The 43356-nt window shown below is 70.0% G+C and carries 36 protein-coding genes; 21 read left to right on the top strand and 15 right to left on the bottom strand.

The genetic code is table 11. From position 1 onward, the window contains the following. Window positions 1-162: 162 nt before the first annotated feature. Window positions 163-2022 (bottom strand): M48 family metallopeptidase, encoded by a 1860-nt coding sequence (locus tag ABZ796_RS24040; protein ID WP_357340360.1) that lies wholly within the window; start codon window positions 2020-2022, stop codon window positions 163-165. Window positions 2023-2125: 103 nt separating this feature from the next. Here ABZ796_RS24040 and ABZ796_RS24035 point away from each other — a divergent pair, with 103 nt between their 5' ends. The 3 genes from ABZ796_RS24035 to ABZ796_RS24025 are packed head-to-tail and all read left to right on the top strand — an operon-like array spanning window position 2126 to window position 4242. Further along, window positions 2126-3568 carry a folylpolyglutamate synthase/dihydrofolate synthase family protein gene (locus ABZ796_RS24035; RefSeq protein WP_357340358.1) on the top strand — a complete coding sequence of 481 codons (1443 nt, stop codon included), beginning with the start codon at window positions 2126-2128 and terminating at the stop codon, window positions 3566-3568. Continuing rightward, window positions 3558-3965, top strand: a complete 408-nt coding sequence (locus ABZ796_RS24030; protein WP_357340356.1) for a DUF4233 domain-containing protein — start codon at window positions 3558-3560, stop codon at window positions 3963-3965. The genes ABZ796_RS24035 and ABZ796_RS24030 overlap by 11 nt, the downstream gene beginning before the upstream one ends. Before the next feature lie 10 nt (window positions 3966-3975). Next, window positions 3976-4242, top strand: coding sequence for a competence protein CoiA family protein (locus tag ABZ796_RS24025; protein ID WP_357340355.1), 267 nt, complete (start codon window positions 3976-3978; stop codon window positions 4240-4242). Here ABZ796_RS24025 and ABZ796_RS24020 read toward each other — a convergent pair. Beyond that, entirely contained in the window at window positions 4239-5609 is a 1371-nt protein-coding gene (locus ABZ796_RS24020; protein ID WP_357340353.1) for a PLP-dependent aminotransferase family protein, read from the bottom strand. The genes ABZ796_RS24025 and ABZ796_RS24020 overlap by 4 nt on opposite strands. 73 nt (window positions 5610-5682) lie before the next feature. Between ABZ796_RS24020 and ABZ796_RS24015 the strand changes: the two genes are divergently transcribed. Beyond that, entirely contained in the window at window positions 5683-6387 is a 705-nt protein-coding gene (locus tag ABZ796_RS24015) for a pyridoxamine 5'-phosphate oxidase family protein (RefSeq protein ID WP_357340351.1), read from the top strand. Window positions 6388-6615: 228 nt separating this feature from the next. Here the strand turns inward: ABZ796_RS24015 and ABZ796_RS24010 are convergent, their stop codons facing one another. Then, entirely contained in the window at window positions 6616-9054 is a 2439-nt protein-coding gene (locus tag ABZ796_RS24010; protein ID WP_357340349.1) for a Tex family protein, read from the bottom strand. A gap of 111 nt (window positions 9055-9165) precedes the next feature. On the opposite strand from ABZ796_RS24010, the gene ndk reads away from it, so the two are divergent. The 9 genes from ndk to ABZ796_RS23965 all read left to right on the top strand — a co-directional run bounded on the left by ndk (window position 9166) and on the right by ABZ796_RS23965 (window position 21257). Beyond that, on the top strand, window positions 9166-9570 hold the full coding sequence (ndk, locus tag ABZ796_RS24005; protein ID WP_008358543.1) for a nucleoside-diphosphate kinase: 405 nt from the start codon (window positions 9166-9168) through the stop codon (window positions 9568-9570). A gap of 315 nt (window positions 9571-9885) precedes the next feature. Beyond that, window positions 9886-10911 carry a rod shape-determining protein gene (locus ABZ796_RS24000; RefSeq protein ID WP_183546809.1) on the top strand — a complete coding sequence of 342 codons (1026 nt, stop codon included), beginning with the start codon at window positions 9886-9888 and terminating at the stop codon, window positions 10909-10911. A 73-nt stretch (window positions 10912-10984) separates the two neighbouring features. Further along, entirely contained in the window at window positions 10985-11938 is a 954-nt protein-coding gene (gene mreC, locus ABZ796_RS23995) for a rod shape-determining protein MreC (protein ID WP_357340347.1), read from the top strand. Further along, window positions 11935-12489 carry a rod shape-determining protein MreD gene (mreD, locus tag ABZ796_RS23990; RefSeq protein ID WP_357340345.1) on the top strand — a complete coding sequence of 185 codons (555 nt, stop codon included), beginning with the start codon at window positions 11935-11937 and terminating at the stop codon, window positions 12487-12489. The genes mreC and mreD overlap by 4 nt, the downstream gene beginning before the upstream one ends. Further along, the gene (gene mrdA / locus ABZ796_RS23985; RefSeq protein WP_357340343.1) at window positions 12489-14573 is read left to right on the top strand and encodes a penicillin-binding protein 2; all 2085 of its coding nucleotides are present in this window, start codon (window positions 12489-12491) and stop codon (window positions 14571-14573) included. The genes mreD and mrdA overlap by 1 nt, the downstream gene beginning before the upstream one ends. A 16-nt stretch (window positions 14574-14589) precedes the next feature. After that, window positions 14590-15813: a rod shape-determining protein RodA gene (gene rodA / locus ABZ796_RS23980; protein ID WP_357340342.1), complete on the top strand. Its 1224-nt coding sequence runs from the start codon at window positions 14590-14592 to the stop codon at window positions 15811-15813. A gap of 141 nt (window positions 15814-15954) precedes the next feature. Further along, on the top strand, window positions 15955-17619 hold the full coding sequence (locus ABZ796_RS23975; RefSeq protein WP_357340341.1) for a S8 family peptidase: 1665 nt from the start codon (window positions 15955-15957) through the stop codon (window positions 17617-17619). Window positions 17620-17905: 286 nt separating this feature from the next. Further along, window positions 17906-19111 (top strand): S8 family peptidase, encoded by a 1206-nt coding sequence (locus ABZ796_RS23970; RefSeq protein ID WP_357340339.1) that lies wholly within the window; start codon window positions 17906-17908, stop codon window positions 19109-19111. Between the two features lie 175 nt (window positions 19112-19286). Beyond that, window positions 19287-21257 carry a TIGR03960 family B12-binding radical SAM protein gene (locus ABZ796_RS23965; protein WP_357340338.1) on the top strand — a complete coding sequence of 657 codons (1971 nt, stop codon included), beginning with the start codon at window positions 19287-19289 and terminating at the stop codon, window positions 21255-21257. A 526-nt stretch (window positions 21258-21783) separates the two neighbouring features. On the opposite strand, the gene ABZ796_RS23960 is transcribed toward ABZ796_RS23965, so the two are convergent. From ABZ796_RS23960 to ABZ796_RS23945, 4 genes are all read right to left on the bottom strand, one after another. Next, a complete protein-coding gene (locus ABZ796_RS23960; protein WP_357340337.1) occupies window positions 21784-22023 on the bottom strand; it encodes a hypothetical protein in 240 nt (79 codons plus the stop codon). Between the two features lie 197 nt (window positions 22024-22220). Then, entirely contained in the window at window positions 22221-22610 is a 390-nt protein-coding gene (locus ABZ796_RS23955) for a RidA family protein (RefSeq protein WP_357340336.1), read from the bottom strand. 52 nt (window positions 22611-22662) lie between these two features. Continuing rightward, window positions 22663-23085 (bottom strand): GNAT family N-acetyltransferase, encoded by a 423-nt coding sequence (locus ABZ796_RS23950; RefSeq protein ID WP_357340335.1) that lies wholly within the window; start codon window positions 23083-23085, stop codon window positions 22663-22665. 43 nt (window positions 23086-23128) lie between these two features. Next, entirely contained in the window at window positions 23129-24127 is a 999-nt protein-coding gene (locus ABZ796_RS23945; protein ID WP_357340334.1) for an endonuclease/exonuclease/phosphatase family protein, read from the bottom strand. A 100-nt stretch (window positions 24128-24227) separates the two neighbouring features. On the opposite strand from ABZ796_RS23945, the gene ABZ796_RS23940 reads away from it, so the two are divergent. From ABZ796_RS23940 to ABZ796_RS23930, 3 genes are all read left to right on the top strand, one after another. Further along, window positions 24228-24956, top strand: coding sequence for a TIGR03936 family radical SAM-associated protein (locus ABZ796_RS23940; RefSeq protein ID WP_357340332.1), 729 nt, complete (start codon window positions 24228-24230; stop codon window positions 24954-24956). 24 nt (window positions 24957-24980) lie between these two features. Next, window positions 24981-26177, top strand: a complete 1197-nt coding sequence (locus tag ABZ796_RS23935) for a winged helix DNA-binding domain-containing protein (RefSeq protein ID WP_357340330.1) — start codon at window positions 24981-24983, stop codon at window positions 26175-26177. Window positions 26178-26587: 410 nt separating this feature from the next. Then, a complete protein-coding gene (locus ABZ796_RS23930) occupies window positions 26588-30178 on the top strand; it encodes an Rne/Rng family ribonuclease (protein WP_357340328.1) in 3591 nt (1196 codons plus the stop codon). A 132-nt stretch (window positions 30179-30310) separates the two neighbouring features. On the opposite strand, the gene ABZ796_RS23925 is transcribed toward ABZ796_RS23930, so the two are convergent. The 6 genes from ABZ796_RS23925 to ABZ796_RS23900 form a co-directional block, all read right to left on the bottom strand. Further along, on the bottom strand, window positions 30311-31174 hold the full coding sequence (locus ABZ796_RS23925; protein WP_357340326.1) for a DUF559 domain-containing protein: 864 nt from the start codon (window positions 31172-31174) through the stop codon (window positions 30311-30313). Between the two features lie 189 nt (window positions 31175-31363). Continuing rightward, complete coding sequence (locus ABZ796_RS23920; RefSeq protein ID WP_357340325.1) at window positions 31364-32839, bottom strand: mannitol dehydrogenase family protein; 1476 nt, start codon at window positions 32837-32839, stop codon at window positions 31364-31366. Next, complete coding sequence (locus ABZ796_RS23915) at window positions 32836-33672, bottom strand: carbohydrate ABC transporter permease (protein WP_357340323.1); 837 nt, start codon at window positions 33670-33672, stop codon at window positions 32836-32838. The genes ABZ796_RS23920 and ABZ796_RS23915 overlap by 4 nt, the downstream gene beginning before the upstream one ends. Further along, window positions 33669-34628: a sugar ABC transporter permease gene (locus tag ABZ796_RS23910; RefSeq protein ID WP_357340321.1), complete on the bottom strand. Its 960-nt coding sequence runs from the start codon at window positions 34626-34628 to the stop codon at window positions 33669-33671. Before ABZ796_RS23910 ends, ABZ796_RS23915 begins: the two co-directional genes overlap by 4 nt. Continuing rightward, window positions 34628-35872, bottom strand: coding sequence for a sugar ABC transporter substrate-binding protein (locus ABZ796_RS23905; protein ID WP_357340362.1), 1245 nt, complete (start codon window positions 35870-35872; stop codon window positions 34628-34630). The genes ABZ796_RS23910 and ABZ796_RS23905 overlap by 1 nt, the downstream gene beginning before the upstream one ends. A gap of 241 nt (window positions 35873-36113) precedes the next feature. After that, on the bottom strand, window positions 36114-36896 hold the full coding sequence (locus ABZ796_RS23900) for a DeoR/GlpR family DNA-binding transcription regulator (RefSeq protein WP_357340319.1): 783 nt from the start codon (window positions 36894-36896) through the stop codon (window positions 36114-36116). A gap of 297 nt (window positions 36897-37193) precedes the next feature. Here ABZ796_RS23900 and rplU point away from each other — a divergent pair, with 297 nt between their 5' ends. Then, complete coding sequence (gene rplU / locus ABZ796_RS23895; RefSeq protein ID WP_160024636.1) at window positions 37194-37496, top strand: 50S ribosomal protein L21; 303 nt, start codon at window positions 37194-37196, stop codon at window positions 37494-37496. A gap of 36 nt (window positions 37497-37532) precedes the next feature. Further along, window positions 37533-37790, top strand: coding sequence for a 50S ribosomal protein L27 (gene rpmA / locus ABZ796_RS23890; RefSeq protein WP_008358497.1), 258 nt, complete (start codon window positions 37533-37535; stop codon window positions 37788-37790). 154 nt (window positions 37791-37944) lie between these two features. Here the strand turns inward: rpmA and ABZ796_RS23885 are convergent, their stop codons facing one another. Then, complete coding sequence (locus ABZ796_RS23885; RefSeq protein ID WP_357340317.1) at window positions 37945-38799, bottom strand: LLM class flavin-dependent oxidoreductase; 855 nt, start codon at window positions 38797-38799, stop codon at window positions 37945-37947. Window positions 38800-38876: 77 nt separating this feature from the next. Between ABZ796_RS23885 and obgE the strand changes: the two genes are divergently transcribed. From obgE to ABZ796_RS23870, 3 genes are all read left to right on the top strand, one after another. After that, window positions 38877-40427, top strand: coding sequence for a GTPase ObgE (gene obgE, locus ABZ796_RS23880; protein ID WP_357340315.1), 1551 nt, complete (start codon window positions 38877-38879; stop codon window positions 40425-40427). A gap of 97 nt (window positions 40428-40524) precedes the next feature. Next, entirely contained in the window at window positions 40525-41637 is a 1113-nt protein-coding gene (gene proB, locus ABZ796_RS23875) for a glutamate 5-kinase (protein ID WP_357340313.1), read from the top strand. Next, window positions 41634-42608: an endonuclease/exonuclease/phosphatase family protein gene (locus ABZ796_RS23870; protein WP_357340311.1), complete on the top strand. Its 975-nt coding sequence runs from the start codon at window positions 41634-41636 to the stop codon at window positions 42606-42608. Before proB ends, ABZ796_RS23870 begins: the two co-directional genes overlap by 4 nt. A gap of 12 nt (window positions 42609-42620) precedes the next feature. On the opposite strand, the gene ABZ796_RS23865 is transcribed toward ABZ796_RS23870, so the two are convergent. Then, window positions 42621-43160 (bottom strand): GNAT family N-acetyltransferase, encoded by a 540-nt coding sequence (locus ABZ796_RS23865; RefSeq protein WP_357340310.1) that lies wholly within the window; start codon window positions 43158-43160, stop codon window positions 42621-42623. Between the last annotated feature and the right edge of the window lie 196 nt (window positions 43161-43356).

Raw genomic sequence — 43356 nt, 5'->3', positions numbered from 1 at the left:
GTCGCTGAGCAGGAGCGGGCCTCGCACCCACAGGCCGAGCGGCGTGCCGGTGCGGTATTGAAGTGGTTCCTGTCCGGCGAGCCGCTCGACCTGGGCGGGGGTCTTGGTCAAGATGAGCCGACTCGACGCCATTCTTGGTCAAGATGAGCCGACTCGGCGTCTTCAGTCGACGGTGAAGCGGCGGCCGAGGTAGTGGTCGACGGCGGGCCAGATCTGGCCTTCCGACTCGGCGGCGTTGGTCCAGTGCAGGGACCAGCCACTGCCGGTGGCGGTGGTGATGTCGGCGGAGCGGCGGCCGTTGCTGCTCTGCTTGAGGTGGAGGGCGCGGATCTGGTCCCAGGGGATGTAGGCGGCGTTGGGCGCGGTGGCCAGCTCGGCGGGTGGCCGGTCCAGGGCGCGCTGGATCAGCTTCCTGCCGGGCGAGCCGGAGGTGACCGAGGCCAGGCCGGTGGCGAGGCGGTCGGTGCCGGAGGGCTTGAGCAGCATCAGGCCGGTGCCGGTCACCAGGAGCGTACGGAAGCCGTCGCCGGAGATCGGGGCCAAGGCGCCGATGTAGCCGTCGGGCGGCGCCGACGTCTCGTCGGTCTGGGCCTGCGTCTCGGTGCCGGCCTGCGCGTCGAGCTGGTGCACCCAGGCGCGCAGCGCGGCGGCGTAGCCGGGGGAGCCGAGGGCCTCGTAGGCGAGCTCCTCGGGGTCGACCTCCTGGCCGGCGATGTCGACCAGCCGCCACGGGCCGGCCCAGCTGAGCTCGTAGCGTGCCTTGTCCTCGCCGACCAGCTCGTGGGCGATCGCCGCGCCGAGGAGCCGGGCGATGACCTTCCGCCTCGCCTCGGTGTGTTCCGCGGCGTCCTCCTCGGCGGTCGTGGGATCGACCTCGACCAGGTCCAGGAGTCTGTCGAGGCTGCCGGAGGCGATCAGGTCGAGGGCGCCGCGGACGGTGGCCGGCACGATCTGGTTCTCCTGCATCGCGTTCAGGAGCGTCTCGGCGTTGATCGCCGCGGCACGGGCGCCGGCGACGCTCACGATCTTGGCCATCGGCGCCGGGGTCAGGCCCGAGCCCGCGAATGTCTTGTCCTCGAGGGCGAGGAAGTTCTGTGACGGGTAGCGCAGGATGCTGGCGGCGTTGCCGGACTTGTCGGTCCGGTCCGCCTGGGTCGCCTGGGTCGCCCGGTCGGTCTCGTCCGCGGAGGCCATCGCCTCCAGCCGCTCGATCCGCTCGGACAGCGGCGGGTGCGAGTCGTAGGCCGACGCCTTCACCTCGGGTGGTGCCGCGCTGATCCGGGCGAGCTCCTCGAGCCGCCCGGGGTCGCTCATCAGGTTGGTGAAGTTGTCGAAGAAGCGCGTGGGCCGCAGCCCGTAGTGGGTGCCGGCCTCGACGTACTGCTCCAGGTAGATGTGCCAGGCGGCATCGAGCGCGGGGAGGGTGCGCAGCGTGATGGCCGCGGTGCGCGGCCCGGCGACCGTCGCGCTGAGCCGGTCGGCCTCGATCTCATGGGCGTGCGCGAGCGGGCGGGTGAGCGAGAAGAATAGCCAGGCGTACGTCCGGAACGGCCGCTTCACCAGCGGGTTGGAGAGGCCGGCGGCCACCTCGGCGATCGCCAGCCGGCTCCGGTGGACGAGGGCGCCGAGCCGGTTGCGGGTGGTGCTGTGGTGGCCGAGCTCATGGGCGAGCACCGCATGGAGCTGGTTGCGGGAGAGGCCCTGGAGGAGAGGTACGCCGAGGAACATGCGCCGGGTCCCGGTCCGCAGCCCGAGCAGGCTGGTCTCCTCGCTGACCGCCGCGTTGACCTCGGGCACCAGGCGGATCTCGTCGGGAGCGCGCGTCCCGGTGGTCGCGGCCAGCGCGCGGACCTCCGCCCACAGCCCGGGTTGGTCGTGCTCGGTGAGGACGAGTCCGCCGGGGTCGCTCGAGGTCCGGGGGCGCTGCCGCGGGGCCATCTGCCGACCGACCAGCACGACGGCGGCCAGGAGGTAGGCAACGGCCAGGAACGCGACCGCGAGAGCGGCCCGGAGCGTACGCATGAATGGTGGACCTTGTGGGGGGATGGGTTCAGTCCGAGATCAGTGGGAGGGTAGCCGGTCCGGCGATTCGCTGGGAAGCGACCACACCTTAGACTCGACCCCGATGAGTGAGACTCCCGCGCCGCGTCTGGCGGCCACGATCGAGGAGGTCTGGGAAGCGCTGCAGTCGCGCTGGCCCGAGACCCGGCTCGAGCCGTCCCTGGACCGGATCCGTGCCCTGCTCGAGATCCTCGGTGATCCGCAGAACGCGTTCCGGATCATCCAGCTGACCGGCACCAACGGCAAGACCTCCACCTCCCGGATGATCGACACGCTGCTGCGGTCCCTCGACCTGCGCGTGGGGCGGTTCACCTCGCCGCACGTGGAGCGGATCAACGAGCGGATCTCGATCGACGGCGAGCCCCTGACCGACGACGAGTTCGTGGCCGCGTTCAACGACGTCGCCCACTACCTCGGCATGGTCGACGACGACCAGCCGCACCCGCTGTCGTTCTTCGAGTCCATGGTCGCGATGGCCTACGCCAAGTTCGCCGAGGCTCCGGTCGACGTGGCCGTGGTCGAGGTCGGGCTGGGCGGTGGCTGGGACGCGACCAACGTCGCGGACGCCGACGTCGCCGTGGTGACCCCGATCGCGGTCGACCACGCGAAGTACCTCGGTGACACGCCGGTCGCGATCGCCCGCGAGAAGGCCGGGATCATCAAGCCCGGTGCGGTCGCCGTGATCGCCGAGCAGTCCGTCGAGGTCGCCGCCGTGCTCGACGAGCGTGCCGCCGAGGTCGGCGCGCGGCTGCTGTGGGAGGGCACCGACTTCGCGGTGGTGTCCCGCACCCCGGCCGTGGGCGGACAGATCCTCACGCTGCGCGGGTTGCGGGGGACGTACGAGGATCTCTTCCTGCCTCTCTACGGCGCCCACCAGGCGCAGAACGCGGCGGCAGCCCTGGCCGCGGTCGAGGCGTTCCTCGGTGACACCGTGCTGGCCGACGAGCTCGTGCGTGACGCGTTCGCCAAGGTCGACTCGCCGGCACGGCTGGAGATCGTGCGGTCCTCGCCGACGGTCCTCATCGACGCCGCCCACAACCCGGCCGGTGCCGAGGCGACGGTCGTCGCCCTCGAGGACTCCTTCTCGTTCTCCGGTGTCGTCGGTGTCATCGGGGTGATGGGCGACAAGGACGTCGAGGGTCTGCTCGCCGCCTTCGAGCCCCACCTCGAGCATCTCGTGGTCACCCAGAACTCCACCGAGCGCGCCCTTCCGGCCATCGAGCTCGCGAAGATCGCCGTCGACCTCTACGGCGAGGACCGGGTCTCGGTGGTCCCGCGTCTCGCCGACGCCATCGACGCCGCGATCGGTCTCTCGGAGTCCTCCGGCGGCGGTTCGATCTCCGAGGGTGCGGTCCTGGTGAGCGGCTCGGTGGTGACCGCCGGGGAGGCGCGTACGCTGCTGGGCTCCCGTGGCCCGGCCGCCGGGTCGGCCGCGACCGCGCGGGTCGTGCCGACCTCCGACCCCGAGCTGGAGGCCTATCTGGAGGCGGACGCAGATGGCGAGTGAGCGGGAGAAGTCGCCGCGGCGCGGGATGTGCGCCGCGATCGTGTCGATGGAAGGGCTCGCGGTCGCGCTGGCCGCGCCGGTGATGATCTCGATCGGCGGGGTCTCCGCCGGGCTGGCGCTGCCGCTGGGCCTCGGGTTCTTCGTGGCCTGCATCGTGGTCGCCGGCATGCTGCGCCGCCCGTGGGCCTACTGGGTCGGCTGGGCGCTGCAGGTCGTCGCGATCGCGATGGGCTTCCTGATCTCGATCATGTTCGTGGTCGGCGTGATCTTCGCGGTCCTGTGGGGGATGGCAGACATCCTCGGTCGCAAGATCGAGAGCGAGCGTGCCGCGGCCTTCGAGGCGTTCGACCGGATCGCCGCCGAGGAAGTGACCGGGGAAGAGGCCGAGCCCAGGTAGGTTGGCTGCCGTGGAGGAGCGCGACGAGCTGCAGATGGCGACGGACGAGACGGCGACCGACTGGGCACTGTGCCCGGCGTGCGGGAACGCGCTGGTCCTGCGGCGGCCGCGGACGCGTACGGCTCACTACGCGCACAAGGCCGGGGAGTCGTGCCGGCTCGTGGGCGCGCAGCTGCGGCGTACCAGCTCCGGGTGGGCCGTCGGCGGCGGTGAGGACGACCCGGACAGCCTGGAAAACCTCTTCGACCTGATCGAGGACGACGCACCGGGTCGCTAGGCTCCGAGCGCGCCGGTGATCGCGGCGAGCGCCTGCTCGAGCTCCGCGTCGCTCACTCCGCCGAAACCGATCACCAGGCCGGTCAGTCCGCTGGTTCGGGCGTAGGTGGAGAGCAGGTTGATCTCGAAGCCGGCGGCCCTGGCGGCGTCGCGGGCTCTACGTGCGTCCGGCTCGGGCAGCAGCCAGGTCGAGTACATGCCGGCCAGCGGGCCGGCCAGCTCTGCGTGGGGAGTCATCGCCTCGGCCACCCTCGGGGCGCGCTCGGCATAGACCCGGCGCGCTGATCGCACCGCCCTGTCCAGCCAGCCGTCGCGGAGCAGCGTGAGGAGCGCGCGCTGCGAGGGCCACGCGGCTCCGGAGTGGGTGATCGTGCGGCGGTGCAGGATGTGTTCGTGCAGGTCGGGCGGCGCGACCAGCCAGCCCAGGCGCAGCGTCGGGACCACCGACTTCGCCGCGGTGCCGAGATAGACCACCCGGCCGCGGTCCAGCGTCGCCATCGCGGGCACCGGCGCGACGTCGTACCGGAACTCGGAGTCGTAGTCGTCCTCGATCACCACCGCGTCGGCCCTCCGGGCCGCCTCGAGGAGGCTCAGCCGGTCGGCGGCCGGCATGACCCTGCCCAGGGGGTGCTGGTGGGCCGGAGTGACGTACGCCGCGACCGCCGGCCCCAGGCCGGCGATCTGCTCCACGGCAGGTAGGTCGATGACCTCGCGTCCGTAGCTGAGCACAGTCTCGGCCGCGGCCCGATATCCCGGATCCTCCACGGCGACCGGCCCGGGGCGCAGCTCGGGAAGGACCGCGCGGAGCCCGTCGGTGGTGCCCGCGGTCACGATGATCTCGTCCGGGTGGAGGTCCAGGCCGCGCGTACGTCCGAGCCGCGCCGCCAGTGCCTCGCGCAGCTCCGCCAGGCCCCGCGGGTCGTCGTAGCCGCGTGGGGGAGCGGCCACCGATACTTCCCGCCACGCCCGCCGCCACCCAGGCTCCAGCCGCGGATCGAAGAACGGCGTGCCCGTGTCCAGCCGAGACGTCGGCCCCGTCGGTCGAGACGTCGGCCCCGTCGGTCGAGACGTCGGCCCCGTCGGTCGAGACGTCGGCCCCGTCGGTCGAGACGTCGCTCCCGTCGGGTGAGTCGCCGTGACGTACGTCCCGGACCCACGGCGCGCCTCGAGCCAGCCCTCGGCGGTGAGCTGGTCGTAGGCCTGCTCGGTCACAGCGCGCGAGACGCCCAGATCTGCCGCGAGCGCGCGGCTCGAGGGCAGCCGGTCACCGGTCCCGAGGGTGCCGGAGAGGACCAGGGCGCGGATCTGGCCGGCGAGCTGAGCGGGGAGAGGTTCGCCGGAGGAGCGGTCGAGAATCACGGGGAGCATCGTTCGAATGGCCTGTCAGAGTGGGTCAGAATTGGCCCGTGTGTGCAGGCCACTTCGCTACCAGGATGGTGCCATGAGCACGACGTTGTCACCCACCCCACGCACCCGGGTCAGCCGCGGGAAGAACCGCGCCGTCCCCGACCGCGAACGCCTGCACACCTTCCTCGGTGAGGCGCTCATCGCCCACCTGGGCGTCACCGTCGGGTCGGGCGAGGACGCCCACCCGGTCGTGCTGCCCACGGCGTACGGCTTCGATCTCGACGGCCCGGACGCCGGCGGGTCCCTCTACCTGCACGGCTCGGTCGCCGCGGGCTGGCTCGCGCGAGCGCTGGAGCGCGACGTGTGCGTCACGATCACCGAGCTCGACGGCCTGGTCGCGGCGCGCAGCGGGTTCCACCACTCGATGAACTACCGCTCGGCCGTAGTCATCGGCCGCGCCCGCCTCGTGGCGGATCCCGACGAGCGCGAACGTGCGCTCGCGCTGGTCGTCGACCAGATGATCCCCGGCCGCTGGGAGACCCTGCGCCCGGCGACCCGCAAGGAGCTCGCCGCGACCGCCGTCCTCGCCCTACCGCTCGTCGAGGCGTCGATGAAGGCGCGCGCCGAGGGTCCGGTCGACGACCCCGGCGACATCGAGTCCGGCACCTGGGCCGGGGTGATCCCGATCCACCGTGTCGCCGGTGCCCCGGTCACCGCCGAGGACGCGACCGGTCCGGCACCCGAGGATGTCGTACGCCGCGCCGCAGCGCTCGGGGCCGCGGGATGCTCACCGAGCTAACTCGGTCGGCGCACGCCTCCTTCGTGGAGTTCCACGAAGGAGGCGTCATTTGACCGAGGTAACTCGGTGAACGAACGGGCTCAGCGGACCTCGGCGCGCCGGTGAACCTCCATCAAGGCGCTGTCCTGAGCCTGTCGAAGGGTATGTAGCCGAAGGCTCACATCCCCCGCGGAGCTCCGCTGGGGATGTGAGCCTTGACCTGCATACCTTGACGAAGGAACCGAGGGCTCAGCTGAGCCCGGCACGCCGCAGCGCGTCGGCCATGGCGCTGTTGGCCGGAGCGGACGAGCCGCGGCCGCCGCCCTGGCCGCCACGGTTGCCACCCGGACGCCCGCCGCCCTTGCCGCCGCCCTTGCCGTCGCCCTTGGGTCCGCCCTTGCCCTGGCCACGCTGGCCACCGCCGGGGCGACCCGAGCGGTCGCCGGACTCGCCCTTGGCGGGAGCGCCCGCGGGCGCGTCGTCGTTGAGCCGGAGGGTGAGCGAGATCCGCTTGCGGGCCTCGTCGACCTCCAGGACCTTGACGCGCACCACGTCACCGGAGCGGACCACGTCGCGCGGGTCCTCGACGAACTTGTCCGACATCGCGGAGATGTGGACCAGGCCGTCCTGGTGGACGCCGATGTCGACGAACGCCCCGAAGGCGGCCACGTTGGTGACGGTGCCCTCCAGGACCATGCCGGGACGCAGGTCGGCGATCACGTGCACCGACTCGGAGAAGGTCGCCGTGCGGAACTCCGGCCGCGGGTCGCGGCCAGGCTTCTCGAGCTCGGCGAGGATGTCGGTGACCGTCGGCAGACCGAACGTCTCGTCGACGAAGGCGGAGGCCTTGAGGGACTTGAGCACACCGGAGTTGCCGATCAGCGACCCGATGTCGGTCGAGGTGGAGGCGAGGATCCGGTTGACCACCGGGTAGGACTCCGGGTGCACACCGGAGAGGTCGAGCGGGTCGTCGCCGCCGCGGATCCGGAGGAACCCGGCAGCCTGCTCGAACGCCTTCGGGCCGAGGCGCGCCACCTTGGTGAGCTCGCGACGGGTCCGGAAGGGGCCGTTGGCGTCGCGGTGCGCGACGATCGCCGAGGCGAGCGACTCGGTGATTCCCGAGACCCGGCGCAGCAGCGGAGCCGAGGCGGTGTTGAGGTCGACGCCGACGCCGTTCACGCAGTCCTCGACGACCGCGTCCAAGGACTTGGAGAGCCCGTACTCGGGCAGGTCGTGCTGGTACTGCCCGACGCCGATCGACTTCGGCTCGATCTTGACCAGCTCGGCCAGCGGGTCCTGCAGACGGCGCGCGATCGACACCGCGCCACGCAGCGACACGTCGAGCTCCGGAAGCTCGGCGGAGGCATAGGCCGAGGCGGAGTAGACCGAGGCACCCGCCTCGGAGACCATCACCTTGGTCATCTTCAGGTCGGGCAGCAGCTTGAGCAGGTCGGCGGCGAGCTTGTCGGTCTCGCGCGAGGCGGTGCCGTTGCCGATCGCGATCAGGTCGACCGAGTGCTTCTTCGCCAGCTTCGCCAGCGTCGCCAGCGATCCGTCCCAGTCGCGCCGCGGCTCGTGCGGGTAGACCGTCGAGGTGTCGACGACCTTCCCGGTCGCGTCCACGACGGCCACCTTCACGCCCGTCCGGATGCCCGGGTCGAGGCCCATCGTCGCCCGGGTGCCGGCCGGCGCGGCCAGCAGCAGGTCGCGCAGGTTGTCGGCGAAGACCGCGATCGCGGCCTCCTCGGCAGCGGTGCGGATCCGGGTGCGCATGTCGAGCTCGAGGCGGAAGAGGATCCGCGTACGCCACGCCCACCGCACCGTCTCGGCGAGCCACTTGTCGGCGGGACGGCCGGAGTCGACGATCCCGAAACGCGCCGCGATCGAGCGCTCGTAGTCGGTGACGACCCCGGGCTCCGGCTCCTCGGCGTAGGGGGAGAGGGTGACGTCGAGCACCTCCTCCTTCTCCGCGCGGAGAACGGCCAGGGTGCGGTGCGACGGCAGCGACGCGTACGCCTCCGAGAACTCGAAGTAGTCGGAGAACTTCGCCGCGGCCGGGTCGTTCTCGCGACCCTCGCGGACCCGGGTTACCAGGCGGCCCTGCTTCCACATCCGCTCGCGCAGCGTGCCGATCAGGTCGGCGTCCTCGCCGAACCGCTCGACCAGGATCGCGCGGGCGCCGTCCAGCGCGGCCTTGGCGTCGGGAACCTGCTCCCCGAGGTAGGTCGAAGCCTCCGCGACCGGGTCCAGCGACGGGTCGGCCAGCAGCCCGTCGGCCAGCGGCTCCAGACCGTTCTCGCGGGCGATCATCGCCTTGGTGCGCCGCTTCGGCTTGAACGGCAGGTAGATGTCCTCCAGCCGCGCCTTGGTGTCGGCGGCGAGGATCGAGGCCTGCAGTTCGGGGGTGAGCTTGTCCTGCTTCGCGATCTCGGCGAGCACGGCGGCACGCCGCTCCTCCAGGTCGCGCAGGTAGCCGAGGCGCTCCTCCAACGTACGCAGCTGGGCGTCGTCGAGGCCGCCGGTCACCTCCTTGCGGTAGCGCGCGATGAACGGCACCGTCGAGCCCTCGTCGAGCAGGGCGACCGCGGCGGTCACCTGCGCGGGGCGCACCCCGAGATCTTCGGCGATGCGGGCCGGGATGGCGGCCATCGAGTCTGCGAGCGTCGGAGCTGAAGGGGTTGTCGTCACGGAGCGCCATCCTGCCGCATCCCACCGACATGGTTTCAACAAGGCCGACGAGGCACAGCCGTGACCGGCCCGAACGTGCCGGGACCGGCCCGCCCCGATACGCTCGGCCCCATGACGCAGCGCACGTTCGTGATCCTGAAGCCCGACGCCGTCCGCCGGGGCCTGGTGGGAGAGATCCTGTCCCGCTACGAGGCCAAGGGCCTCTCGATCGTGAAACTGGAGCACCGCACCATCGACGCGGGCATGGCCGACGAGCACTACGCCGAGCACGTCGAGCAGCCGTGGTACCCGCCGCTGCGTGACTTCGTCACCTCCGGGCCGCTCGTCGCCGCCGTCCTCGAGGGCGACGAGGCGATCGAGGTCGTCCGCGCGCTCAACGGTGCCACCGACGGCCGCAAGGCCGCCCCGGGCACCATCCGCGGCGACTTCTCCCTCTCCAACCGAGAGAACCTCGTCCACGGCTCCGACTCGCCCGAGTCGGCCGATCGCGAGATCAAGCTCTGGTTCGGAGCCTGACCGACCGGAGCCTCTGAGACTCCGAGATCGCGCCGGTGGACCCACCGGCGCGATCCTTCATTTCGCCGTGGAGAAGGCGACCGCGCGGCGGTGCGCACGTGCCCGCCGAGACCGCCTTCCGCGGTCGTCGTGAGCCGTCCGGCAACACCCGGCCAAGAGTGGCATCCCCTGCTTCGAGACCACGGACGTACCCCGTATCGTTGCGGTTTCGGCGAGCCTCTTGGGAATGAGGCTCGTACCTTCGTAGCCTCGTCGGCAGGGCCCGCATCCTGCATCACGGATCCCCGACGCGGCGCCCCGGGAACGCGAGGACGTATGGCGAGCATCATTGGACGTGACATGGCGGTGGACCTCGGCACCGCAAACACCCTCGTCTACGTCCGCGGCAAGGGTGTCCTTGTCGATGAGCCGAGCGTGGTCGCGCTCAACAAGAACACCGGCGAGATGGTCGCCGTCGGCCATGAGGCCAAGAAGATGCTGGGACGTACGCCCGACGACATCGTCGCGCTGCGGCCGCTGAAGGACGGCGTGATCGCCGACTTCGAGGCGACCGAGCAGATGCTCCGCTACTTCATCCAGCAGGTCCACCGCCGCCGCTACTTCGCCAAGCCGCGGATGGTCATCTGCGTCCCGTCCGGGATCACCGCGGTCGAGATCCGCGCGGTGAAGGAGGCCGGCTACCAGTCCGGCGCCCGGATGGTGAACATCATCGAGGAGCCGATGGCGGCCGCGATCGGCGCCGGGCTCCCGGTGCACCTGCCGACCGGCAACATGGTCGTCGACATCGGCGGCGGCACCACCGAGGTCGCGGTGATCAGCCTCGGCGGGATCGTGACGAGCCAGTCGATCCGGACCGCCGGCCATCAGCTCGACAACGCGATCATGACCTGGCTGAAGAAGGAGCACGCCCTGCTGCTGGGCGAGCGCACCGCCGAGGAGGTCAAGATGACCCTCGGGTCGGTGTGGCCGCTGCCCAACGAGCCCGAGGCCGAGATCCGTGGACGAGACCTGGTCAGCGGCCTGCCGCGCACCGTCAGCGTCTCCAGCGCCGAGGTGCGCAAGGCGATCGAGGAGCCGCTGCACGACATCTTCGACGCGGTCCGCTCCACGCTCGACCAGACGCCGCCCGAGCTGGCCGGAGACATCATGGACCGCGGCATCGTGCTCACCGGCGGCGGTGCCCTCCTCCGCGGGCTCGACGAGCGCCTGCGCCACGAGACCGGCATGCCCGTCCACATCGCCGAGTCCCCGCTGACCTCGGTCGCGATGGGCGCCGGCCGCTGCGTCGAGGACTACGACGTGCTCCGCCCGGTCCTGGTGAACGAGAACAGGAGATGGTGACGTGTCGTTGCTGAGCCCCCGCCCCAGCGAACGTCTGCGCAAAGGGCTGGAACAGCGCAAAGGCTCCAAACCCATGGTCCGTACGCCGCGGGAGAGGCTCAACCGCCGCGGCAGCCTCGAGACGAAGGCCGGCGGCGGTGGTCCGAAGCGCTCCTGGCTGGTCGCGCTGATCCTGTGCTGCGCGACGCTGGCCACGCTCGACCAGACGCCCGTCCTGGAGCCGGCGCGCGCTGCGGTGGGCGAGGTGATCTCGCCGCTCGAGACCGGCGCGGCCCTGGTGGGCCGTCCGTTCACCGGCATCCCGGAGTGGTTCGACACCCGTGACGACCTGCGCGACCGGGTCGCGAAGCTCGAGGCCGAGAACTCCACGCTGCGCCGCCAGGTCGAGGTCACCGACTACGGCCGCGCCAAGCTGGCCGAGTACGAGTCGATCACCCGCGCCGCCGAGGACCTCGGCTACGCCCTGGTGCCCGCGCGGGTCACCGCCTACGGCCCCGCGCAGACCTTCAACCGCACCGTCACCATCGACGCCGGCAGCGCCGCCGGGATCAGGTCCGACATGTCGGTCGTGACCGGCGACGGCCTGGTCGGCCGGGTGCTGCGGGTGACCAAGACCAGCGCCACCGTCCTGCTGATCGTCGACGCCGCCTCGGTCGTCGGCGGCCGCGTCGGCGGCGCCGACCGCAGCGGCAAGAGGTCGGGCCAGGTCGGCATGGTCCGCGGCTCCGGCGTGGTCGCCGGAGGCGCCGACTCGGGTCTGCTGACCCTCGACCTCGTCGACCAGACCGCAGCCCCGCTCAAGGGCGACACGGTCATCACCTGGGGTGACGGCCGGGCCGCCCCCTACGTCTCCGGGCTGCCGATCGGCGAGGTGACCGACACCTTCGCCAGCGTGCGTGACTCCTCGCGGACGGTGCGGATCAAGCCGTACGTCGATTTCGGCTCGCTCGACGTCGTCGGTGTGGTGGTGCCGGGCGACACGATGAGCGACCGTGCCGTCGTCACGCCGGAAGGAGACTTGCGATGAGCGAGATGGAAGGCTGTGCCTCGAGCGCCGCTCCGGTGCTGCGCAACGTCCTGGTCGGCATGCTGGTCGTCATCGCCGTCGTCCTCCAGCTGAGCGTGGCGCCTGCGTTCGCCATCCGCGGGATCACGCCCGACCTGGCGCTCCTGGTCGTGCTGGCGGTCGCGCTCACCCGCGGTGGGCAGGCCGGTCTGGTGACCGGGTTCGCCGCCGGCGTACTCCTCGACCTGGCGCCTCCCGCCGATCACACCGCGGGCCGGTGGGCGCTCGCGCTGCTGATCGTGGGTTACGTCGCCGGCCGCGTACGCGAGGGCAGCGTCGACGAGGGCCGCAGCCTCGGTGGCCAGGGTCGCCCCAACGCGCTGACCGTGATGGCCACGGTGGCCACCTGCGCGTTCATCGGGGTCAGCATCTTCGCGGTCAGCGGCCTGATCCTCGGTGAGGCGCCGTTGACGCTGCTGCCGACCGTGGCGATCAGCGTGGGCTACGACCTGCTGCTGGCGCCGTTGCTGATCCCGGCGCTGCTGTGGCTGATCGGCAAGGGAGATCTCTAGTGCCGAGCAGGCTCTCCACCGCCCAGGTCAGCCGGCTGCGGCTGATCGTGATCCAGGCGCTCGTCTTCTCGCTGCTGGCCACGCTCGGGGTCCGGCTCTTCTACCTGCAGGTACGCCACGGCGACGCCTATCAGGCTGCCGCCGCCTCCCAGTCCAAGCGCGAGATCGTGCGCCAGCCGGTGCGCGGCATCATCGTAGACGCCCAGGGCCGGCCGCTGGTGACCAACCGCTCCGCCTGGGTGGTCAGCCTCGACCAGGGCGTGCTCGACGGGCTGGACGACGAGGACAAGGTGACGCTGATGAAGCGCGTCGCCAAGGCCGTCGACGTGTCCCCGAAGAAGCAGAACGAGGCGATGGCCAACTGGTCCGGCACCCGCTACCAGCCGGTCCCGATCGCCACCGACGTCTCCGAGTCGACCGCGTTGCGCATCCTCGAGCAGCCGGAGGACTTCCCCGGGGTGGTCGCGGAGAAGCAGACGCTGCGCTCCTACCCGAGCCCCTTCGGCATCAACGCCGCCGGCGTGCTCGGCTATCTCTCCCCGATCACCGAGGACGAGAACGACAACGCGAAGGAGCGCGGCGACGAGTCGCTCAACATCACCTCGATGGTGGGTCGCTCCGGCGTCGAGAAGGAGTACGACCAGTGGCTGCGCGGGATGCCCGGCTACGACACCGTCACCGTCGACTCGCTCGGCCGTGAGATCGGGCGCGGCGACTCGGTGGCGTCCCAGCCCGGCGACACGCTGGTGACCACCATCGACGCCAAGGTGCAGGGCCGCGCGGAGAAGCTGCTCGCCGAGTCGATCGAGACCGCCCGCAACACCTTCGACAAGATCTCCGGTCGCAACTTCGAGGCCGACTCCGGCTCGGTCGTGGTCATGGAGGCCCAGACGGGCCGGCTGGTCGCGATGGCGAACCAGCCGACGTACGACCCCGAGGAGTGGGTCGGCGGGATCACCCAGAAGCAGCTCGACCGGCTCTACTCCGAGAAGGCCGGCTATCCGCTGCTTCCGCGGGCGACGCAGGGTCAGTTCGCGCCCGGCTCGACGTGGAAGCCGTTCATGACGGTCGGCGCGCTCAACAACGGCTACAACCGCGACAGCCACCTCGACTGCTCCAGCGGGCTCCAGGTCGGCAACCGCTGGTTCAAGAACTACGAGTCGGCCCCCTACGGCTCCATCGACTTCGCCAAGGCGCTCCAGGTCTCCTGCAACACGTTCTTCTACCGGGTCGCGGTTGACTACTGGAGGAAGTACGGCTCGAACCCGGCCGACGTCAACGCCAAGGACCCGCTGGTCGAGACCGCCAAGGCGTTCGGCTTCGGCAAGCGCACCGGCATCGACCTGCCGGGGGAGTCGTCGGGCCGGATCGCGGACCGGAAGTGGAAGGCCGAGTACTACGAGGCCATGAAGGACTACTACTGCCGGATGGACGAGAAGAAGAACGCGCCGAGCTCGTTCCTGCAGCTGTTCGCCCATGAGTTCTGCATCGAGGGCAACTACTACCGCACCGGTGACGCGGTGAACTTCTCGATCGGTCAGGGCGACACGATGGTCACCCCGATCCAGCTGGCCCGCGCCTACGCCTCGCTGGCCAACGGCGGCACCCTGTTCGAGCCCAGGATCGGGAAGGCGATCGTGAGCGGCGACGGCACCGTGGTCGAGAAGATCGACCCCAAAGTCGCGGGCAAGGTCAAGATGTCGGCCAAGAGCATCGACTACGTCAACGAGGCGCTCCTCGGCACCCCGGTCAGCGGATCGCTGGCGTGGAAGTTCGGCGGCTTCCCGCTCGATGAGGTCAAGGTGCGCGGCAAGACCGGCACCGCCGAGGTCACCGGCAAGCAGACGACCGGCTGGGTCGCGACGTACAACAAGAAGTACGTCGTCATCATGACCGTCTCCCAGGGTGGCACCGGCTCCGGGGCGGTGGGTGATTCCGTACGCAAGCTGTGGGAGACGCTCTACGGGATCGAGGAGGGCGGCTCCGAGGTGCGGCCCGGCAAGGCCGCGATCACGGGCATCGACCCGCCCCGGAACCTGCCGGCGTTCGGTGCCGACGGCTCGATCGTCGCCCCGACGGGCTGAGGGTGAGGGGCAGAGCATGAAGAACGACGTGATGGCCTTCGTACGCCGCATCGACCTGGTCCTCCTGGGCGCGGTGCTGGTCCTGGTGTCGCTGTCGGTGCTGCTGGTCTGGTCCGCGACCATCCACCGGGACGCGATCACCGGTGGTGACACCACCGCCTACCTGCGCAAACAGGCGATCAACGTGGCCGCCGGTCTGGTGCTGATGGTGGGCGTTGTCGCGACCAACCACCGCTGGGTCCGGCTCCTGACCCCCGTGGTCTATCTGGCTGCGGTGATCGGGCTGGTGCTCGTGCTCGTGATGGGCTCCACGGTCAATGGCTCGAAGTCGTGGGTCAACCTCGGCCCGGTGCAGGTCCAGCCCTCGGAGCTGGCCAAGCTGGCCGTGGTCATCGCGATGGCGCTGGTTCTCGCCGAGCGCAGCGAGGGCCGCTGGCGGGCCCGCGTGTCGCTGGGTGACGTGGTTGCGATGATCCTGGTCGCGGCGGTGCCGATCGTCCTGGTCCTGCTCCAGCCCGACCTCGGCACCACGCTGGTGCTCGGTGTGACGGTCTTCTGCGTGCTCGCCGCGGCGGGGACGCCGAGGCGATGGCTGGCGCTGCTGGCGTTGAGCGGTCTGGCGGTGGCCACGACGGTGGTCGCGACCGGGGTGCTGAAGCAGTACCAGATCAACCGGTTCATGGCGTTCACCGATCCGTCCCTGGATCCTCGCGGGGCCGGTTACAACGTCCAGCAGGCGCGGATCGCGATCGGCGACGGCGGCATCTTCGGGCAGGGTCTGTTCCAGGGCTCGCAGGCTCGTGCGGGCTTCGTCCCCGAGCAGCACACCGACTTCATCTTCACGGTCGTGGGGGAGGAGCTCGGGCTGGTCGGCTCGCTGGTGGTGATCGGGCTGATCGGTGTCGTGCTGTGGCGCGGACTCCGGATCGCGGCGCGCACCGACGACCTCTTCGGGCGCGTGGCAGCGGCCGGGATCGTGTGCTGGCTCGGCATCCAGAGCTTCCAGAACATCGGCATGTGCCTGGGCATCATGCCGGTCACCGGGGTGCCGCTACCGCTGATCTCCTACGGCGGTTCCTCGATGATCGCGGCGCTGCTGGCGGTGGGTCTGCTGCTGGGCATCTCGGCCCGCTCGCGGCGCACCGGTCTGGACCGGTCCGGACCACTTCAGGACCTCCGCTCGCGCGACCGCCTGCAGGTTGCTGCAGTGCGAAAAGATGTCGCGTTTCATCGTCGGTAAACTCGATTACGTTCCGTCCCGGTTGCCCTACAGGGCATCTGTGACCCCTTGCAGCCCTCATCCTGAGGCTGCTTGACGACGGGAGCAGTAATCGTGAACCGACCCCACAGAGTTCGTAGTCTCGGGCTCCGCTTCGGCAGCATGCAGCGCCTCGGCGCACTCGCGGCAGCGACGGTCACCGCCGTCGGTGCCGCCGGCACCATCCTGGCCATGTCCGGTCCCGCCGGCGCAGCCGACACTCCGGCACCGCTGATCGGTGCCGAGAAGTCGACGGCCATCGACAACTCCTACATCGTCGTGATGAAGGGCAACGGTGCGGCGGCCAAGGCCAACGCCGCCGACGCCCGGGCGCTCGCCAAGGAGAAGGGCGGCTCGGTGAAGTACGCCTACGACAAGGCGATCACCGGATTCTCCGCCACGCTCGACACCGACGCGCTCGACGCACTCCGCAGCGACCCCGATGTGGACTACATCGAGGCCAACCAGGTCGTGAAGGCCAGCGGCGACCAGGCCAACCCCACCTGGGGGCTCAACCGGATCGACCAGCGCAACCTCCCGCTCAACTCGAACTACCACTACGACTACACCGGCTCGGGTGTGAAGGCGTACATCATCGACACCGGCATCCGTTCCGCGCACGCGGAGTTCGGTGGCCGGGTGACCTCCGGCTACACCGCCATCGGGTCCAGCACCGAGGACGAGAACGGCCACGGCACCCACGTCGCCGGCACCGTCGGCGGGACGACGTACGGGGTCGCCAAGAGCGTCACGCTCGTGCCCGTCCGCGTGCTCGACGCCTCCGGGTCCGGCACGACCGCCGGCGTGATCGCGGGGGTGAACTGGGTGACCTCCAACCACACCTCCGGTCCGGCGGTCGCCAACATGTCGCTCGGTGGCGGGGTCTCCTCGACCCTCGACTCCGCGGTCTCCAGCTCGATCGCGGACGGCGTCACCTACGCCGTGGCCGCGGGCAACGACTCCGGTGCGAACGCGTGCAACGGCTCGCCCGCCCGGGTGGCCGCAGCCCTGACCGTCGGGTCGACGACCAACACCGACGCCCGGTCGAGCTTCTCCAACATCGGCTCGTGCGTCGACCTGTTCGCCCCGGGCTCCTCGATCACCTCGGCGTGGCACACCTCCAACACCGCGACCAACACGATCTCCGGTACGTCGATGGCGACCCCGCACGTCGCCGGAGTGGCCGCGCTCTACCTGCAGGCGAACCCGACGGCCTCGGCCTCCGCCGTCGCCTCGGCGATCAACTCCAACGCCACCACCGGCGTGGTCACCTCGCCGGGGACCGGTTCCCCCAACCGCCTCCTCTACTCGCTGTGGAGCGGCGGCACGGACCCCACGGACCCGCCGACCACGGGCAACCTGTTGACCAACCCGGGCTTCGAGTCGGGCGCGACCGGCTGGAGCTCCTCCTCCGGCGTGATCGACAGCTCGAGCAGCGCCCCGGCCCGTTCGGGCTCCTACAAGGCGTGGCTGAACGGCTACGGCTCGACCCACACCGACACGCTCTCGCAGTCGGTCACCCTGCCGACGACCGGCAAGACGCTGTCGTTCTACCTGCGGGTGATCACCAATGAGACGACCACCTCGACGGCCTACGACAAGCTGACCGTCAAGGTCGGGTCGACGACGCTGGCGACGTACTCCAACCTGAACGCGAGCTCGTCGTACTCGTTGAAGTCGTTCTCGCTCGGGTCCTTCGCCGGCAGCACCGTCACGCTGACCTTCACCGGCACCGAGGACTCCTCGCTCGGGACCAGCTTCCTGATCGACGACACCTCCATCGCCTGATCCGACCGACCGTCCTCGGCTCCACCGGGCCGCTCGCGTAACGCGGGCGGCCCGGTGTGCTGTTGAAGGGACACGTTTCCCGCCCTGTTTATGGACTGTTTACAGGTGTTCACCTTCGCTGTCTGCACGTTGCTGCAATGCGAAGAGTTGGGTCGTTACGCGCATCACGTAACGTGATTACGTGGTTGGCCGAACGCTTCGGGCTGCGGCCACAGGGAGGGCGCAGGGCGTTCGTCGCGGTCCTACAGGGCCGTACGATGACGGGAGTCAGAACGTGTTCCGAACCATGAAGAACCGTGCCATCAAGGCGCCGGCGGTCATCTCCGCCGTCGCCGTCGGAGCAGCAGCATCGGCGATCGCCTTCACCGTCCCGGCGGGAGCCGCGGACAGTCCGGCGCCGCTGCGCGGCGCGGACGCCTCGACCGCGATCGAGGGTCAGTACATCGTCGTGATGGAGAGGCAGGGCGCCAGCGACATGGCCAGGTCCGAGGCCAAGTCGGTCCGCAGCGACGCCCGCGACGCCGGTGGAGACGTACGGGAGGTCTTCAACACGGCGTTCAACGGCTTCTCGGCCTCGCTCGACAAGGACGCGCTCGCCGAGGTCCGCTCCAACCCGGACGTCGCCTACGTGCAGGCCAACCACCGCTACACCACCCAGGGCGACCAGGCCGACCCGACCTGGGGCCTGGACCGGGTCGACCAGGCCGCGCTGCCGCTCGACAAGAACTACCACTACGAGCAGACCGGCAAGGGCGTGACCGCCTACATCATCGACACCGGTGTCGCGACCGACCACTCGGAGTTCAGCGGCCGGATCGGCGAGGGCTTCGACGCAGTCGACGGCGACAGCGACCCGACCGACGGCAACGGCCACGGCACCCATGTCGCGGGCACCGTCGCCGGCACCACCTACGGTCTGGCCAAGGAGGCCACGATCGTTCCGGTCCGCGTCCTCGACGACCAGGGCTCCGGCACCACCGAGGGTGTCGTCGCGGGCATCGAGTGGGTCACCGAGAACCACACCGACGGCCCGGCCGTCGCCAACATGTCGCTCGGTGGCGGCAACGACGCCGCTCTCGACGCCGCCGTTCAGGCCTCCATCGCCGACGGCGTGACCTACGCCGTCGCCGCCGGCAACGAGAGCTCTGACGCCTGCGGTTCCTCGCCGGCGGCCGTTCCGGAGGCGATCACCGTCGGTGCCACCGACGACACCGACGCCGCCGCGGACTTCTCCAACACCGGTGAGTGCCTCGACATCTTCGCTCCGGGCGTCGACATCACCTCGGCCTGGAACGACGGCTCGACCAACACCATCTCCGGTACGTCGATGGCGACCCCCCACGTCGCCGGTGCCGCCGCGCTCTTCCTCGAGGCGAACCCGACGGCCACCCCGGCCGACGTCGCCACGGGCCTGACCGGCGCCGCCATCCCCGACGTGATCACCAACCCGGGCACCGGTTCCCCGAACCTGCTGCTCACCACGGTGTTCTGAGTGGAAGCTCAGAGCTGACGTCGTTGGGTCCGTCCGGGAGGGGCGGCCCCAACGCCTATTTCCACCCCGCTACGCCGGTTCGGTCGCGGTGGCCCCACGGCGCGAGGTTTGGTCGGGGAGTCGCGAGGCGGCGTACGCTTGGGGTTGATCGTTCCCGAGCTTTGAGGTGCCCATCGTGACCGTCGCCCAGAGCGACCTCGTTCCTGATTCTGTCTTTCCTCGGCTGGAGCCGCGCCTGGCGCTGGTGTCCAAGCCGATCCAGTACGTCGGTGGGGAGCTCAACTCGACCGTCAAGAAGTGGGACGAGGTCGAGGTGCGGTGGGCGCTGATGTACCCCGACGCCTACGAGGTCGGCCTGCCCAACCAGGGCGTCCAGATCCTCTACGAGGTGCTGAACGAGCGTGACTGGATCGCCGCCGAGCGCACCTACGCCGTGTGGCCCGACCTCGAGAAGATCATGCGCGAGGGCGACGAGCACGGGCCGATCCCGCAGTTCACCGTCGACGCCCACCGTCCGGTGAAGGCGTTCGACGTGTTCGGGCTCTCGTTCTCGACCGAGCTCGGCTACACCAACATGCTCAACGCGCTGTCGCTCGCGCAGATCCCGCTGCACGCGGTCGACCGTGGCGACGACGACCCGATCGTGCTCGCCGGCGGCCACGCCGCGTTCAACCCCGAGCCGATCGCCGACTTCCTCGACGCCGCCGTGCTCGGCGACGGTGAGGAGGTCGTGCTCAAGATCTCCGAGGTCGTGCGCGAGTGGAAGCAGGACCGTCGCCCCGGCGGTCGCGACGAGCTGCTGCGGCGCCTGGCCGTCTCCGGGGCCGTCTACGTGCCGAAGTTCTACGACGTGAACTACGCCGCCGACGGCCAGATCGAGGCCGTCGTGCCCAACCGGCCCGACATCCCGTGGCGGGTGCGCAAGCACACCCTGATGGACCTCGACGCCTGGCCCTACCCGCGCAATCCGTTGGTGCCCCTGGCCGAGACCGTTCACGAGCGGTTCTCGGTGGAGATCTTCCGCGGCTGCACCCGCGGCTGCCGCTTCTGCCAGGCGGGGATGATCACCCGCCCGGTGCGCGAGCGCTCCATCACCACCATCGGTGACATGGTCGAGAACGGCATCCGGAAGTCCGGTTTCGAGGAGGTCGGGCTCCTCTCGCTGTCCTCTGCCGACCACACCGAGATCGGTGACGTCGCCACCGGCCTGGCCGACCGCTACGAGGGCACCAACGTGTCCTTGTCGCTGCCGTCGACGCGCGTGGACGCCTTCAACATCACCCTGGCCAACGAGTTCTCCCGCAACGGCCGTCGCTCCGGTCTGACCTTCGCTCCCGAGGGCGGCTCCGAGCGGATGCGGAAGGTCATCAACAAGATGGTGACCGAGGAGGACCTGATCCGCACCGTCGGTGCGGCCTACTCCCACGGCTGGCGCCAGGTGAAGCTCTACTTCATGTGCGGCCTGCCGACCGAGACCGACGAGGACGTCCTCCAGATCGCCGAGCTGGCCAAGAAGGTCATCGCCAAGGGTCGCGAGGTCTCGGGCCGCAACGACATCCGCTGCACCGTCTCGATCGGTGGCTTCGTACCCAAGCCGCACACCCCCTTCCAGTGGGCCTCCCAGCTCGACCACGAGACCACCGACGAGCGGCTGCAGAAGCTGCGCGACGTGGTCCGCTCCGACAAGAAGTTCGGCCGTGCGATCGGCTTCCGCTACCACGACGGCAAGCCCGGCATCGTCGAGGGCCTGCTCTCTCGCGGCGACCGCCGCGTCGGCGCGATCATCGAGCAGGTCTGGCGCGACGGCGGCCGGTTCGACGGCTGGAGCGAGCACTTCTCCTACGACCGCTGGATGGCCGCCGCCGAGACCGGTCTCGCCGGCACCGGCGTCGACCTCGACTGGTACACCACCCGCGAGCGTGAGTACGACGAGATCCTTCCCTGGGACCACCTCGACTCCGGCCTCGACAAGGACTGGCTCTGGGCCGACTGGGAGGACGCCCTCGCCGTCGCCGACGGTGAGGACATCGAGGTCGAGGACTGCCGCTGGACCCCCTGCTACGACTGTGGCGTCTGCCCGGAGATGAACACCGAGATCCAGATCGGCCCGACGGGCCAGAAGCTCCTACCGCTCTCGGTCGTGTAGTCGGTTTCTTGTCGGATCAGTCGCTGATCGAACCGGTGGAGGGAAAGACGTTGCCCGCTATGCAGGTCGCGTAGTGGTCGCCGGCATTCCATTCTTCCTTCGTGGGCGCGAAACTGTAGGTGGACAGCGAGAGTCCATCGTTGCTGTCGGCCGTGAGTCGGGCGAATGTCACGCGACACGACGCATAGGTGCGGTCTTCGACCTCGTTGTACCCGGGCCTGATGGCATGTTGGTCAGGGCATGTGCAGAGTGCCCTGACGTACCAACCCTCGGTGCCGTCCCATGTCCGCTGGGGAGGGGGATATCCGGCGGGTAACCGTCAATTTCCCGCACGTGCGCGGAAATGGCGCCCGCAGGCAAGATGTCAGCTGCCATTACCCCGCACATGTGGGCTTGTGACTGCCAAGCCGCGAGGGTGTGGCACCTTGATGCGTTGTCGGCGACTGCTTTCCCTGCCGGATCTCCGCGTCTCGATCTCGTCGACGTGGGAGCCGTGGGGTCACCTGGTGACTTCGCGACTCCCACGTCATGGGATGAGCCAGGGTGGGGTGTGGCGATCGAGGTACCGGATCGCCCGTGGCACCGGGTCTTGCCAGAACTGACCGGGCATCCGATGGGCGTGGCCGGCGCAGAACGCCGCCAACGTCGAGGTGATCTCGATCCGTTCGACGGGGCGACCCTCGAAGTCAGCGTTGGCGGAGAGCAGATCCGTCTCGTCGCTCCAGCCGGAGTGGTCGAAGGCCCAGGTGCTCCAGCTTGCATACACGTGGAAAACCTGGACCTCGCCCTGGAACCGCATCCCGACGATCCGGATCGAGTGCTCGGGAAAGCGTGCGCGGCAGGTCCAAGCCAGGATGTGGCAGGCCCCCGACGCAAAGAAGGCCTGATCGGTTCGGTCCCATGAGACCCGCTGGTCCGATCGCTCGATGGCCGTTCGTCGGAATGCCCCAGCCGCCTGGGCAGTCACGATGGCTCGATGGCTGCGGTGGCCTCGATCTCGATGAGTACATCGGGGCGGAAGAGGCCGGCGACCTGCACCAACGAGCTGGCGGGCGGGTGCGCGAGGTCGACGAACTCGTCGCGCACCGACCGGATCAGCGGGAGCTCGTCGGTGGCGACGACGAAGTAGGTCAGCTTCACCACGTCCGTCCAGGCCGCACCCGCGGCGGCCAGGGCCACGCCGAGGTTGACGAAGGTCTGCCGGGTCTGCGCCTCCCAGCCGTCGGCCACGACACCGTCGGCGGTGATGCCGACCTGGCCGGAGGTCACGACCAGCCGGGCGCAGGGGTCGGTGATCACGGCATGGCTGTAGCCGGCGGGTGCGGGAAGGTCTTCGGGGGTCAGGAAATCCACCCGCCGAAAGGTAGACCCGACTCGGTCCCTTTGGCGACCGGTTACCGGCTGCTCAGCCGACCGGTCGGACCCAACGGCGCCACTCGGCCTGCGACTCGTAGCCGGAGCTCGTCCACAGCGACTGGCCGAGGTCGTTGCCCTCCAGGACCATCGCGTCGATCCGGCTCGCGCCGAGCTCCAGGAGGCGGGCCTCGGCGTGGTCCAGGAGGCGGCGGGCGAGCCCCTGGCGGCGTACGTCGGGGTGGACCGCCAACCGGTAGAGATGGGCGCGCCAGCCGTCCCAGCCGGAGATCAGAGAGCCGACGATCCGGCCGCCTTCGGTCACCGCGACCGTGCAGGCGTCGGGGTCGCGCGCGATCAGCGCCTCGACCTTCGCGGCGGAGTCGGTCGGCCGCGCGTCGTTCTCCGCCGCCACCTCCCACAGCTCCAGAAGCCCAGGGACATCGGCGAGAACGGCAGGCCGGAGTTCGATCACGGCCGGAAGTCTCACGCAACCACGGGGTACGACGGGGAGCGACTCAGCAGTCCGCGGCGCCGCGCATCGAGAAGTCGATGCTGACGGCGTGGTGGTCGGAGAGGCCGGTCGGGGTGACGTTGCCGTCGCCGGCGGCGAGCCAGGAGTTGGGGAGCAGGTAGTCGACACGACCGCCGCCGTCGTGGCTGGCGCCCAACGCGGCACCGGCGTCGGACAGCGTGGCCAGGGCGGTGCCGAGGACGCCGGAGCCGTCACCGGCGTTGAGGTCGCCGCCGAGGAGCTTGGCTCCGTCGTAGGCGCTGACCTTGGCCATGACCGCGCCGATCTGGGACTGTCGCAGCGAGTCGGAGGTGTGGTCGAGGTGGGTGTTGAAGACGACCAGGCGCTGGCCCTCGACGATGACGTTGGCCCGCAGTACGCCGCGCTGCTCCTTGCCGTCACGGTTGGGCAGGTGGGTGTTGTCGTAGCCGTCGATCGGGAAGCGCGACAGGATCGCGGTGCCGTAGCCACCGCGGTCGGTGATGTAGTCGTTGGCGCCGAAGACGGACTGCATCCCCAGGTGCGAGGCGATGATCGCCGCCTGGTCCACGTTGCCGGAGCGGCGGCGGTTCTGGTCGACCTCCTGGAGGAGTACGACGTCGGCGCCGGAGGCCCTGATCACGCTCGCGATACCGCCGAGCTCGCCGGGGGAAACCCGGCCACCCTTGATGTTGAAGGTCATCACGGTGAGGTTGCGCGGAACCGCGCACGGGTCGATCTTCGGCTTCTTCGGGGCCTTGTCGATCGCCGGCGGCGCCTCGAGCGTCTTGAACTTCGGTAGCGGCTCCGACGGCGCCGAGGCGGAGGCGGAGGCCGACGGACTGGTCGCGCCGGGTTCGGGGCTCGGCGAGGAGGAGGCGTCCGCCGAGGCCTGCCTGGAGTCGCTCAGCCTGGGGGCGAGGACGGTCAGAGCGGCGATGGCGCCGACCGTGAGGACCACCGCGAAGATCGGCAGCAGCTCTTGGAGGCGTACCGAGAACTTCCTGCTTCTGTGGTGGCTCACCGCGCGAGTCTCCCATTTTTCGTAGGCAAGTCGTTACATTCCGTTGGCTTCCCATTCGCCGGATGGGTCATCCTGCCCCAGGACCGACATAATCGACCTCGTGCGTCAACAGCCCGAACAGCAGGCCCCTCCGGTCCAGCGTCTCCGCATCCGTTACGCGAAGCGCGGCCGGCTCCGGTTCACCAGCCACCGCGACTTCAGCCGCGCCTTCGAGCGCGCGGTCGCGCGCGCCCGGATCCCGGTGGCCTACTCCTCGGGCTTCAACCCGCACCCGCGGATCTCCTACGCCGGTGCGGCGCCGACCGGCGCGGCGAGCGAGGCCGAGTACGTCGAGCTGGGCCTGCGCGAGACGGTCGACCCGGCCGCGACCAAGGCTGCTCTGGACGAGGTCATGCCAGATGGCCTCGACCTGCTCGATGTGGTGGACACCGCCACCTCGCCCAAGGGGGCGCTGGCCGATCTGCTCACCGGCAGCGAGTGGATCATCGACCTCCCGACGGCGCCGGAGGAGGCCGCTGCGGCGGTCGAGGCGTTCCTCGGCGCCGAGGAGGTCATCGTGTCCCGGATGACCAAGAAGGGCCTGCGTGAGTTCGATGCCCGAGGCGCGGTCGTACGCCTCGCCTCGGCGCCCCGCGAGGGCGGCTCCCGGCTGGAGCTCCTGCTCAAGCACGGCACCCCGACCGTACGTCCCGACGATGTCGTCACCGGTCTGGAGCGCATCGGTGGTCTGAAGGTGGGTCCCGAGCACGGTGGGCTGCCGCTGCTGACCCGGCTCAGCCAAGGCGTCTTCGACGAGGATTCCGGCACGATCGGCGACCCGCTCCACTAACGTGCGGCTGATGAGGCTCTGCCGATGAGAACGGTCACCGATCGCGAGCGTCGGGCCAGGCTGGCCCGCGGACACGGGCTCGCCCCCGCCCACAGGTACGCCGACGTGGCCGCCGCGACGCAGGCGATGACCGCCTGGCATGCGACCGAGGCCGCCACCGTCCACCTCGCGCTGCACGCGCGTGTCCACGATCTCCGGATCGAGGACGTGGAACGGGCGCTCTACGAGGAGCGCTCGCTGGTCAAGCAGCTGGCGATGCGGCGTACGCTCTTCGCCTTCCCGCGCGAGCTGGTCCCGGCGGCCTGGGGCAGCGCCTCGGCCCGGGTGGCGGCCGGGGAGGAGAAGAACCTTCACAAGTGGCTGACCGCGGGCGGCATCGACGAGGACCAGGACGGCTGGATCGAGAAGGCGTACACGGCAACACTGGGGGCGCTGGCCGACGGCGAGCCACGGACGACCACCCAACTGCGGGAGCTGGTGCCGGAGCTCGATGTCCGGTTCCGGATGGGCGCGCCGGACAAGAAGTGGGGCGGTGAGTTCGCGATCGGGCGCTGGGTGATCGGCACCCTCGCCGCGCAGGGACGCCTGATGCGGGCGAACAACCTCGGCCACTGGCGGCTGAACAAGCCGGCCTGGACGCTCACCGAGTCGTGGCTCGGCGAGGTGCCGGATCCGCTTCCCGCCGCGGAGGGGTACGCAGCCCTCGTCCGCCGTTGGTTGGGCACCTTCGGCCCGGGCACCGAGGCCGACCTGGTCTGGTGGCTCGGATCCACCAAGTCGGCGGTGCGGTCCGCGCTCGCCGCGGTCGGTGCCGTGGAGATCGGGCTCGAGGGCGGCGGCACCGGCTGGGTGCTCCCGGACGACCCGATCACCACCTCGCTGGAGCCCGAGATCGAGCCCTGGGCCGCGCTGCTGCCCACCCTCGACCCCACCGTGATGGGCTGGAAGGAACGCGGGTTCTACCTGGATGCCGAGGACGTGGCGTACCTCTTCGACTCCAACGGCAACGCCGGCAACACCGCCTGGTGGGACGGCCGGATCGTGGGGGCCTGGGCGCAGGACGAGGAGGGCCGGGTGCACCCGATCGTGCGCCACGACATCGGTGAGGACGGGCGCAGCGCCCTGGCGGCCGAGGCCGCGCGGCTCACAGAGTGGCTCGACGGAGTGGTGATCGTGAACGTCTACAAGACTCGCCAGATGAAGGAAGCCAAGCTTCCCTGAGTTTCGTTGGTGTCCGGATATCGGTCTGTTGACAGGGTGTATGCGATACTCCGAGACGACTGCTCAAACAATCGGGCCCGGCCCGAGGAATGGACAGTCCGACGACGCCTCGCCGGCGTGGGTCCTTCGGGGCCGTACTCCGGCACACAGGAGGTAGGGCGTCACCAGACCGCGACGCAGGCCTAGCAGGTCAGTGAGAGCGACTCGCCCGGGAAGGTCCCGGACGGCCGAGCGACCGCGGCAGGTGACGAACCGCTGCTTGTGACGCACCGCTGCGGAGGATGCCGCCGCCCTGACAAGCTTTGCGCCGCGACGCGGCTGCTACGTGGAAAAGTTCGATACTGCGCAGCGCCCGTTTCCCGGCACCTGACTATCCGGCACCTGTGAAGGTCCTGGATGAGGAGAACGGCATGGCCGACGAGACCACTGTCGAGAACACCGAGAACGGCGCTGAAACGGCGCAGGCTCCGGTGACCGACGCCCCCACGACCGACGCGGAAGCGACCGTCGAGAGCACTCCCGCGAAGAAGACCGCGGCGAAGAAGACCACGCGCAAGCGCACCACCAAGAAGGCCGCCGCCGCGGCCCCGGCCGAGGCTGTCGAGGCCCCCGCCGCCGAGACCGCCGAGGCTGCTGAGGCCGCCGAGGCCCCCGCCAAGAAGACGGCGGCGAAGAAGACGACCCGGAAGCGTACGACCAAGAAGGCTGCCGCCGCGGCGCCGGCCGAGGTCGAGACCACCGAGGTCCCCGCGGTTGCCGAGGCCGCCGCGCCGGAGGGCGAGACCCCCGAGACTCCCGCCGAGACCGTCGAGGCTCCGGCCAAGAAGACGGCGGCGAAGAAGACCGCCGCCAAGAGGACCACCGCGAAGAAGGCGGCTGCCAAGAAGGCGGCCGCTCCGGTGGAGCCCGTCGAGACCCCCGCCGAGAAGGTCATCGACGAGACTGACGAAGAGACCGAGGCCGAGCAGGCCGGTCCGGTGGCTCCCGCGGTGCTGTTCCAGGCGCCGACCAAGACCACCACCCGCCGGCGTACGCGCAAGACGGCCGACCCGAAGCCCGTCGAGGCCGCTGTCGAGACGCCCGCAGAGGACGAGCCGCAGGCCGCGGAGACCACCGTCGAGCCCGCTGTTGAGCCCGCCGTCGAGGCGGCGAAGGAGGAGGCCCCGACCCGGACCCGCAGGCGCAACGCGCGCAGTGCCGCCCCGGTCGAGGAGAAGGCCGCCGGCGAGGAGCAGCCCGAGGCCACCGACACCGAGTCCGAGACCGATTCCGGCAACGAGTCCGACGAGGGCTCGGCCGACGACGGTGAGGGTGGCGGCAACGGCCGTCGTCGTCGCCGCCGTGGCGGCCGTCGCCGGCGCAAGGGTGCCAACGGCGACGCCGACGGCTCCGAGGCGTCCGACGCCGAGGACAAGTCGGAGGACGCCGAGACCGACAGCGACGAGGCAGGCAAGGACGCCGACGCCGAGCAGGGCGAGGGCGGCAGCTCCTCGCGCCGTCGCCGTCGCCGCCGCCGGGCGGGCGAGGCCTCCGGAGACGCCGGGGACGACCCGGAGAACACCGTCACCAAGGTCCGCCAGAGCCGCACCGGCGACGACCAGATCACCGCGCTGTCCGGCTCGACCCGCCTGGAGGCCAAGAAGCAGCGCCGCCGCGAGGGCCGCGAGGCAGGCCGTCGTCGTGCCCCGATCGTGAGCGAGGCCGAGTTCCTCGCCCGCCGCGAGTCGGTCGAGCGCGTCATGGTCATCCGCGAGCGTGAGGACCTCACCCAGATCGCCGTGCTCGAGGACAAGGTCCTCGTCGAGCACTACGTCGCCCGCGAGTCCCAGACCAGCCTGATCGGCAACGTCTACCTGGGCCGCGTCCAGAACGTGCTGCCGAGCATGGAGGCCGCGTTCATCGACATCGGCAAGGGCCGCAACGCGGTCCTCTACGCCGGTGAGGTCAACTGGGCCTCGCTCGGCTGGAAGGAGGGCCAGCCCCGCAAGATCGAGTCGGTGCTGACCTCCGGCCAGAAGGTGCTCGTCCAGGTGACGAAGGACCCGATCGGCCACAAGGGCGCCCGCCTGACCTCGCAGATCTCGCTGGCCGGCCGCTTCCTGGTCTACGTGCCCGACGGCACCACCTCCGGCATCTCCCGCAAGCTGCCCGACACCGAGCGCAACCGTCTCAAGAGCCTCCTCAAGGAGATCGTCCCCGACACGGCCGGCGTGATCGTACGCACCGCCGCCGAGGGTGCCGCCGAGGACGAGCTCACGCGTGACGTCGAGCGGCTCAAGGCGCGCTGGGAGGACATCGAGAAGAAGGCCAACGGCAACGCCCCGCAGCTGCTCTACGGCGAGCCCGACCTGACCCTCAAGGTCGTCCGCGACCTGTTCACCGAGGACTTCGCCAAGCTGGTCATCTCCGGCGACTCGTCGTGGGAGACCGTCAAGGACTACGTCCAGTCGGTGGCCCCCGATCTCGAGGAGCGCGTGGAGAAGTACGACGGGGAGGCCGACGCCTTCGCCGCGTACCGCATCGACGAGCAGATCGCGAAGGGCCTGGACCGCAAGGTCTGGCTGCCCTCCGGTGGCTCGCTGATCATCGACCGCACCGAGGCGATGACCGTCGTCGACGTCAACACCGGCAAGTTCACCGGCTCCGGGGGCAACCTGGAGGAGACGGTCACCAAGAACAACCTCGAGGCCGCCGAGGAGATCGTGCGCCAGCTCCGGCTGCGCGACATCGGCGGCATCATCGTCGTCGACTTCATCGACATGGTCCTGGAGTCCAACCGTGACCTGGTGCTGCGTCGCCTGGTCGAGTGCCTGGGCCGCGACCGTACGCGTCACCAGGTCGCCGAGGTCACCTCGCTCGGCCTGGTGCAGATGACCCGTAAGCGGATCGGCACCGGCCTGCTCGAGGCGTTCTCCGAGACCTGCGACGCCTGTGGCGGCCGCGGCCTGGTGATCCACGAGCACCCCGTCGAGGCCGGCAAGTCCTCGGGCGTCGCCCCTGACGAGCCGCGTTCGCGTCGTCGTGGCGGTCGCGGTGGTCGCGGCAAGGGCAAGGACGAGGTCGGCACCGAGCACCGCGCCGAGCCCGTCGAGGAGTCCGCCAAGACCCCCACGCCTGCCGAGTTCGCCGCCATGGCCGGACAGAGCGAGACGAGCGAGGCAGCGCCCGCGCGCAGCGCGGAGCAGGCCGACGAGCCGGCTGCTGAGGTCGTCGAGCCCGTCGCGACGCCCGCCGAGCCTGCCGAGGCGCCCAAGGTCACGACCCGCACGCGGTCACGTCGCTCCAAGGCGTCGGCCCCGGTGGCCGAGCCGGTCGAGACCCCCGCCGAGCCCACGGTCGCCGAGCCCAAGGCCGCCGAGCCCAAGGCCGCCGAGCCCAAGGCCGCCGAGCCCGTCGAGTCCGCCTCCGAGGCGGCGCCGGTCGAGGCTCCGAAGGTCACGACCCGTACGCGGTCGCGTCGGTCCAAGGCGTCGGCCCCGGTGGCTGAGCCGGTCGAGACCCCCGCCGATACCCCGGCCGAGACCGCGGTCAGTGAGACTCCGGTCGTCGAGACTCCGGCCGAGCCGGAGGCTCCGAAGGTCACCACGCGTACGCGTACCCGTCGGTCCGGCACGACCGGCCGTCCGGTCCTAGCCGCCGTCGTCGGCAGCTCGACCGAGTCGAAGCCGGAGCCGGCAGCGACCGAGCCGGCCGCCGCGGCGGAGCCCGCTCCCGTGGCCCCGGCCGTCGAGCCCGAGGTGGCCGAGCCCGAGGCGATTGAGCCGGAGGCGACCGAGCCGGTTGCAGCCGAGCCGGTCGACTCCAAGCCCAAGGTGGTCACCCGGCAGCGCCGCGGCGCCCGCCGCGAGGTCGTGAGCACCGGTGAGGGCGCAGTGATGACCGCGACCAAGTCGGAGGCGCCGACCGTCAGCAACGGCACCGCGTCGACCCCGGCACCGAAGGTCGTGACCCGCACCCGCGGTGGCGCCAGCCGCGACACCACGTCGTCGGACGACAGCTGACCCACGCCACGAAGCCCCGGCTACCGCACCGCGGTAGCCGGGGCTTCGCCGTCCTCGCCGAGAAGCCAGAAGTGGTGGCCGAGATCTGAGTTCTGGCGGACGAAAGACGGAGTCTTGGACCGATGAGAAGGTTCACGCTGCGGGATCGGTGGAAAACGGCTGGCTTGTCGGTCCGGGCTGACGCCCGAGGCGTTCGACGACTCGTTCGACCTGGCGGCGTACGTAGTCAGGCCGCTGCATCACGTCCTCCCAGACGAAACGGAGAACGGTCCAGCCCAGGGCGACCAGGTCGGTGTAGCGGCGGACGTCGCGCCGGAACGGCTCCTCGCCGGAGTGGTAGGCCCAGGATTCGCACTCGATGAGAAGCTTCAGGCGCGCGTCGACCAGGTCGCCGTACTGCTCCGCACCTGATTCGCTGAATCCCAGGTCGCCTTGGGGGTCGACGGAGAGACCTGCGATCGGGAGCACGATAGCTCTGGTCGCCCACTCGAACGCGTTCGCCGCTCGCCGGTCGGCGGCGGCGATCACATCGAAGGCGCGCCGACGTCCGGTGCGGGGCAGGGCCTCGACTGCGGCGACCAGATCCTCACGGGTCAGCCCGGTGACCAGCCCGTCGCGCAGCGCCGAGTCGGCGATGCACAGCGCCTCGTCGAAGGGAAGGTCACGAGCGCAATCGACCACCGTCTGCGCCCGCGACGTGATGGCTCCGGTCGAGCCTGCGCCGCCGGGCAGATCCCGACGGCGTACGACCACACCTGGTCGCGCCTTGCGCGAGCTGTTGCGCGGCACGGTCACCTCGATCTTCGTGGGCTCGTGCTTCAGCGACCAACCCCACACGCGCGCGGCGCTGAGCCCGGAGACGACTCCACCGATTGCGAGTGCCGCCGACTTGTCTTCGGGGAGCCCGGGAAGTGAGACGCGAGCGCCGGTGAGCGCGACGGCCTTCCCGGCATACAGAGCAGCGTCGAGTTCGTCGCGGAGCCCCAGGTCGAGCAACTCCTTTCGGGTGGTGGCCCCGCCGCGTACGCGGAGGACGTCTGTCAGAGAGGGCGCGGCGCACACAGTTCACCTCGAGGTTCGACGTCTGGCCAGGTCGGCTGTCCGAATGGGATCAACCTGGTGCATCGATGCACACGGTTCAACCTCATATCTCCGCCGACTCGCCCAGAACGAACGAACCGTGTGTCAGACCTCCCAGGACTCAAGAGTCTTCCGCGCCCCGACCGCGTGCAGCGACGCCAGCGCCTCGGCGTACGGCCCGGTGAACTCAGGGGTGTCGACGAGGTCGCCGAAGAGGTCCGGGTCGCGGAGGAAGGCGAGCGGGTCCTCGCGCTGCGCGATCGCGCGGGCGGTCACGTCGGCCCGGCGCCGGTCCACGATGTCGATCGGCGCGCCCTGCTCGTCGACGCCCTCGGCGTAACGGGCCCAAGAGGCGACGACCAGCGCAGATCGACGCACCGAGCCACCACGACCCAGTTGAGCGGTGATGACCGGCACCAGCCACTTGGGGATCCGGTCGGAGCTCTCCGCGCACAGCCGCGCCAGGGTGTCGCGGATGTAGGGGTTGGCGAACCGGGAGATCAGCTCCCGCTGATAACCCGGCAGGTCGACCCCGGGGACCTGCGGCAGGGTCGGTGCGCCCTCCTGCGACATGTAGCCGAGCAGGAAGTCGACGAACAGCGGGTCCGTGCAGACCTCGTGGGCGTAGCGGTAGCCGGACAGATAGCCGAGGTAGCACAGCGCCTGGTGGCTGGCGTTGAGGAGCCGAAGCTTCATCAGCTCGTACGGCTCGACATCAGGCACCATCTCGACACCCGCCTGCTCGAACGGTGGCCGTCCCTGCGGGAAGCGGTCCTCGAGCACCCACTGGGAGAACGGCTCGCTGACCACCGGCCAGGCATCGCCGATCCCGAACCGCCAGCCGACCTCCTCGACGTCGGCGTCGGTGGTGGCCGGGGTGATCCGGTCCACCATCGAGCTCGGGAAGGCCACCTCGGACCCGATCCAGTCACCCAGATCCGGGTCGCGCAGGGACGCGAACGCCGACAGCATCGCGCGGGCGACCTCGCCGTTGCCGGCGATGTTGTCGCACGACATGACCGTGAACGGTGCCACCCCGGCGGCTCGACGGCGAGCCAGCGCCTCCACGACGTAGCCGAACGCCGTCGAGGGCACCGCACCCGGCCGCAGGTCCTCCTGGATCGCGGGGTCGGAGGCGTCGAAGCCGCCGGTCGCCTGGTTGACGTGGTAGCCGCCCTCGGTGATGGTCAGCGACACGATCCGGATCCGCGGGTCGGTGAGCAGCGCCAGCACGTCCTCGGGGGAGTCGGGGGCGAAGAGGTAGTCGATGATCGAGCCGATCACCCGCCCCTTCACGCCGCCGTCCGGTGCCCGCTCGACGAGCGTGTAGAGATGGTCCTGCGCGGCGAGAGCATCCCGCATGCGTACGTCCTGGGGCATCAGCCCCACCCCGACGATGCCCCAGTCGGTGATGCCCGTGGCGAGCAGGTCGTCGACATAGCGCGCCTGGTGGGCGCGGTGGAAGCCACCGACCCCGAGATGCACGATCCCGGGGGTGACGGCGGAGCGGTCGTAGGCCGGTACGGCAACGGACGCGGAGAGCTCGCCGAGCCGAGCGGTCGTGAGTCGTGGGTAGGTCACTTGACCGCCCCGAGGGAGAGTCCCTGCACCAGCTTGTCCTGAGCGGCGAACCCGGCGATGAGCACGGGCAGCGAGATCAGCGTCGCCCCGGCGGCCAGCTCGGCGAGGTAGGCGTGCTCGGTCTGGATCAGCGTGTTCACGAAGACCGGTCCGGTCTGCGCGGCGACCGACGTCAGCACCTTGGCGTAGAGCTGCTCGTTCCACGCGAAGATGAAGCAGATCAGCGAGGTGGCCGCGACGCCGGGCATCGAGATCGGCGCCACGATGCGGGTCAGGATCCTGAGCGTCGACGCGCCGTCGATCGAGGCCGCCTCGATGATCGCGGGCGGCACCTCGGCCAGGAACGAGCGCATCATCCAGACCGCGATCGGCAGGTTCATCGCGGTGTAGAGCAGGATCAGGACGATCACGTTGTCAGGCATGTTGATGACCTGGGTCGTGAAGAGGTAGATCGGCAGGATCCCCGCGACCATCGGCAGCATCTTCGTCGACAGGAAGAAGAACATCGCGTCCGACCACTTCTTCACCGGCTTGATCGCCAGGGCGTACGCCGCCGGGATGGCCAGGGCGAGCACGAGCAGGGTCGAGATCACGCTGGTGATCACGGAGTTGATCAGCGCCGGGGTGATCGGGTTCGCGGAGGTGAACAGGCTGCTGTAGTTCTCCAGCGTCAGCGGTGCGCCCCAGCTGGGCGGGTAGGTCTGGGCGTCCTGGGGTGCGTGCAGCGAGGTCAGGACCATGTAGAGGATCGGGATCACGAAGATGATGCCGATCAGCCATGCTGCGATCGGGATGACGATCTTCGCCACCCGTTGCCGATTCCAATTTCTCATCGGCTTGCCTCCTCGTCGGTCAGCAGGGACGACACGACGCGCAGCGCGAAGGTCGCGATGATCAGTGAGCCGATGACCACGACGACGCCCAGTGCGGAGGCGACCCCGTAGTCCTTGGCCGAGTAGAACGTCTCGTAGACGGCGTAGGGGATGTTGGTGGAGTTCAGCCCACCGGTCATGCCCAGGACCGAGTCGAAGTTCTGGACGATGAAGATCGTGCCGAGCACGATCGAGAGCTCGAGATAGCGGCGTACGTGGGGGAGCGTCATGTGCACGAACGTCTGCCACCCGTTGCAGCCGTCGATGCTCGCCGCCTCCAGCACCTCGGGATCCTGCGACTGCAGGCCGGCGAGCAGGATCAGCATCATGAACGGCGTCCACTGCCAGATCAGTTCGATCTCGATGGCGAGCTTGGGATGGTCGGTGAGAAAGGCGATGTCCTGGGCGCCGGGCACGCCGAGCTGACCGAGCACACCGTCGACCAGGCCGAACCCGGTCATCAGGATGCCGTTCCCCCAGAAGACCGCGGCCGCGATCGGCACGATCAGGAACGGCGCGATCATCATCGTGCGCACCAGGCCACGGCCGATGAAGGCGTGGTTGAGCAGCAGCGCGATCCCGAGGGCGAGCACGGCGCTGACCCCGACGACGACCACGGTCATCTCGATGGTGTTCAGGACGGCCGTACGGTAGGCCGGCGTGGTGAACACGGTCTTGAAGTTGTCGAGGCCGGCGAAGCTGCGTCCTTCCGCGTCCGGCTGGGCGCTCCAGTTCATGAACGACATCACCAGCGTCGCCACGAACGGCAGCTGGGTCACCACGATCAGGAAGACCAGCGCGGGCAGCAGCGGCGCACGCAGCTTCCACGACTCCCGGCCCCATTTCTTGTACGCCGCGGGCGGCCGGGTCGCCGCCGGCTCGGTTCTTGTTCGTGGTGGTGCGGTCACGGAGGCCATCACTGCTTCTCCTTCTGGACGTCGCCGTACGCCTGGGCGAGCGACTGACAGCGGTCGAGTGCCGCGTCGGTGGTCTTCGAGCCCGAGATGGCGCTGCTGAGCTGTTTGGCGCACTCGGTGCCGAAGTCGGTGAAGCTCGGGACCCCGACGAACTGGATGCCGTTGTAGGGCCGCTTCTGGACGCCGGGGTTGTCGGCCTGGGCGTTCTTGATCGCGTTCATGGTCGGGGTCGCGAAGGAGCCGGCGACCTCGAGGTACTCGGGGTTCTCATAGGTCGAGGCCCGCTTGCCGGCGGGCACGTTGGTCGGCCCGCCGGTGTCGTGCTCGGTGTCGGCCATCACCAGCTGCTCGTACTCCTTGCTGGAGGCCCAGGCGACGAACTCCTTGGCGTCCTCCTGGTGCCGGGACGCCTTCTGGATCGCCCACGCCCAGGTGTAGAGCCAGCCTGCGTTCTCGGTCTGGTCGTGCGGGGCGGCGACGTAGCCGACCTTGCCCTTGACCGGCGAGTCGGCCGCCTCGAGCGGCCCGGCACCGGAGGTGGCGTCGTACCACATCGCCACCTTGCCCTGCTGCATGGCGTTGAGGCACTGCGGGAAGCTGAAGGTCGCAGCACCGGCCTCGCCGTGCTCGTGGACCAGGTCGACGTAGAAGTTCGCGGCCTTCTTGAAACCGCCCTTGTCGACCTGGGCGTTCCAGCCCTCGTCGAACCAGGTGCCGCCCATGGTGTTGACCACGGTGGTGATCGAGGCGAGGTTGTCGCCCCAGCCGGCCAGGCCACGCAGGCAGATGCCGCGCATGTCGGCCTCGGCCTCGTCGATCTCGGCCGCGAAGCCGGCGACCTGCTCCCAGGTCGGGTTGGCCGGCATCTCGATGCCGTGCTTCTCGAACAGGTCCTTGCGGTACATCAGGAAGGAGGACTCGCCGTAGAACGGCTGGCCATAGACCTTGCCTCCCGCCGAGAGCGCCTCGGTCATCGGCGGCAGGATGTCGTCCTGGTCGAACTCGGGGTCGTTCGCGATGCTCTCCATGTCCGAGATCCAGCCGGCCTCGGCGTAGTAGGGGATCTCGAAGTTGGACAGCGTCGCCACGTCGTAGATCCCGGACTGGTTGGCGAACTCGGTGCTCGCGGTGTCGCGCATGTCCTGCTCGACCTTGACCACGAAGTTGACCTCGATCCCGGTCTCCTCGGTGAAATGCTCAGCGGTGAGCTCCTGGAGCTCGAGCATCTGGGGGTTGTTCACCATCAGCACCGTGATGCTGTGCTCACCCGCGCTCGTCCCGCCGGCTCCCAGGCCGCCGGTCCCACATGCCGTCAACATCACCGTCGTCAGTGATAGCGCTGTCAGCGCTGCGGAGGTCCGTCTCCGTGCCCGCATCGATCTGCCTCCTCGCAGTGTGACTGTCGTCACCGACCACGATGGCGTAATTCGGCCCGGACCCCCTAGCCCGGTCGATGCGCCCGGAACGCCCGGTTGCTGCCCGTTCTCAGGCCCGAATGACCCTAGGTCCGAGTGCCGAGAACCGGCGGGCCTCACTGGCCGGGAGCTCGGTGCCGGTGATGAGCAGCTCGAAGTCGCGTACGCCGGCGAAACGGCACAGGCTGGAGGCCCCGAACTTGGTGTGGGCGCCGAAGAAGACCCGCCGCCTGGAGCGCTCGATGGCGGCCCTCTTGACCGCGGCCACCGACGGGTCCTGGGTGGTCAGGCCCTGCTCGCGCGAGATCCCGTTGGCGCCGATGTAGGCCAGGTCGATCACCAGGTCGGCCAGCATCCGGGTCGCCCACTGGTCCACGACGCCCCGGGTGATGGTGCGGACGCGCCCGCCCAGCACGATCACGGTGAGCTCCGGATCCGCGGAGAGGCGGGTGGCCACTGGGAGCGAGGGCGTGATGATCGTCGCCGGTCCCTGGCCGAAGAGCTCCTCGGCCAGGAACTGCGGCATGGTGCCCTCGTCGATGTAGATCGTCTCGGCACCGTGCCGGTGCTGCAGGGCGGCCCGGGCGATCCGGTGCTTCTCGTCGACGTCGCGGCCGGCCCGGAACTCGAGCGAGGTCTCGAAGCTGCCGCTCTCCAGGGCGACCGCGCCGCCGTAGACCCGCTCGACGACGCCGCGGTCGGCGAGCACCTTGAGGTCGCGCCGGATCGTCTCGACGCTCACCCCGAGCTCGGGTGCGAGGTCGGTCACCGACACCCGGCCGGTCGTACGTGCGCGGGCCAGGATCTGCTCCTGCCGGGACTCGTTCGCGAGCGACGGTTCGGTCGACGTCATGGCGTCATCATGCCCGGAATCGTGCCCGGTTCGTAGGGGTGCGGCCGAACCGGGCGCCCGGTTGGCATGATCGGGGCGTTCTGGTGCACCATGTCACCGGCACCCTCTGGTGACACTGTCGGGCGGACGGTGCCGCGGCGTTTTGCGGCTACCCCGCCGCGTACGTAAGATTGAATCTCGGCGTGCGCAGTGCGCCGTTCCTGCAGGCATCTGCTGGCACCTATCGCTTCGGGGTCCGGTCTGCCTTGCCGCGGGTCGACACAAGACTTTGAGTTCGGAGCAATGAAGGAGACCGCGGTGTACGCGATCGTGAAGGCTGGCAGCAAGCAGCAGAAGGTCGTTGTCGGCGACGTCATCGAGATCGACCGCCTCGACGGCGAGAACGGCTCGGCCGTCTCGCTGCCCGTGGTCCTCCTGGTCGACGGCGAGAACGTGACCTCGACCGGCCTCGACAAGGCTTCGGTTGCGGCTGAGATCGTCGGTGCCTCCAAGGGCCCGAAGATCATCATCCAGAAGTACAAGAACAAGACCGGCTACAAGAAGCGCCAGGGTCACCGTCAGAAGTACACCCAGGTCAAGGTCACCGCGATCAACGCCTGATTCCGGCGTTCTAGAGATACTTGAAGGACTGAGAAGATGGCACACAAGAAGGGTGCAGCAAGCACCAAGAACGGTCGCGACTCCAACGCCCAGCGCCTCGGCGTCAAGCGCTTCGGTGGTCAGCTCGTCAACGCCGGCGAGATCATCGTCCGCCAGCGTGGCACCCACTTCCACCCCGGCACCAACGTCGGCCGTGGCGGCGACGACACCCTGTTCGCCCTGCAGCCGGGCGCGGTCGAGTTCGGCAAGCGCCGCGGCCGCCGGGTGATCAACATCGTCCCGGGCGACGCCTGAGCAACGCTTTCGAAGGGCCCTCTCCGATTCGGAGAGGGCCCTTCGGCGTTTCGGGTGGGGGTGGCGGTTCGTCTAGGTATGCAGCCGAACACTCACTTCCCACGTGGAACTCCACCCGGGAAGTGGCGGTTGGGCTGCATACCTAGACGAACATTCAGACGTACGCCGCACGAGCAGCGATCGCCTCGAAGGTGTCCCACGGGACCTCCCAGCGGGTCCCGGAGCGGGGCCAGTGGATCGCGATGTCGGTGATCCCGATCTCGGCGTAGGAGCCGGCGAGGTCCTCGAACGCATCGGCAGACTCGGTCCACGGCTCGTCGGTGAAGCCGGACATGAACAGCTTCGGCATCGCGTCGTAGTCACGACCGGCCTTCTCGCACTCCTCGCGAAGTCGTCCGAGCCGCTGGGCGACGAACTCCTTCGGGTCCTCGCCGTGCGGGTTGGCGATCCAGCCGTCACCGATCTCGGCCGCGAGCCGGATGCCGCGCGGGCCGTTGCCGGCCAGCCACAGCGGGGTGCGGGGCTGCTGCACCTGACCGGGGGAGACGGTGACCTCGTGGGTCTGCCAGTGCTCGCCCTCGATCGTCACCGGTGAGTCGCGCAGCAGCCGGTCGACGGTGCGGGTCCACTCCGCGAACCGGTCGGCGCGCTCGCGAGGCGTGAACGTCCGACCGAGCACGTCGCCGTCGGAGGTGTGGTCGTCGCCGCCCGCGCCGATGCCGATGGTGATGCGCCCGCCGGAGATCCGGTCGAGGCTGCGGATCGCGGCGGCGGTCGGGATCGGCGTACGGAAGTTCGGGGTGGTCACCAGCGTGCCGAGCCGGATCGTGGAGGTGAGGGCGGCCGCGGCGGCCATCGACGTGAACGCCTCCTCCCACGGGCTGTGCCCGCGCCAGGCCAGGTGGTCGTAGACCCACGCCGTCTCGAACCCGAGCTGCTCGGCCTGCACCCAGCGCTCGCCCATCGCCGGCCAGTCCTCGATCGGCCACATCACCGTTCCTACTCGCATGCGCACAGTCTGCACCCGAGGCCGCGGCACGTCGCGCGGATAGCAGGTGTAGAGCGTGCCGTCGGTAGGCTGGAGCCATGGCTGTACCCACCTTCGTCGACCGCGTCACCCTCCACGTCGAGGCCGGTCGCGGCGGACACGGGGTGGCGTCGGTGCACCGTGAGAAGTTCAAGCCGCTCGGCGGCCCCGACGGCGGCAACGGTGGTCCGGGCGGATCCATCATCCTGCGCGTCGACCCCGACGTGACCACCCTGATCGACTACCACCACAGTCCCAAGCGCAAGGCCCCCAATGGCGGCCAGGGCGCCGGTGACCACAAGAACGGCGCCCACGGCGAGGACATGGTGCTCTCCGTCCCCGACGGCACCGTGGTGACCGACATGAGCGGCAACGTCCTCGCCGACCTGGTCGGCCCGGGCTCCGAGCTGGTCATCGCCGAGGGCGGCCGTGGCGGGCTCGGCAACGCCGCGCTGGCCTCCTCCAAGCGCAAGGCTCCCGGCTTCGCGCTCCTCGGGGAGCCGGGCGAGGCGCGAGAGATCGGGCTGGAGCTCAAGGTCGTCGCCGACATCGGCCTGGTCGGGTTCCCGAGCGCGGGCAAGTCGTCCCTGATCGCGGCGATCTCGCGAGCCAGGCCGAAGATCGCCGACTACCCGTTCACCACGCTGGTGCCGAACCTCGGCGTCGTGAAGGGCGGCGAGATCACCTTCACCGTCGCCGACGTGCCGGGCCTGATCGAGGGCGCCGCCGACGGCCGCGGCCTCGGCCACGAGTTCCTGCGCCACATCGAGCGCTGCGCCGCGCTCGTCCACGTCATCGACACCGCGAGCATCGAGCCGGGCCGCAACCCGATCGATGACCTCGACGTCATCGAGAACGAGCTCTCCCGCCACGGCGGCCTCGAGGACCGGCCCCGCCTGGTCGCCCTGAACAAGGTCGACGTCCCCGACGGCCGTGAGATCGCAGAGATGACCATCGGCGAGTTCGAGAAGCGCGGGATGAAGGTCTTCGAGATCTCCGCGGCCTCCGGGGAGGGCACCCAGCAGCTGATCTACGCGATGGCTGAGTTGGTGGCTGCCTCCCGCAAGGACGTCCCCGTGGTCGCGCCGACCCGGATCGTGCTGCGCCCCGAGGGTGCGGAGGGCAAGAACGGCTTCACGGTCAAGGTGTCCAAGAACGGCGAATACCTCGTCCGCGGCCCGCAGCCCGAGCGCTGGGTGCGCCAGACCGACTTCGAGAACGAGGAGGCCGTCGGCTACCTCGCCGACCGTCTCAACCGGCTCGGCGTCGAGATGCGCCTGGTCGAGCTCGGGGCCCAGGAGGGCGACACCGTCATCATCGGTGACCCGGCCAACGCGGTCGTCTTCGACTTCCGCCCCTCGATCGAGACCGGCGCCGAGATGCTCGGCCGCCGCGGCGAGGACCAGCGCTTCTACGAGGAGCGCCCCGCTGCCGCCAGGCGACGCGAGATCGACGCCGGCATGGAGACCAAGGAAGAGTACGAGGCCCGCGCCGACGTCGCTCGCCGGCTGCGCGACGGGGCCGGCCCGGTGGCGTACGAGATCGGAGGCGAGGACGACCCCGACGCCGACTGGGCCGAGGACGACCCGTCGGTGGACTCGGAGCGGTAGCGCCCGCTCGACCAGCGGAAACGTGCGGCTCGACCGGCGTGGGCGCCGGTAGGATCCGGCGCAGCGGAGAGTGCAGGCTGACGTACGAGGGGGATCGGTGCAGCGCGAGGTCGTGACCGGGGCACGCCGGGTGGTGGTCAAGGTCGGGTCGTCGTCACTGACGACGGCCGCGGGAGGCATCGACCCCGACCGGGTCAGCGCGCTGGTCGACGTGCTCGCCAAGACCCGGGCCGCCGGCGCCGAGGTCGTGCTGGTCTCCTCAGGAGCGATCGCGGCCGGGCTGTCGCCGCTGGGCCTGGCCAAGCGTCCCAGGGCGCTGGCCAAGCAGCAGGCGGCGGCGAGCGTCGGGCAGGGGCTGCTCGTTCACCGCTACACCGACGAGCTCGCCCGGCACGGTATCATCGCCGGTCAGGTGCTGCTCACGGTCGATGACCTGAACCGGCGCGCGCACTACCGCAACGCCGACGCGACGCTGTCGAAGCTGCTCGACCTGGGCGTTCTTCCGATCGTCAACGAGAACGACACGGTGGCCACCTCCGAGATCCGGTTCGGCGACAACGACCGGCTCGCGGCGCTGGTGGCCCACCTGGTCAAGGCCGACCTGCTCGTGCTGCTCAGCGACGTCGACGCGCTCTACGACGCACCGCCGTCCCAGCCCGGCTCGCAGCGGATCGACGAGGTCGCCTCGCTGGACGACCTCGCCGGGGTGACCATCGGCAAGGCGGGTGCCGCCGGAGTGGGCACCGGGGGGATGGTGACCAAGCTGGAGGCCGCCCGGATCGCCGTCGACGACGGTGTTCCGGTCGTGCTGACCTCGGCGGCTCAGGCTCAGGCCGCGCTCGCGGGCGAGGCGGTCGGCACCCTGTTCCATGCCGTCGGCAAGCGGCGCCCGGCGCGACTGCTGTGGCTCCAGCACGCCACCGAGCCGGTCGGCTCGATCACCGTCGACGCCGGTGCGGTCACCGCGATCAGCAAGCGGGGCGCGTCGCTGCTGGCGGCGGGCGTCACCGGCTCCTCCGGGGCGTTCCATGCCGGTGACCCGGTCGACGTCCTCGACCCGTCGGGCGTGGCCGTCGCGCGCGGGCTGGTGAACTACGACGCCGACGAGATCCCGCGACTGGCCGGGCGCTCCTCCGGCTATCTCGAGGCCAACCTGGGGGCTGCGTACGCGCGGGAGGTCATCCACCGCGACGACCTGGTCGTCCTGTGAGCAGAGCCCGGTGGGTGCCGCTGGCGCTGGCGTGGGGAGTGCTGGTCGTCTGTGGCCTGCCCGCGTTGGCGATCACGTTCTCCCGCGCCCTGGCGAGCACGGACCTGCGGGCGGTGCGGATGGCCGCGTTCGCGCCCTTCGGCGTCGGGCTCTACGCCCTGTGCCTGATCGCGGTCCTGGTGCTGGTCTGGCTGGCCACCGGTCCAGGGCGGATGCGGCTCGCGGTCCTCGCCGGGGTCGTCGCGCTGCTGCTGGCCGTGCACGTGGCCTGGCAGGCACCGCTCTACGCCGGGTCCCGGGCGACCAGCGCCGGTGAGCCGTTGACCGTGATGACCACCAATCTCTTCGAGGGCAAGGGCGACACCGACGCCGTGGTCGAGGCGGTGCGCGCGCACAAGGTCAACGTGCTCGCCATCCAGGAGATCACCCCGGAGGCGTTCGTGAAGCTGTCGAAGACGCTGCGCGAGCAGCTGCCCTACCGGATCGGTGAGGCCGCCCCCGGCACCAAGGGCACGATGATCTTCGCCGACCAGCCGATCACCAAGTCGCGCCGGATCGCGACGTCGATGGGGTCGTGGGTCGCCGACGTGGGGGAGTGGCGGGTCGTCGTCGCCCATCCGGCGCCGCCCACGCTCGCATCGTGGCCGGCCGAGCAGGAGCTGATGATCGAGGAGGCGGCCGCGGAGAAGCCCGACCTCGTCCTGGGCGACCTGAACGCCTCGCTCGACCACCACACGGTCCGGCGGCTGCTCGACGCCGCAGAGGTGCAGGACGCGGCCCGGGCCAGCAACGCCGGATGGCAGCCCACCTGGCCGACCGAGGGGTTCGCCGGCGTACCTCTTCCGCCTTCGACCGCGATCGACCATGTGCTGATCGGGGACGCGCTGGTCGCGCTCGCGACTGAGACCGTCGAGGTGCCGGGCTCCGACCACCTGGCCCTGGTCGCCTACCTCGGTACTCCTGAGGAGTGAGGCGCCGCCGCGCTAGCCGGTCTCGAGCACGCCGAACCACTGCTCGGCGCCATAGGCCTCGAACCGTTCGACCTCGACGAACCCGAGCTTCCGGGCCAGGCGCAGGGAGCGTTCGTTGGCCACCTGGGTGGTGAGGACCACCGGCTCGCCAGGGAGCGTCCTCTCGATCCAGCCGAGAGCCGCCCGGGTCGCCTCGGTCGCGATGCCCCTGCCCCAGGTGGTCGGGAGAAACTCGTAGCCGATCTCGACCTCGTCGCCCTCCTCGCGTACGTGGTGCGCCCAGGCCCGATCGCGCCGCTGGACCGTGATCCTCCCGATGAACTCGCCGGCGTGCTCGACGGCGAAGATTCCGGGCCTGGTGTTCGGATCCTCCGGGATCAGCTGCTCCAGCTCTTCTCGGGTGTGCTGCGGTCCGCCGAGGAAGGCCTGCACGGTCTCGTCCGAGAGCAGCTCGGCCAGGCCTTTCCTGTCTGCTGTCTTCGTCTCGCGGAGAATCAGGCGGTCGGTGACGATCTGTTCTGGGGGCCAGGGGACGTCGCCGAGGGGTTTCATGGCCTTGGACCGTAGCTGAGGCTGTGGGGTTGGTCAGGGGATTCTGGTCGTACGTCGGGTTCTGCTGTTGCTTCGGTGGTCGAGCTTGTCGAGACCACCCAGCCCCGCTGGTCGAGCCGCCGGAGCCGCTAGGCGGAGGCGTGTCGAGACCAACACAGTTCCTCGGCTGATCGAGTCTGCCGAGAACTCCCTGCCG

Origin of the sequence: Nocardioides sp. NPDC047086 (assembly GCF_040643685.1) — a bacterium.
Classification (GTDB): domain Bacteria; phylum Actinomycetota; class Actinomycetes; order Propionibacteriales; family Nocardioidaceae; genus Nocardioides.
This window is presented reverse-complemented; position numbering and strand designations above follow the sequence as displayed.

What these genes read in the sequence shown, in the direction of transcription:
- ABZ796_RS24040 (WP_357340360.1), bottom strand. Translation starts at nt 2,022, where the DNA reads ATGCGTACGCTCCGGGCCGCTCTCGCGGTCGCGTTCCTGGCCGTTGCC.
- ABZ796_RS24035 (WP_357340358.1), top strand. Translation starts at nt 2,126, where the DNA reads ATGAGTGAGACTCCCGCGCCGCGTCTGGCGGCCACGATCGAGGAGGTC.
- ABZ796_RS24030 (WP_357340356.1), top strand. Translation starts at nt 3,558, where the DNA reads ATGGCGAGTGAGCGGGAGAAGTCGCCGCGGCGCGGGATGTGCGCCGCG.
- ABZ796_RS24020 (WP_357340353.1), bottom strand. Translation starts at nt 5,609, where the DNA reads ATGCTCCCCGTGATTCTCGACCGCTCCTCCGGCGAACCTCTCCCCGCT.
- ABZ796_RS24015 (WP_357340351.1), top strand. Translation starts at nt 5,683, where the DNA reads ATGAGCACGACGTTGTCACCCACCCCACGCACCCGGGTCAGCCGCGGG.
- ndk (WP_008358543.1), top strand. Translation starts at nt 9,166, where the DNA reads ATGACGCAGCGCACGTTCGTGATCCTGAAGCCCGACGCCGTCCGCCGG.
- ABZ796_RS24000 (WP_183546809.1), top strand. Translation starts at nt 9,886, where the DNA reads ATGGCGAGCATCATTGGACGTGACATGGCGGTGGACCTCGGCACCGCA.
- mreC (WP_357340347.1), top strand. Translation starts at nt 10,985, where the DNA reads ATGGTCCGTACGCCGCGGGAGAGGCTCAACCGCCGCGGCAGCCTCGAG.
- mreD (WP_357340345.1), top strand. Translation starts at nt 11,935, where the DNA reads ATGAGCGAGATGGAAGGCTGTGCCTCGAGCGCCGCTCCGGTGCTGCGC.
- rodA (WP_357340342.1), top strand. Translation starts at nt 14,590, where the DNA reads ATGAAGAACGACGTGATGGCCTTCGTACGCCGCATCGACCTGGTCCTC.
- ABZ796_RS23975 (WP_357340341.1), top strand. Translation starts at nt 15,955, where the DNA reads ATGCAGCGCCTCGGCGCACTCGCGGCAGCGACGGTCACCGCCGTCGGT.
- ABZ796_RS23970 (WP_357340339.1), top strand. Translation starts at nt 17,906, where the DNA reads ATGAAGAACCGTGCCATCAAGGCGCCGGCGGTCATCTCCGCCGTCGCC.
- ABZ796_RS23935 (WP_357340330.1), top strand. Translation starts at nt 24,981, where the DNA reads ATGAGAACGGTCACCGATCGCGAGCGTCGGGCCAGGCTGGCCCGCGGA.
- ABZ796_RS23930 (WP_357340328.1), top strand. Translation starts at nt 26,588, where the DNA reads ATGGCCGACGAGACCACTGTCGAGAACACCGAGAACGGCGCTGAAACG.
- ABZ796_RS23915 (WP_357340323.1), bottom strand. Translation starts at nt 33,672, where the DNA reads ATGAGAAATTGGAATCGGCAACGGGTGGCGAAGATCGTCATCCCGATC.
- ABZ796_RS23910 (WP_357340321.1), bottom strand. Translation starts at nt 34,628, where the DNA reads ATGGCCTCCGTGACCGCACCACCACGAACAAGAACCGAGCCGGCGGCG.
- ABZ796_RS23905 (WP_357340362.1), bottom strand. Translation starts at nt 35,872, where the DNA reads ATGGTGAACAACCCCCAGATGCTCGAGCTCCAGGAGCTCACCGCTGAG.
- ABZ796_RS23900 (WP_357340319.1), bottom strand. Translation starts at nt 36,896, where the DNA reads ATGACGTCGACCGAACCGTCGCTCGCGAACGAGTCCCGGCAGGAGCAG.
- rpmA (WP_008358497.1), top strand. Translation starts at nt 37,533, where the DNA reads ATGGCACACAAGAAGGGTGCAGCAAGCACCAAGAACGGTCGCGACTCC.
- ABZ796_RS23885 (WP_357340317.1), bottom strand. Translation starts at nt 38,799, where the DNA reads ATGCGAGTAGGAACGGTGATGTGGCCGATCGAGGACTGGCCGGCGATG.
- obgE (WP_357340315.1), top strand. Translation starts at nt 38,877, where the DNA reads ATGGCTGTACCCACCTTCGTCGACCGCGTCACCCTCCACGTCGAGGCC.
- ABZ796_RS23865 (WP_357340310.1), bottom strand. Translation starts at nt 43,160, where the DNA reads ATGAAACCCCTCGGCGACGTCCCCTGGCCCCCAGAACAGATCGTCACC.